General features: G+C 72.2%; 54 protein-coding genes (1 of these 54 only partly in view). 28 read left to right on the top strand and 26 right to left on the bottom strand.

Going from position 1 to position 56,184, the window contains the following annotated elements; all coding sequences use genetic code 11:
• The 8 genes from ADL05_RS14585 to ADL05_RS14550 all read left to right on the top strand — a co-directional run.
• Positions 1-2,289, top strand: the 3' portion of a protein-coding gene (locus ADL05_RS14585) for a glycoside hydrolase family 3 N-terminal domain-containing protein (RefSeq protein ID WP_053617505.1). 96 nt of this gene lie to the left of the window's left edge; the window shows 2,289 of its 2,385 coding nt (coding positions 97-2,385); its start codon lies off the left edge, out of view; the stop codon is at positions 2,287-2,289.
• A 184-nt stretch (positions 2,290-2,473) separates the two neighbouring features.
• Positions 2,474-3,124 (top strand): GTP cyclohydrolase II, encoded by a 651-nt coding sequence (gene ribA, locus ADL05_RS14580; protein ID WP_053617504.1) that lies wholly within the window; start codon positions 2,474-2,476, stop codon positions 3,122-3,124.
• Positions 3,125-3,130: 6 nt separating this feature from the next.
• Complete coding sequence (locus tag ADL05_RS14575; protein WP_053617503.1) at positions 3,131-3,826, top strand: CDP-alcohol phosphatidyltransferase family protein; 696 nt, start codon at positions 3,131-3,133, stop codon at positions 3,824-3,826.
• An 85-nt stretch (positions 3,827-3,911) separates the two neighbouring features.
• Positions 3,912-4,886: a zinc-binding alcohol dehydrogenase gene (locus tag ADL05_RS14570; protein WP_053617502.1), complete on the top strand. Its 975-nt coding sequence runs from the start codon at positions 3,912-3,914 to the stop codon at positions 4,884-4,886.
• Between the two features lie 34 nt (positions 4,887-4,920).
• Positions 4,921-5,304: a 6-carboxytetrahydropterin synthase gene (locus ADL05_RS14565; protein WP_053617501.1), complete on the top strand. Its 384-nt coding sequence runs from the start codon at positions 4,921-4,923 to the stop codon at positions 5,302-5,304.
• Positions 5,301-6,341, top strand: coding sequence for a glycosyltransferase family 4 protein (locus ADL05_RS14560; RefSeq protein WP_053617500.1), 1,041 nt, complete (start codon positions 5,301-5,303; stop codon positions 6,339-6,341). Before ADL05_RS14565 ends, ADL05_RS14560 begins: the two co-directional genes overlap by 4 nt.
• Positions 6,338-7,117 (top strand): class I SAM-dependent methyltransferase, encoded by a 780-nt coding sequence (locus ADL05_RS14555; RefSeq protein ID WP_053617499.1) that lies wholly within the window; start codon positions 6,338-6,340, stop codon positions 7,115-7,117. Before ADL05_RS14560 ends, ADL05_RS14555 begins: the two co-directional genes overlap by 4 nt.
• Complete coding sequence (locus tag ADL05_RS14550) at positions 7,114-8,088, top strand: lysylphosphatidylglycerol synthase domain-containing protein (RefSeq protein ID WP_053617498.1); 975 nt, start codon at positions 7,114-7,116, stop codon at positions 8,086-8,088. The genes ADL05_RS14555 and ADL05_RS14550 overlap by 4 nt, the downstream gene beginning before the upstream one ends.
• Here the strand turns inward: ADL05_RS14550 and ADL05_RS14545 are convergent.
• Complete coding sequence (locus ADL05_RS14545) at positions 7,987-8,718, bottom strand: creatininase family protein (protein WP_053617497.1); 732 nt, start codon at positions 8,716-8,718, stop codon at positions 7,987-7,989. The genes ADL05_RS14550 and ADL05_RS14545 overlap by 102 nt on opposite strands.
• A 295-nt stretch (positions 8,719-9,013) precedes the next feature.
• On the opposite strand from ADL05_RS14545, the gene ADL05_RS14540 reads away from it, so the two are divergent.
• Positions 9,014-9,817 (top strand): SAM-dependent methyltransferase, encoded by an 804-nt coding sequence (locus ADL05_RS14540; RefSeq protein WP_053617496.1) that lies wholly within the window; start codon positions 9,014-9,016, stop codon positions 9,815-9,817.
• 280 nt (positions 9,818-10,097) lie between these two features.
• Positions 10,098-10,652 (top strand): dihydrofolate reductase family protein, encoded by a 555-nt coding sequence (locus ADL05_RS14535; protein ID WP_053617495.1) that lies wholly within the window; start codon positions 10,098-10,100, stop codon positions 10,650-10,652.
• A gap of 76 nt (positions 10,653-10,728) precedes the next feature.
• On the opposite strand, the gene ADL05_RS14530 is transcribed toward ADL05_RS14535, so the two are convergent.
• Entirely contained in the window at positions 10,729-11,535 is an 807-nt protein-coding gene (locus ADL05_RS14530) for a DUF4190 domain-containing protein (RefSeq protein ID WP_053617494.1), read from the bottom strand.
• A 303-nt stretch (positions 11,536-11,838) separates the two neighbouring features.
• On the opposite strand from ADL05_RS14530, the gene ADL05_RS14525 reads away from it, so the two are divergent.
• Positions 11,839-12,438, top strand: a complete 600-nt coding sequence (locus tag ADL05_RS14525) for an HAD family phosphatase (protein ID WP_053617493.1) — start codon at positions 11,839-11,841, stop codon at positions 12,436-12,438.
• A gap of 85 nt (positions 12,439-12,523) precedes the next feature.
• Here the strand turns inward: ADL05_RS14525 and ADL05_RS14520 are convergent, their stop codons facing one another.
• The 6 genes from ADL05_RS14520 to rhaI all read right to left on the bottom strand — a co-directional run bounded on the left by ADL05_RS14520 (position 12,524) and on the right by rhaI (position 19,687).
• Entirely contained in the window at positions 12,524-12,904 is a 381-nt protein-coding gene (locus tag ADL05_RS14520; protein ID WP_053617492.1) for a helix-turn-helix transcriptional regulator, read from the bottom strand.
• Entirely contained in the window at positions 12,901-13,347 is a 447-nt protein-coding gene (locus tag ADL05_RS14515; protein ID WP_053617491.1) for an SRPBCC domain-containing protein, read from the bottom strand. The genes ADL05_RS14520 and ADL05_RS14515 overlap by 4 nt, the downstream gene beginning before the upstream one ends.
• 139 nt (positions 13,348-13,486) lie before the next feature.
• Entirely contained in the window at positions 13,487-14,719 is a 1,233-nt protein-coding gene (locus ADL05_RS14510; RefSeq protein ID WP_053617490.1) for an FAD-dependent oxidoreductase, read from the bottom strand.
• A gap of 218 nt (positions 14,720-14,937) precedes the next feature.
• Entirely contained in the window at positions 14,938-16,428 is a 1,491-nt protein-coding gene (locus ADL05_RS14505) for a rhamnulokinase family protein (protein WP_053617489.1), read from the bottom strand.
• Entirely contained in the window at positions 16,425-18,521 is a 2,097-nt protein-coding gene (locus tag ADL05_RS14500) for a bifunctional aldolase/short-chain dehydrogenase (RefSeq protein WP_197285802.1), read from the bottom strand. Before ADL05_RS14500 ends, ADL05_RS14505 begins: the two co-directional genes overlap by 4 nt.
• Complete coding sequence (gene rhaI, locus ADL05_RS14495) at positions 18,509-19,687, bottom strand: L-rhamnose isomerase (protein ID WP_053617488.1); 1,179 nt, start codon at positions 19,685-19,687, stop codon at positions 18,509-18,511. Before rhaI ends, ADL05_RS14500 begins: the two co-directional genes overlap by 13 nt.
• A gap of 317 nt (positions 19,688-20,004) precedes the next feature.
• Between rhaI and ADL05_RS14490 the strand changes: the two genes are divergently transcribed.
• Positions 20,005-20,748 (top strand): DUF2071 domain-containing protein, encoded by a 744-nt coding sequence (locus tag ADL05_RS14490; protein ID WP_053617487.1) that lies wholly within the window; start codon positions 20,005-20,007, stop codon positions 20,746-20,748.
• A 185-nt stretch (positions 20,749-20,933) separates the two neighbouring features.
• Here the strand turns inward: ADL05_RS14490 and ADL05_RS14485 are convergent, their stop codons facing one another.
• Together ADL05_RS14485 and ADL05_RS14480 are read right to left on the bottom strand one after the other, a co-directional pair.
• Positions 20,934-21,842 (bottom strand): serine hydrolase, encoded by a 909-nt coding sequence (locus ADL05_RS14485; protein ID WP_053617486.1) that lies wholly within the window; start codon positions 21,840-21,842, stop codon positions 20,934-20,936.
• On the bottom strand, positions 21,839-22,732 hold the full coding sequence (locus tag ADL05_RS14480) for a LysR family transcriptional regulator (protein ID WP_053617485.1): 894 nt from the start codon (positions 22,730-22,732) through the stop codon (positions 21,839-21,841). The genes ADL05_RS14485 and ADL05_RS14480 overlap by 4 nt, the downstream gene beginning before the upstream one ends.
• Before the next feature lie 116 nt (positions 22,733-22,848).
• Here ADL05_RS14480 and bla point away from each other — a divergent pair, with 116 nt between their 5' ends.
• The 3 genes from bla to ADL05_RS14465 all read left to right on the top strand — a co-directional run bounded on the left by bla (position 22,849) and on the right by ADL05_RS14465 (position 24,766).
• Complete coding sequence (gene bla / locus ADL05_RS14475) at positions 22,849-23,769, top strand: class A beta-lactamase (protein ID WP_053617484.1); 921 nt, start codon at positions 22,849-22,851, stop codon at positions 23,767-23,769.
• Positions 23,770-23,843: 74 nt separating this feature from the next.
• Positions 23,844-24,197: a DUF3817 domain-containing protein gene (locus ADL05_RS14470; protein ID WP_053617483.1), complete on the top strand. Its 354-nt coding sequence runs from the start codon at positions 23,844-23,846 to the stop codon at positions 24,195-24,197.
• Positions 24,198-24,352: 155 nt separating this feature from the next.
• Positions 24,353-24,766 (top strand): YchJ family protein, encoded by a 414-nt coding sequence (locus ADL05_RS14465; protein ID WP_053617482.1) that lies wholly within the window; start codon positions 24,353-24,355, stop codon positions 24,764-24,766.
• Here ADL05_RS14465 and ADL05_RS14460 read toward each other — a convergent pair.
• Positions 24,745-26,178 carry a hypothetical protein gene (locus ADL05_RS14460; RefSeq protein ID WP_053617481.1) on the bottom strand — a complete coding sequence of 478 codons (1,434 nt, stop codon included), beginning with the start codon at positions 26,176-26,178 and terminating at the stop codon, positions 24,745-24,747. The two genes, ADL05_RS14465 and ADL05_RS14460, sit on opposite strands and share 22 nt — an antisense overlap.
• Before the next feature lie 373 nt (positions 26,179-26,551).
• Between ADL05_RS14460 and ADL05_RS14455 the strand changes: the two genes are divergently transcribed.
• Complete coding sequence (locus ADL05_RS14455; protein WP_053617480.1) at positions 26,552-26,947, top strand: VOC family protein; 396 nt, start codon at positions 26,552-26,554, stop codon at positions 26,945-26,947.
• 54 nt (positions 26,948-27,001) lie between these two features.
• Positions 27,002-27,859 carry a hypothetical protein gene (locus ADL05_RS14450; RefSeq protein WP_156365847.1) on the top strand — a complete coding sequence of 286 codons (858 nt, stop codon included), beginning with the start codon at positions 27,002-27,004 and terminating at the stop codon, positions 27,857-27,859.
• 54 nt (positions 27,860-27,913) lie between these two features.
• Here the strand turns inward: ADL05_RS14450 and mug are convergent, their stop codons facing one another.
• The 5 genes from mug to ADL05_RS14425 all read right to left on the bottom strand — a co-directional run bounded on the left by mug (position 27,914) and on the right by ADL05_RS14425 (position 35,249).
• The gene (gene mug / locus ADL05_RS14445) at positions 27,914-28,519 is read right to left on the bottom strand and encodes a G/U mismatch-specific DNA glycosylase (protein WP_197285801.1); all 606 of its coding nucleotides are present in this window, start codon (positions 28,517-28,519) and stop codon (positions 27,914-27,916) included.
• 111 nt (positions 28,520-28,630) lie between these two features.
• Complete coding sequence (locus ADL05_RS14440) at positions 28,631-29,305, bottom strand: haloacid dehalogenase type II (protein WP_053617478.1); 675 nt, start codon at positions 29,303-29,305, stop codon at positions 28,631-28,633.
• A gap of 256 nt (positions 29,306-29,561) precedes the next feature.
• Entirely contained in the window at positions 29,562-31,562 is a 2,001-nt protein-coding gene (locus ADL05_RS14435) for a WD40 repeat domain-containing serine/threonine protein kinase (RefSeq protein ID WP_053617477.1), read from the bottom strand.
• 301 nt (positions 31,563-31,863) lie between these two features.
• Positions 31,864-33,552, bottom strand: coding sequence for an ABC transporter ATP-binding protein (locus tag ADL05_RS14430; protein WP_053617476.1), 1,689 nt, complete (start codon positions 33,550-33,552; stop codon positions 31,864-31,866).
• Entirely contained in the window at positions 33,549-35,249 is a 1,701-nt protein-coding gene (locus tag ADL05_RS14425; protein ID WP_053617475.1) for an ATP-binding cassette domain-containing protein, read from the bottom strand. The genes ADL05_RS14430 and ADL05_RS14425 overlap by 4 nt, the downstream gene beginning before the upstream one ends.
• Positions 35,250-35,561: 312 nt before the next feature.
• Between ADL05_RS14425 and ADL05_RS14420 the strand changes: the two genes are divergently transcribed.
• The 4 genes from ADL05_RS14420 (at position 35,562) to ADL05_RS14400 (ending at position 39,115) form a co-directional block, all read left to right on the top strand.
• Positions 35,562-35,837 carry a hypothetical protein gene (locus ADL05_RS14420; protein ID WP_053617474.1) on the top strand — a complete coding sequence of 92 codons (276 nt, stop codon included), beginning with the start codon at positions 35,562-35,564 and terminating at the stop codon, positions 35,835-35,837.
• 367 nt (positions 35,838-36,204) lie between these two features.
• Positions 36,205-37,245: an iron ABC transporter permease gene (locus ADL05_RS14410; protein WP_053617472.1), complete on the top strand. Its 1,041-nt coding sequence runs from the start codon at positions 36,205-36,207 to the stop codon at positions 37,243-37,245.
• Positions 37,242-38,075, top strand: coding sequence for an ABC transporter ATP-binding protein (locus tag ADL05_RS14405; protein WP_053617471.1), 834 nt, complete (start codon positions 37,242-37,244; stop codon positions 38,073-38,075). The genes ADL05_RS14410 and ADL05_RS14405 overlap by 4 nt, the downstream gene beginning before the upstream one ends.
• The gene (locus ADL05_RS14400; protein WP_053617470.1) at positions 38,072-39,115 is read left to right on the top strand and encodes an ABC transporter substrate-binding protein; all 1,044 of its coding nucleotides are present in this window, start codon (positions 38,072-38,074) and stop codon (positions 39,113-39,115) included. The genes ADL05_RS14405 and ADL05_RS14400 overlap by 4 nt, the downstream gene beginning before the upstream one ends.
• Before the next feature lie 362 nt (positions 39,116-39,477).
• On the opposite strand, the gene ADL05_RS14395 is transcribed toward ADL05_RS14400, so the two are convergent.
• Positions 39,478-39,939, bottom strand: a complete 462-nt coding sequence (locus ADL05_RS14395) for a hypothetical protein (protein WP_053617469.1) — start codon at positions 39,937-39,939, stop codon at positions 39,478-39,480.
• A gap of 396 nt (positions 39,940-40,335) precedes the next feature.
• Between ADL05_RS14395 and ADL05_RS14390 the strand changes: the two genes are divergently transcribed.
• From ADL05_RS14390 to ADL05_RS14375, 4 genes are all read left to right on the top strand, one after another.
• Positions 40,336-41,331 (top strand): siderophore ABC transporter substrate-binding protein, encoded by a 996-nt coding sequence (locus ADL05_RS14390; protein WP_053617468.1) that lies wholly within the window; start codon positions 40,336-40,338, stop codon positions 41,329-41,331.
• Between the two features lie 78 nt (positions 41,332-41,409).
• Entirely contained in the window at positions 41,410-42,399 is a 990-nt protein-coding gene (locus ADL05_RS14385; RefSeq protein WP_053617467.1) for an ABC transporter permease, read from the top strand.
• Positions 42,400-42,415: 16 nt separating this feature from the next.
• A complete protein-coding gene (locus ADL05_RS14380; protein WP_053617466.1) occupies positions 42,416-43,447 on the top strand; it encodes an iron chelate uptake ABC transporter family permease subunit in 1,032 nt (343 codons plus the stop codon).
• Positions 43,444-44,199 (top strand): ABC transporter ATP-binding protein, encoded by a 756-nt coding sequence (locus ADL05_RS14375; RefSeq protein WP_053617465.1) that lies wholly within the window; start codon positions 43,444-43,446, stop codon positions 44,197-44,199. The genes ADL05_RS14380 and ADL05_RS14375 overlap by 4 nt, the downstream gene beginning before the upstream one ends.
• On the opposite strand, the gene ADL05_RS32520 is transcribed toward ADL05_RS14375, so the two are convergent.
• The 5 genes from ADL05_RS32520 to ADL05_RS14355 all read right to left on the bottom strand — a co-directional run bounded on the left by ADL05_RS32520 (position 44,159) and on the right by ADL05_RS14355 (position 47,769).
• Positions 44,159-44,353 carry a hypothetical protein gene (locus tag ADL05_RS32520; RefSeq protein ID WP_394324833.1) on the bottom strand — a complete coding sequence of 65 codons (195 nt, stop codon included), beginning with the start codon at positions 44,351-44,353 and terminating at the stop codon, positions 44,159-44,161. The genes ADL05_RS14375 and ADL05_RS32520 overlap by 41 nt on opposite strands.
• Positions 44,354-44,475: 122 nt before the next feature.
• Complete coding sequence (locus ADL05_RS14370; RefSeq protein ID WP_053617464.1) at positions 44,476-44,904, bottom strand: SdpI family protein; 429 nt, start codon at positions 44,902-44,904, stop codon at positions 44,476-44,478.
• A 56-nt stretch (positions 44,905-44,960) separates the two neighbouring features.
• A complete protein-coding gene (locus tag ADL05_RS14365; RefSeq protein WP_197285800.1) occupies positions 44,961-45,383 on the bottom strand; it encodes a hypothetical protein in 423 nt (140 codons plus the stop codon).
• A gap of 220 nt (positions 45,384-45,603) precedes the next feature.
• Positions 45,604-46,686, bottom strand: a complete 1,083-nt coding sequence (locus ADL05_RS30560) for a hypothetical protein (protein WP_053617463.1) — start codon at positions 46,684-46,686, stop codon at positions 45,604-45,606.
• 39 nt (positions 46,687-46,725) lie between these two features.
• Positions 46,726-47,769, bottom strand: coding sequence for a hypothetical protein (locus ADL05_RS14355; protein ID WP_053617462.1), 1,044 nt, complete (start codon positions 47,767-47,769; stop codon positions 46,726-46,728).
• 154 nt (positions 47,770-47,923) lie between these two features.
• On the opposite strand from ADL05_RS14355, the gene ADL05_RS14350 reads away from it, so the two are divergent.
• Positions 47,924-48,394, top strand: coding sequence for a tyrosine-type recombinase/integrase (locus tag ADL05_RS14350; RefSeq protein ID WP_369800939.1), 471 nt, complete (start codon positions 47,924-47,926; stop codon positions 48,392-48,394).
• 134 nt (positions 48,395-48,528) lie between these two features.
• On the opposite strand, the gene ADL05_RS14345 is transcribed toward ADL05_RS14350, so the two are convergent.
• Entirely contained in the window at positions 48,529-50,604 is a 2,076-nt protein-coding gene (locus ADL05_RS14345; protein WP_197285799.1) for a tetratricopeptide repeat protein, read from the bottom strand.
• 767 nt (positions 50,605-51,371) lie between these two features.
• On the opposite strand from ADL05_RS14345, the gene ADL05_RS14340 reads away from it, so the two are divergent.
• Positions 51,372-51,773 carry a hypothetical protein gene (locus ADL05_RS14340; RefSeq protein ID WP_197285798.1) on the top strand — a complete coding sequence of 134 codons (402 nt, stop codon included), beginning with the start codon at positions 51,372-51,374 and terminating at the stop codon, positions 51,771-51,773.
• Positions 51,774-52,187: 414 nt separating this feature from the next.
• Here the strand turns inward: ADL05_RS14340 and ADL05_RS14335 are convergent, their stop codons facing one another.
• The 3 genes from ADL05_RS14335 to ADL05_RS14325 all read right to left on the bottom strand — a co-directional run bounded on the left by ADL05_RS14335 (position 52,188) and on the right by ADL05_RS14325 (position 54,446).
• Positions 52,188-52,943 carry a metal-dependent hydrolase gene (locus ADL05_RS14335; RefSeq protein WP_231640750.1) on the bottom strand — a complete coding sequence of 252 codons (756 nt, stop codon included), beginning with the start codon at positions 52,941-52,943 and terminating at the stop codon, positions 52,188-52,190.
• A 146-nt stretch (positions 52,944-53,089) separates the two neighbouring features.
• The gene (locus ADL05_RS14330; RefSeq protein ID WP_053617458.1) at positions 53,090-53,647 is read right to left on the bottom strand and encodes a GNAT family N-acetyltransferase; all 558 of its coding nucleotides are present in this window, start codon (positions 53,645-53,647) and stop codon (positions 53,090-53,092) included.
• 10 nt (positions 53,648-53,657) lie between these two features.
• Positions 53,658-54,446, bottom strand: coding sequence for a hypothetical protein (locus ADL05_RS14325; protein WP_156365844.1), 789 nt, complete (start codon positions 54,444-54,446; stop codon positions 53,658-53,660).
• Positions 54,447-54,638: 192 nt separating this feature from the next.
• Here ADL05_RS14325 and ADL05_RS30555 point away from each other — a divergent pair, with 192 nt between their 5' ends.
• Positions 54,639-55,706: a hypothetical protein gene (locus tag ADL05_RS30555; protein ID WP_053617456.1), complete on the top strand. Its 1,068-nt coding sequence runs from the start codon at positions 54,639-54,641 to the stop codon at positions 55,704-55,706.
• Positions 55,707-56,184: the final 478 nt, after the last annotated feature.

Genomic DNA, 56,184 nt, shown 5'->3' with positions numbered 1-56,184 from the left:
CTGGAGGAGAAGGCCGCTCAGCTGCGCGGCCTGTGGGTGGGCGCGGACGAGAGCGGCACCGGGGTGGCGCCCCACCAGCACGACATGGTCGAGGAGCCCCCGGTGTGGGAGGAGGCGATCGCCGACGGGCTCGGCCAGCTCACCCGCCCGTTCGGGACCGCCCCGGTCGACCCGGCCGCCGGGGCGCGCTCCCTGGCGCGGTCCCAGCGCGAGGTCGCGGCGGCCAACCGGTTCGGGATCCCCGCCCAGGTGCACGAGGAGTGCCTGGCCGGGTTCACCACCTGGAAGGCGACGGTCTACCCGGTCCCGCCCGCCTGGGGCGCGGCGTTCGACCCGGACCTGGTGGAGCGGATGGCGGCCCAGATCGGCGCGGGGATGCGCCGGGTGGGCGTGCACCAGGGGCTCGCCCCGGTGCTGGACGTGGCCCGCGACCTGCGGTGGGGGCGGATCGAGGAGACCATCGGCGAGGACCCCTACCTCGTCGGCACGATCGCCGGCGCCTACGTGCGCGGGCTGGAGTCGAGCGGGATCGTGGCCACGCTCAAGCACTTCGTGGGGTACTCGGCCTCGCGCGCCGGCCGCAACCTGGCCCCCGCCCCGGTGGGCCCGCGCGAGGTGGCCGACGTGCTGCTGCCGCCGTTCGAGATGGCGCTGCGCCACGGCGGCGCGCGGTCGGTCATGCACTCCTACACCGACAACGACGGCGTCCCGGCTGCGGCCGACCGCGAGCTGCTGACCGGGCTGCTGCGCGACACCTGGGGTTTCGAGGGCACGGTGGTGGCCGACTACTTCGGCGTCTCCTTCCTGCGGACCCTTCACCGGGTGGCCGAGTCCGAGGGGCGGGCGGCCGCGCTGGCCCTGTCGGCCGGGGTGGACGTGGAACTGCCGACGCTGCGCTGCTACGGCGCCCCCCTGGTGGCGGCGGTGCGGGCGGGCGAGGTCCCCGAGTCGCTGGTGGACCGGGCGGCCCGCCGGGTACTGCGGCAGAAGTGCGAGCTGGGCCTGCTGGACCCCGACTGGGATCCCGAGTCGGACGGTGCCGGGGCGGCGAGGGGCGGGGTGGACCTGGATCCGGCCCCGCAGCGCGACCTGGCCCGGCGCCTGGCCGAGGAGTCGGTGGTGCTGCTGGCCAACGACGGTGTCCTGCCGCTGTCCGCGGGCGGGACGATCGCGGTGGTGGGCCCCAACGCCGACACCGCCGAGGCCATGCTGGGCTGCTACTCCTTCCCCAGCCACGTGGGGGTGGCCCATCCCGACCTGCCGCTCGGGGTGGAGATCCCCACGGTGGTGGAGTCCCTGCGCGCCGAGCTGCCCGACACCGGCATCGTGTACGCGCGCGGCTGCGGGGTCGACGACGGCGACACCTCGGGCATCACCGAGGCGGTGGCGCTCGCGCGCGGGGCGCGGGTGTGCGTGGTGGTGCTCGGCGACCGGGCCGGGCTGTTCGGCCGCGGGACCTCGGGCGAGGGCTGCGACGCCACCGACCTGCGCCTGCCCGGGGCCCAGCACGACCTGGTGGCGGCCGTGGCGGCCACGGGCACGCCGGTGGTGCTCGTGCAGCTCGGCGGACGCCCCTACGCGCTGGACGGGCTGAGCGACCGGGTGGCCGCGGTGGTGCAGGCCTTCTTCCCCGGCGAGGAGGGCGGTCCGGCGGTGGCGGGTGTGCTCTCCGGGCGCGTCAACCCCAGCGGCCGGATGCCGTTCGGGCTGCCGCGCGGTCCGGGCGGCCAGCCCTCGACGTACCTCGGCCCGCCGCTGGCCGGGCGCAGCGAGGTGAGCTCGGTGGATCCCACGCCGCTCTACGCCTTCGGGCATGGGATGTCCTACACCGACTTCTCGTGGTCGCGTCCGCGTCTGGACGGAACCGTACAGGAGCCGGGGGACCCGGCGCTGGAGGTGGCCACCGACGGGGAGGTCACCGTCGCGTGCACGGTGCGCAACGACGGCCCGGTCGCGGGCACCGAGGTGGTGCAGCTGTACCTGGGCGACCCGGTGGCGGCGGTGACCCGCCCCGTGCGGCGGCTCATCGGCTACGCGCGCGTCGACCTGGAGCCGGGCGACGAGCGTAGGGTGGAGTTCGGGGTCCACGCGGACCTGGCCGCCTACACGGGGCCGGACCTGCGACGCATCGTGGACCCGGGTGACCTGGAACTGAGTCTGGCCGCGTCGTCCGCAGATCCGGGATTCACGTTCCGGATCCGCCTCGGCGGACCGGTCCGGGAGGTCGGACACACCCGTCGTCTACTCACGGAGAGCAGAATTCTCCGCCACCACATCCACCCGTCCTGACCCTGCCGAAACCTCCCCGTGACCTCCGCGTTGGCGCGCTCCGGCCCCGCGCGCGCCCACGCGTGCGTCGACCGTTCCGATCATCCGACCGCTTGAACCCGCCCGCGGGCGCCGCTAGGTTTTCGGCACCCGGCGGGTGGGAACCCGGCGGGTGAGTCGCTTCCGCGACGGATCGAAGGGGCGTATGAGCGATCAGAGCATTGACCCGAGTGCGGTGGCCGAGTCCGAACTGGCGACGCGGCGCGGGGTGTTCCGGGCGGTGGCCTTCCGCGATCCCGGGGACGGCAACGAGCACCTCGCCCTCGTGCTCGGCCCCCTGGGGGAAGGCGAGGAGGTCCTGGTCCGCGTGCACTCCGAGTGCGTGACCGGGGACGCCCTGGGGGCGCTGCGCTGCGAGTGCGGCGACCAGCTCGACGCCGCCCTGGACCGGATCACCGGCGAGGGCCGGGGCGTCCTGGTCTACCTGCGCGGGCACGAGGGCCGGGGCATCGGGCTGCTGGCCAAGGTCCGCACCCTCGCCCTCCAGGACCGCGAGGGACTGGACACCGTCGACTCGGCCACCGTGCTGGGCCTGCCCGTGGACGCGCGCGACTACGGCCCGGCGGCGCGCGTGCTGCGCCACCTGGAGGTGCGCTCGGTCCGGCTGCTCACGAACAACCCGGACAAGGGGCGCTCCCTGGAGGACCACGGCGTCAAGGTCTCCGCACGGATTCCGCTGCTGATGCCCGCCCGTGCGCAGAACAGGGCCTACCTGACGGCCAAGCGCGACCGGATGGGACACGACCTGCCACACCTGGACCCGCCCCTGGACGGACCCGACCCGGCGCTGGGGTGACCGGCCATGTGCGCTCCGAGCGTCGCCGCCGGCGTCCCGCCGGAGACGGGGATCCTGGCGTCCGCGGGCCTGGGTCTGGGGCCCGTGGGCTGGGCGATGGGCGCGGTCTACCTGGTGGCGGGCGCGGCCGCGCTGCGGTGGGCCATGCGCCGGGCCGGCCGGCGCTCCCTGGGCCCGGCCGACCGCGTGACCCTGGTGCGGGCGGTCCTGGTCGGCGGGGTGACCGCGCTGGTCGCCGACGGCGGCCACACCTGGGCCGTCGTGGCACTGGCCGTCCCGGCCCTGCTCCTGGACCTGGTGGACGGGTTCGTGGCCCGGCACACCAGGACCGAGTCGGACTTCGGCGCCCGCTTCGACATGGAGACCGACGCCTTCCTCATCCTGGTCCTGAGCGTGCACGCCGTGCAGTTCCTCGGGCCGTGGGTGCTCGTCATCGGCGCCATGCGCTACGTGTTCGGCGCCGCGGCGTGGGCCGCCCCCTGGCTGGCCGGTCCACTGCCGCCCAGCCAGGCGCGCAAGGGCGTCGCCGCCCTGCAGGGCGCGGCCCTGGCCGCGGCCGCCCCGGCGCTGCTGCCGGTGTGGGCCGCCGCCGTGCTGGTGGCGGGTGCCCTGGGCGCCCTGCTGTGGTCCTTCGGCCGCGACGTGGTGTGGCTGTGGCGCTCACGTGAGTGCGGCACGGCTCTGATCGCCCACGGCGAGTGAACCGGCGCCCGGCCCCGGCCATGGGGCCGGGAACCACGGGTGTCGAGAGTTGTGTCCAATGTGACTGACGAGGACAAGGAGAAACATGAGCCAGCAGGCACGGGCATTCTGGGTGCGTGCTCCCGGTGCGGGTGAGATCCGCACCGCCGCGCTGCCCGACCCCGGCCCCGGCGAGGTCCGCGTGCGCACCCTGTACTCGGGCGTGAGCCGGGGCACAGAGACGCTGGTCTTCCAGGGCCGCGTGCCCGAGCGCCTGTACCGCGTGATGCGCGCCCCCTTCCAGGAGGGCGACTTCCCCGGTCCCGTCAAGTACGGGTACCTGAACGTCGGCGTGGTCGAGGACGGGCCGCGGGACGTGGTGGGGCACACCGTGTTCAGCCTCTTCCCGCACCAGACGCGGTTCGTGCTGCCGGCCGACGCGCTGCGGTTCGTGCCCGAGGGGGTGCCGCCGGGCCGGGCCGTGCTCGCGGGCACGGTGGAGACCGCGGTCAACGCCCTGTGGGACGCCGCGCCGCGCCTCGGCGACCGGGCCACGGTCGTCGGCGCCGGGATGGTGGGCTGCTGCGTGGCCCGGCTGCTGGCCCGCGTCCCGGGCGCCCGGGTCGAGCTGGTCGACGTCGACCCGGCCCGCGCACGCGTGGCCGAGCGGCTCGGCGTCGGCTTCGCCGCTCCGGAGGAGGCCGCCGACGACCGCGACCTGGTCTTCCACACCAGCTCCACCGAGGAGGGGCTGGCCCTCGCGCTGCGCGTGGCGGCCACCGACGGCGAGGTGGTCGAGCTGAGCTGGTACGGCGACCGGTCCGTGCGCGTGCCGCTGGGCGAGGACTTCCACTCCCGGCGGATCACCCTGCGCTCCAGCCAGGTGGGCGGGATCGCCCTCGCCCGGCGGGGGCGGCGCGGCTACGGCGACCGGCTCGACCTGGCCCTGGAACTGCTCGCCGACCCCGCCTTCGACGCGCTCCTCACCGGGGAGAGCGCCTTCGACGACCTGCCCTCGGTGCTGCCCCGGCTCGCCGACGGCTCCCTGCCCGCACTGTGCCACCGCGTCGTCTATCCCTGACCGCGGCCGCCCCCACCGAAGGAGTCGCACTCCCGTGTTCACCGTCACCGTCCGCGACCACCTGATGGTCGCCCACAGCTTCCGCGGCACCGTCTTCGGTCCCGCCCAGCGACTGCACGGCGCGACGTTCGTCGTCGACGCGACGTTCCGCCGCCCCGAACTCGACCAGGACAACATCGTCATCGACATCGGGCTGGCCACGCGCGAGCTGGCCGCGGTGGTCGCCGAGCTCAACTACCGCAACCTGGACGAGGAACCCGCCTTCGCGGGGGTCAACACCTCCACCGAGTACCTGGCCCAGGTGATCGGCGACCGGCTCGTCGAGCGCGTCGACGCGCGGGCGCGCGGTCTGAGCGGACTGACCGTGACTCTGAGCGAGTCGCACGTGGCCTGGGCGAGCCACGACCGTGAGCTGTGAGTACCGTCTTCGTCGTCCCCGCCGGCGACGCCCCCAGCGGCGGCCACGTCTATGACGAGCGGCTGGCCCGATCGCTGGAGGCGGCCGGGCACCCCCTGCGGACCGTGGCCGTGCCCGGCGGATGGCCGCGGCCGGACGCCACCGCACGCGCGCGGCTGGACGGCGTGCTCGCCGGGCTGCCCGACGGGTCGACCGTGCTGCTGGACGGCCTGGTCGCCTGCGGGGTGCCCGAGGTGGTCGTGCCGCACACCGGACGGCTGCGCACGGTCGTCCTGGTGCACCTGCCGCTGGCCGACGAGACCGGCCTGTCCCCCGGCGCCGCCCGCGACCTGGCCGAGCGCGAGGGCCGGGTGCTGCGCGCCGCCGCGGAGGTCGTGGCCACCAGCACGGCGACCGCCGCGGACCTGGCCGCCCGCCACGGGGTGGCCCGGGTGCGCCCCGTGCCCCCGGGCGTGGATCCGGCGCCGGCCTCCCCGGGCACGGACGGGGCCTCGCACCTGCTGTGCGTGGCCTCGCTGACCCCGCGCAAGGGGCACGACGTGCTGCTGGACGCGCTGGCGCTGGTCCGCGGACCGGCCTGGACGTGCACGTGCGTGGGGCCCTTCGGCGACCCGGGACGGGTGGCGGCGCTGCGGGCGCGCGCCGGGTCGCTGCCGGTGCGCTTCACGGGGGCACGGACGGGCCTGGCCCTGCAGGCGGCCTACGACGCCGCCGACCTCGTCGTCCTGCCCTCCAGGGCGGAGACCTACGGGATGGTCGTGACCGAGGCGCTGGCCCGGGCGGTCCCGGTGGTGGCGACGTCGGTGGGCGGCGTGCCCGAGGCGCTGGGCCGCGACCCCTACGGCCGCCGCCCCGGACTGCTCGTCGCGCCGGAGGACCCCACCGCGCTCGGCGACGCCCTGCGCCGGTGGCTGACCGACGCCTCCCTGCGCGAACGTTTACGCGACTCGGCGCGCCTTCGGCGGCTGAACTTGGCAGGATGGAAGGAGGCGGCGCGGGCGATGGCCGCCGTCCTCGACGGGGAGGTGTCCCGATGACCGACGTGCCCCCGTTCGCTCCGGAGTGGCTGGCCCTGCGCGAGGACGCCGACGCCCGGGCACGCTCCCGCGAGCCGGTCGGGCTGATCGGCGACCGCGGCCGGGTGGTCGCCGACCTGGGCTGCGGCACGGGTTCGCTGGGGCGCTGGCTCTCCCCCCGCCTCCCCTCCCCCCAGCACTGGGTGCTGTTCGACCGCGACCCCCGGCTGCTCTCGGTGGCCGAGCGCTCCGTGCCCGGCGCCACCACCGAGGCGCGGCGGCACGACCTGGCGGCGCTGCGCTCGGCCGACCTGTCCGGGTGCACGCTCGTGGTGGCCTCAGCGCTGCTGGACGTGCTGACCCGTCCGGCGGTCGACACCCTGGTCGGGGCCGTGGCCGACGCCGGCTGCCCGGCGCTGTTCTCCCTGACGGTGGCGGGCCGGGTGGAGCTCTCGCCCGCCGATCCGCTCGACGGGGCGGTGGCCCGCGCGTTCGACGCCCACCAGCGGCGCGGGGGCCTGATGGGCCCGGACGCCGTCGGGGCGGCGCGCGCGTCCTTCGCCGAGCGCGGCGTCGCCACCCGCACGTTCCCCAGTCCGTGGCGGCTGGGCGGCGAGGACGGCGCGCTGTTGGCGGCGTGGCTGCGCGGCTGGGTGGGCGCCGCCCTGGAGCAGGACCCGGACCTGCCCGCGGACGCCTACCTGGAGCGGCGGCTGGAGGAGTGCTCGCGCGGCGCCCTGTTCGCCATCGTCCACCACACCGACCTGTGGGCCGATCCGGCCGGGGACGACCGATGAGGGCCCGCGCGTGGTTACGGGGCCTGGCCGGGGCGCTCGTCCTGGCGGGGGTGGTGTGGTGGTACCCGCCGGAGGTGTTCACCGACGCGTTCGTCCTGGTGGACGCGGGCGCGGTGGGACTGGCCCTGGGCGTGGGCGCGGTCACCACCGTGCTCAGCGCCGCGCGCTGGCGGGTGGTGGCCCTGGCCGTGGGCCTGCGGCTGCCGCTGGGGCGCGCGGTCGCCGACTACTACCGGGCCGTCTTCCTCAACGCGGTGCTGCCCGCCGGGGTGGTCGGGGACGTGCACCGGGCGCTGTGCCACGGCCGCTACGCCGGCGACCTGCCGCGCAGCGTGCGCGCGGTGGTGCTGGAGCGCCTGGCCGGGCAGGCCGTGCTGGCCCTGACCGCGGCCGCGCTGCTCTTCGCGCTCCCGGCCGCCCTGCTGGGGCCGGGCCTGCGCGCGGTGGGGGTGTCGGTGGGTGTGGTGGCGGTGCTGGCCGCGGGCGCGGCCCTCGGCCTGGCCGTGGGGCGGCGCCGCCGTCCGCGGTGGTGGCGGGCCCTGCGCGCCGCGGTGGCCGACGCCCGGACCGGGCTGTGGTCGCGTCGCACGCAGGTGCTGGCGCTGTCCGCGGGAGCGCTGGCCGGATACGTCGTGCTGTTCCTGGCGGCGGCGCGCCTGTCGGGCGTGGGCGCCCCGTGGCCGCAGCTGGTGCCGCTGCTGGTCCTGGCGCTGCTGGCGATGAGCCTGCCGGTCAACGTCGGCGGCTGGGGGCCGCGCGAGGCAGTCGCGGGGCTGGCCTTCGCCGCAGCCGGGCTGGGCGCCGAACAGGGCGTGACGGTGTCGGTGGTCTACGGGCTGCTCGCACTGGTGGCCGCCCTGCCGGGGGCGCTAGTCCTGGCGGTCCGTGCGCTCCAGGGCCGCGAGGTGCCCGGCGAAGGCGTCGACCAGGGCGGCGAGCAGCCGCCCGCCCTTGTCGGCCGTGGCCAGTGAGGGGCGGCCGACCACGCCGGTCGGTGTGTAGGGCGCCAGGCCCAGGGTGGGCATGTGGTCGCGCGGCCCAGTGACGTGGTCGGCGCGGGCGGCTCCGGGGCCGACCATGTCCGGATGGGCGTGCAGCAGGACGGAGGTCTCCAGTTCGCCCGCGTGCATGTCGGTGTCGTTGTCGGTGGCCATTCCGGCGGCGGTGCGGGCGGCCTCCCATTCGTGCGCCTGGGGGAAGAGCGCCATGGCTCCGCCGGACTCCTGCACCACGTTGGCGAGGACGTGGTTGCCGCCGTGGCCGTTGACCAGGACCAGCCGCGGCGTGCCGGACCGGCGCAGGGAGTCGGCGGCGTCGGTGACCACCGCGTGCAGGGTGCGCGCGGAGATGCTGACGGTGCCGGGCCAGGCGGCGTGCTCGTGCGAGCAGGACAGGGTCAGGGGCGGCAGGAGGCGCACGGGGTGGGCGTCGGCGAGCGCGGCGGCCACCGTGCACGCGATGACGGTGTCGGTGACCAGCGGCAGGTGGGGGCCGTGCTGTTCGAGGCTGCCGACGGGCAGCAGGGCGACCCGCGCGGCGCGCTCGCCCTCCTGGACGCTGGTGGTCAGGGGCAGCAGGGAGCGCGGGGTCCGGTCGTCCATGGGCCCAGTATTCCCTCCGCCGGGGACCAGGGGGTGAAGGGCGCTCGGACTCGTCGAGGACTCGGCGATCCCGGCCGGGTCGCGGGCGGAGTCCTCCTCGGTCCGTCCGCCACCGACCGAACCCGCTGGTCCACCCGGGCGAGAACGCCCCCGGGCATCGCTCCCGGGGGCGTGCACCGTGTCGGCCCCGCGCGCGGGAAGCCTTACAGGGCAGGCGATACGGAGTTGCGCGGGCGCGGCGCACGCACAAGACTGCGAGTACCGCGGCGCACCCCGCCCCTGACGAGAGGTCCCCATGACGGACACCCCCATCGACACCACCGTCGCCCACACGGCACGGGTGTGGAACTACTGGCTCGGCGGCAAGGACAACTACCCCGTCGACCGCGCGGTCGGCGACCAGGTCAGGGAACTGCTCCCCCAGGTGGTCGAGGTCGCCCTCGGCGACCGCCTCTTCCTGCGCCGCGCGGTCACGCACATGGCCGAGGAGGAGGGCATCCGCCAGTTCCTCGACATCGGCACCGGGCTCCCCACCGCCGACAACACCCACGAGGTGGCCCAGGCCTGCGCCCCGGATTCGCGCGTGGTCTACGTCGACAACGACCCCCTGGTCCTGGCGCACGCACGCGCCCTGCTGCGGGGCACCGAGGCGGGCCGGACCACGTTCGTGGGATCGGACCTGCGCGACACCGCGACGGTGCTCGAAGCCGCGGCCGAGACCCTCGACCTCTCCCAGCCGGTCGGCCTGACCCTGCTCGGCACCATGGGGCACTTCGAGGACATCGAGTACGCGCTCGGCATCGTCCGCACCTACATGCACGCCCTGGCTCCGGGCAGCTTCCTGGCCGTGTGCGACGGCGTCCTCGCCCACCTGGACCAGACCACCGACGCACGCGCCCTGGAGGCCATGGCGCGCTGGCAGGAGGGGGTCGCCCAGGCGTACCACATGCGCACGGTCGAGGACTTCACGCGCTTCTTCGACGGGTACGAGCTGGTCGACCCCGGGGTCGTCTCCGTGCTGCGCTGGCGTCCGCGGCCGACCGAGGTCGGGGGGATCCGGGACCTGCCGCAGTACTGCGGCCTGGCCCGCAAGGTCTAGGACGTGGTTCTTGCAGGCCTTCGGGTGAGCGGACGGTCGTCAGTCCCTCGCACGACGATGTGCGACGTTCGGCCTGGTGGTGCCGCACGAGCGCGGAGGCGCGGCGAGGCGGCCCGGCGGCCGCGAGCCCGCAATGCCGCACACCGCACGACCCAGGGTCCGCGAGCCGTGGCGCCGTCCCTCCGCCCCAACGCATGCGCGCGACAGAATGTCGTCGGGTGATCCTAGGTTGGCGACACCAGCCCGGGGCCACCGGGCCCCCACCAGAACGGATCGTTCCATGAGCACCATCACCCACTTCGTCGCCCAGTCCCTCGACGGCTACATCGAGGGGCCCCGTGGCGAGTTCGACTGGCCGGTGATGGGCCCCGAACTGTCGGCGTACTCGCGCGCGCTGGGCGAGGAGACGGACGCCTTCCTCTACGGCCGCGCGGTGTGGGACATGATGTCGGGCTTCTGGCCGCGCGCCGAGGAGTTCTCCAGCGACGAGCACGACCTCGCCTTCGCGCCGCTGTGGCGGGACAAGCCCAAGTACGTGGTGTCCCGCACCCTGGAGAAGGCCGACTGGAACACCGAGGTCATCGGGGAGGACGTGGCCGCGCGGCTGCGCGCGCTCAAGGAGTCCGGGACGAGCATGGTGATGTTCGGCGGCGCGGACCTGGCCGCGTCCCTGACCGAGGACGGGCTCATCGACGACTACCACGTGTTCGTGCACCCGGTGGTGCTGGGCGGCGGCAAGCCGGCCTTCCCCCACGGTGAGCGCCGCGGGCTGAGCCTGGTCGAGTCGCGCGTCTTCGACTCCCAGGTCGTCCTGACGCGCTACCGCCGCGCCTGATCCGCGCGGGTGCGCGCGCCTCCGGGCCCGGCCGGCGAAGGACCGGGCCCGGAGCGGACCGTGTGGCGGTGGTAGGTCAGTCCACCGTGACGGTCAGGGGATCGGCGAAGTCCCAGGGGTCGACGATCTCCACCTCGGAGACCTCGGTGCCCTCGGGCACGTCCACGACGGCCTCACCGCTCAGGGAGTTCCCCGGGTTGATGTCGGTGTAGACGAAGTCGCCGAGCAGGTCGAAGTCGACCGAGTGGGCGTTGCCGTCGGCGTCGTACAGGGTCACCGCGTCGCTCGCGTCGAAGGTCGTGGCCTCGTTCCCCTCGTTGGACACCTCCATCGCGATCACCTTGAACTCGCCCTGGGGGTACTCGGTGTAGTCGAACTCGTCGGTGTAGGACGTCTGGGTCCCGATGCTCACCACGGTGACCTCCCAGTCCCCGGTGGTTCCCGCCTCGCCCATGGCCACGGTCTCCCCCTCGGGCTCCGGAGCCGGCTCCGCGGGCTCCTCCTCCGCCGCGTCCGGGGCTTCCCCGACGGTTCCCGCCGGTGCGCCGGTGTCCTGGTTCCCGGCCGCGGAGACCAGGAGGACGCCCGCCACCAGCAGCACGAGCAGGGAGAACACCGACAGGACGGTGCCCCACAGGGCCATGGTGGTGCCCTTCAGATGGCCCGCGGCGCCTCGGATGCGCACGAAGGCCAGGATCCCGGTCACCACTCCGACGATCGGCGGGAACACCAGGAGTCCGAGCGGGGTGACCGAGGCGATGCCGGCCACGAGGGAGACGGTGGCCAGACCGGAGGTCTCCGCCGGAACGACCGGCTGGTAGTAGCCCTGGGGCGGGAATCCCGGGGGCGGCGTCCCCGCCCGGTACGGCGGCTGCTGGTTCATCGCGGTCTCCTCGGTCGGCCCCACCGACGGCGGCGTCGATGAGGGGCGAGCGCACGCCCGCCGCCCCGGACGGAGTCGGCCCCCGGCCGCGAGGCGTGCGCCCCTGCCCCACCACCACACATCAATCTGTGACCCATGTCACGACGACCTTCCGCCCTGGTCCCGGGGCCGTTGTCCTCGCAGACAGGGCCCTTCGGCCCTGGTCCGGAGCGGCCGGGGTCCCGGAAGGCGGACCGGTAGCCTTCCCCTCGGACCCGCCGCGGGCGGCCCCGCCGCCCGACCGACCCCACCGGGAGGACCCTCGTGGAAGCAGTGCTCTTCGACATGTTCGGCGTCATCGCCAGGGACCAGTCCGAGGAGGGCCGTTCGGCCCTGGTCCGGGCGGCGGGCGCTCGGGCCGAGGACTTCTGGTCCGCCTACTGGCACCCGCGCCAGGCCTACGACCGCGGCGATCTGGACGGCCCCGGCTTCTGGCGGGCGGTCGGCGAGCGGCTGGGCACCGCGTTCGACGACTCCACGGCCGCGGAGTTGGTGGAACTCGACGTGCGGAGCTGGTCGCTCGTGGACGAGGACATGGTCTCCTTCGTCGGATCCCTGGCCGCCGACGGCGTCAGACTGGGGCTGCTGTCCAACATCCCGTTCGAGAACGCCGACTACTTCGAGCGGCACCACGCACGCGTGCTGGACCTGTTCGAGGTCCTGGGCCTGTCCTGTCGGCTCAACCTCGCCAAGCCCGAGGCCGCCGCCTACCAGTGGTGCCTGGACGGGCTGGGAGTGGCGCCCGAGAAGGTGCTGTTCGTCGACGACCGGCGGCGCAACGTGGACGCCGCCATGGCGCTGGGCCTGCAGGGGCACGTGTTCACCTCGCGTGCCGCCCTCCAGGAGCGGCTCGGCCTCCGGTGACCCGGCGCCGGGTCTCGTCGACGCCGTGACCTGGGCCGGCGGCGTCACCACCGGCCCTGCGCCTCGGCGCACCTCCGACCGGACCTCAGGGCCGCGTCGTCGGACCCTGACGCTGGGCGGCCTCGGAAGCCTCGGCCGCCTCGGCGACGCGTTTGACGGCCGCCAGGCGCCGGTCCCAGTCGGCCGCGAGCGCGGACATCCACCGGGCGGTCGCGTCCAGCGCGGCGGACCGCACCGTGTACCGCACCTCGCGTCCGACCCGCCGTCCGATGACCAGGCCGGCGTCGTCCAGCACGGACAGGTGCTTGACCACCGCCTGACGGGAGACGGGCAGCCGTTCGGCCAGCGCGGTCGCACTCGCCCCGCCGAGGGCGGCGAGCAGGTCGAGCAGTCGGCGCCGCGTCGGGTCGGCCAGGGCGGCCAGGACGGCGTCGGCCTCGCCGGCGCCGTGTCCCGCGCCGGTCACCGGGCGGGCTGTTCGGCGCGCTTTCTGAAGGCCTCCAGCACCTCGGCCCAGCCGCCGGTGTTGTCCTTCACGGCCTGGTCGCGCAGCTCCTCGGAACCGGCCAGCGACGCGAACCCGCTCTCGACGACGCGCAGCCGTGTCCGGTCGCCCTCGGTGGTCAGCGTGAACTCCACGAGCGTGCTGTTGTCCTCGCGCAACTCCTCGCCCGGGAAGGCGCTGGCCCAGCGGTAGGCCAGATAGCCGGGCGGCTCCACCTTCTCCACGCGGACGGGGAAGTCGCCGTACTCGGAGCTGTGGGCCACGATCTTCTCACCCTCCCTGGCCACGGTTCCGGCCGCCGCTTCGGGATCGGCGACCCAGAACCCGGGCTGGGCGACCAGCGACCAGACCCGCTCCAGCGGTGCCGCGATCAGGGTGTCGCGCTCGATCCGATCCTCGCTCATCACACTCTCCTCCACCATGCCGATACGTGCAACTACAGGGTTGCACATGCGTCGCACTGAAGCAACCCCTGGGTTGCACGTGGTTCGGAATCCGCTCCCCCGGCGCCCCCGGTCGTCCGAGAACCCACCGGGGACGCGGTCAGGGGCGCCTGGCGAAGGCGGGGGTGCGCTCGGGGCGCAGGCCGACACCGATCACGTAGGCGGGTACGGTCCTCGCCCGGGGGAACCGTGCGGCCAGTCCGGTCATCGCTTCGGGTGGACCGGTGCGTTCGCGCTCCAGCACGGGTGCGATGACGTTCCGGTGCATGAGTCGTTGGAGTCCCTGCACCAGGACGGTGGCCGGCAGGCGGCGCCGGTGCACCCGCGCCAGGTCGCGGACGCTCAGGTGGCCCTCGCGCAACGGCTCTGCGAGGATTCCGGCCGAGGCGACCGCGTCCTGCACGGCCAGGTTGATGCCGACGCCGCCCGCCGGCGACATGGCGTGTGCGGCGTCCCCGATGCACAGCAGGCCGGGCAGGTGCCACCGGGTCAGCCGGTCGAGCCGGACGTCGAGGAACTTGACGTCGTCCATCGAGGCGAGGGTGTCGACCCGGTCGGCCAGCGCGGGCAGGCACTCCGCCAGCCGTTCGCGGAACCGTCCGATCCCTTCCGCGCGCCGTTCGGCGTCGCTCCCCTTGGGGAGGAGGTAGGCGATCTGGTAGTAGCCCTCGCGCGGGATGACCACGCACATCTGGCCCGGCACGATGTTGGCCTGGAGCGCCTCCATCCCGTCCCCGGGCCTGCGGGGCAGCCGCAGCCACCAGGCGTCGAAGGGCACCGCCGTCTCGTGGACCCTGAGCCCGGACGCGGCGCGCACCGTCGACTCGCGCCCGTCGGCCCCCACGGTCAGGTCGGCGCGCAGCTCGCCCTCCCCTCCCCCGCCGTCGCGGTCCCGGTAGCGGACGCCGGTCACCACGCCGCCCTGCCGGGTGAGTCCGGTGACCTCGGTGTTCATCCTCAGGGTGAAGTGCGGTTCCCGCTCGCCCGCCTCGGCGAGCAGGTTGAGCAGATCCCACTGCGGCACCATCGCGATGTAGGGGAACGGGACCCGGAGCCGCGTGAAGTCGGCGAACACCACCCTGTTCCCGTGGACGTCCGGCAGTGCGACCTCGTCCACCCGGCTGTGCGGCAGCGCCGCGAAGCGTTCACCGAGCCCGAGTTCGTCCATGAGCTGGATGGTGCTGGGGTGCACGGTGTCACCGCGAAAGTCCCGGAGGAAGTCGCCGTGCTTCTCCAGCACGGTCACGTCGACGCCGCCGCGCGCCAGGAGCAGCCCCAGCACCATTCCGGCCGGGCCGCCGCCCGCGATCACGCACGTGGTGTGTTCGGTCATGGTCGCCTCCGGCCCCCATCATCGGTCGGCGGGGCAGGCCGTGCAACGCCCCGGGGCCCGTGTCGGCGTGCCCGCCAGGGGATCGCGGCTCCCGTCGGGGTCAGGGTGCCCGTTCCGGCACCCGCCCCACCGTCCGCGCCCGGGCACCCCCGGTCCACCGATCGGACCACGCCGCGGGGCCCCGCCGGACGCGTCCGGCGGGGCCCCGCGGCCGCGCCTCAGGACCAGAGGCGCTGGTGAGCCGCTTCCCACGGCCGGGTGTCGCCGGAGGGCTCGTACCGGCGGGTCCCGGTCGAGGCGGCCACGATCCGGCGCAGCGCCGCGAGGTCGCCCTCCACCGCGCCGACGGCGCGGGCCTGCACCAGCAGGTTGCCGATCGCCGCGCCCTCCGTGGGTCCCGCCACGACGGGCAGGCCGGTGGCGTCGGCGGTCAGCCGGCACAGCAGCGTGTTGTGCGCGCCCCCGCCGACCACGTGCACGACGTCGACGTCCCGGCCGCTGAGCTCGGCGGCCTGGCGCACCGCCCGGCGATAGGCCAGGGCCAGGGAGTCGATGACGCACCGGGCCAGCTCGGCGTCGTCGGACGGCGGTCGCTGCCCGGTCTCGGCCGCCAGCTCCGCGATCCGCCCGGGCATGTCGCCCGGCGGCAGGAGCCGCGGGTCGTCCACGTCCACCACGCACGACAGGGCGGGCACGTCGGCGGCCCGGCGCAGCAGGTCCGCCAGGTCGACCTCCCGCCCCCGCTCACGCCAGGTGCGCAGCGACTCCTGCAGCACCCACAGCCCCATGACGTTGCGCAGGTAGCGCACGGTGCCGTCCACGCCGAGTTCGTTGGTGAAGTTGGCGGCCCGGCTCCGCTCGGTGCGCACCGGCGCGTCCAGCTCCACCCCGACCAGGGACCACGTCCCGCACGAGACGTAGGCGAAGTTCGGGGTGGCGGCCGGGACCGCGACCACCGCCGAGGCGGTGTCGTGCGAGCCCACCGCGACCAGCGGCGCCCCCGCGGCGGCTCCCACAGACTCCCCGCGCAGCGGGCCCACGACCGTGCCCGGCTCGACCAGGCGCGACAGCAGGCCGCGGACCGGCGTCCCGAACGGTCCTTCGAGCACGTCCAGGCACGCGTCGGCCCACGTCCGCGTGCGCACGTCGACCATCCCGGTGGTGGAGGCGTTGGTCAGCTCGGCGACCCGCTCCCCCGTCAGCCAGTAGCCCAGCAGGTCGGGGATGAGCATCAGGTCGCGGGCGGGCGCCAGCTGCGCGTCACCGGCCGCGGCGGCCAACTGGAAGAGCGTGTTGAACGGTTGGACCTGGAGCCCGTTGACCGCGTACATCCGGTCGGCGGGCAGGTGCTCGAACACCCGCTCCGGCGCACCGGCCGTCCGCGCGTCGCGGTAGTGCACCGGGTTGCCGAGCAGTGCGGCGTCGCCGTCCAGCAGGCCGTAGTCGACCGCCCAGGAGTCGATGCCCACCGAGGCCAGTCCCCCGTGGGGCCCGGCGGCCGCGCGCAGCCCCTCCAGGACGCCCCGGTACAGGGACAGGATGTCCCAGTGCAGGGTCTCGCGCCCCCGGCGGGGGACCGCGACGGGCCCGTTGGGGAAGCGGGCGACCTCCTCGGTGTGCAGGCGCCCCTCCTCCAGGCGGCCGGTGATGACCCGGCCGCTGGAGGCGCCGAGGTCGACCGCGGCGTGGAGGGAGTGCGCGCCGCTCATCGCAGGAAGGCGGCGGCGACGCCGGCGTCGACGGGGATGTGCAGACCGGTGGTGTGCGAGAGCTCCCCGGCGGTCAGCGCGAACACGGCGTTGGCGACGTGCTCGGGCAGGACCTCGCGGCCCAGGATGGTGCGCTTGGCGTAGAACGCGCCCAGCTCCTCCTCCGGGACCCCGTAGACCTTGGCCCGCTGCGCGCCCCAGCCGCCCGCGAAGATCCCGGAGCCGCGCACGACCCCGTCGGGGTTGACGCCGTTGACGCGGATGCCCTCGGAGCCGAGCTCGGCGGCCAGCAGGCGCACCTGGTGGGCCTGGTCGGCCTTGACCGAGGAGTAGGCGATGTTGTTGGGTCCGGCGAACACCGCGTTCTTGGAGGCGATGTAGACGATGTCGCCGCCCAGGCCCTGGGCGGTCATCAGCCGGGCGGCCTCGCGGGAGACGAGGAAGGACCCCTTGGCCATGACGTCGTGCTGCAGGTCCCAGTCTCGCTCGGTGGTCTCCAGCAGGGGTTTGGAGATGGACAGGCCCGCGTTGTTGACGACCAGGTCCACCCCGCCGAAGGCCAGGGCGGCCTCCTCGAAGGCGGCGGCGACGGCGGAGGCGTCGCTGACGTCGCAGGCCACGCCCACGGCGACGTCGTTCGAGCCGAGTTCGGCGGCGGCGTCGGCGGCCTTGCCGGCGTCCAGGTCGGCGACGACCACGCAGGCGCCCTCGGCGGCCAGGCGGGTGGCGATGGCCTTGCCGATGCCGCTCGCGGCGCCGGTCACCAGGGCGACGCGGGTGGCCAGCGGCTTCGGCTTGGGCATCCGGGCGAGCTTGGCCTCCTCCAGGGCCCAGTACTCGATGCGGAACTTCTCCGACTCCTCGATGGGCCGGTAGGTGGAGACCGCCTCGGCGCCGCGCATGACGTTGATGGCGTTGACGTAGAACTCGCCGGCCACGCGCGCGGTCTTGGCGTCCTTGCCGAAGGAGAACATGCCCACCCCGGGCACCAGCACGATCGCCGGGTCGGCGCCGCGCATGGCGGGGCTGTCGGGGGTGGCGTGGCGCTCGTAGTAGGCGCGGTACTCGGCGCGGTACTCCTCGTGGAGTTCGCGCAGCCGGGCGACGGCGTCCTCCAGCGGCGCGTCCGCGGGCAGGTCCAGGACCATCGGGCGGACCTTGGTGCGCAGGAAGTGGTCCGGGCAGGAGGTGCCGAGTGCGGCCAGGCGCGGGTGCTCGGCGGCGGCGAGGAAGTCCAGGACGACGTCGCTGTCGGTGAAGCGGCCGACCTGCGGGTGGTCGGTGGAGGCCAGCCCGCGGATGACCGGGGCCAGGGCGGCGGCGCGCTCGCGGCGCCGGGCCTCGGGCAGGGCGCCGTAGCCCTCCAGGGCGGGGCCGAAGGGCTCGGGGCGGCCGCGCTCGGCGAGGAAGGCCTCGGCCGTGCGGATGATCTCCAGGGAGTTGGCCTGGCACTGCTCGCTGGTGTCGGCCCAGGCGGTGATGCCGTGGCCGCCCAGGACGGCGCCGATGGCCTGCGGGTTCTCCTCGGCGATCCTGGCGATGTCCAGTCCGAGCTGGAAGCCGGGACGGCGCCAGGGCACCCAGACGACGCGGTCGCCGAAGCACGCGCGGGTCAGTTCCTCGCCGTCGGCCGCGGTGGCCAGGGCGATCCCGGAGTCGGGGTGCAGGTGGTCCACGTGGGCGGCCCGCACGAGCCCGTGCATGGCGGTGTCGATGGAGGGTGCCGCGCCGCCCTTGCCGAAGAGGCAGTGGTCGAAGGCGGCGACCATCTCGTCCTCGCGCTCCTCGCCGGGGTAGACGTCCACGAGCGCGTGGAGCCGGTCCAGGCGGAGCACGGCCAGGCCGTCCTCGGTGAGGGTGCCCAGGTCGCCGCCGGAGCCCTTGACCCACAGCAGTTCGACGGGCTGCCCGGTGACGGGGTCGGTCCGGGTGCCGGCGGCGGAGGTGTTGCCCCCGGCGAAGTTGGTGTTGCGCGGGTCGGAACCCAGGGTGTTGCTGCGCTTGATGAGGTCGTCGATGACGGAGTCGGCCATGGTGGTCTCCTGGTCGGTCTCGGCTGTGCGGTGGGGGCGGGACGGGCTCACGCGCCCCACCCGGCCTGGGTGCCGCCCTTGCGCTCGTCGATGACGCGTTCCATGTAGCCGGAGGCGGCGTGGGCGGCCATGGGGTCGGCGGCCAGGCCCAGGTCCTCGCGCAGTCCGGCGAGCAGGGGGCGCACGTCGGTGTTGAAGGCGTCCATCATCACGGCGTTGGCGGCCAGGACGTCGCCCTCGGCCTGGGCGGCGGCCAGCGCGTCGGCGTCCACGAGCAGGGCCTTGGCGGTGGCCTCCTGCACGTTCATGACCGAGCGGATCTGCCCGGCGATCTTCGGCTCGATGTTGTGGCACTGGTCGAGCATGAAGGCCACCTCGGTGTCGGCGGCCAGGCCGCCGCCGCGGGCGACCTCGTACATGATGCGGAAGAGCTGGAAGGGGTCGGCGGCGCCGACCATGAGGTCGTCGTCGGCGTAGAAGCGGGAGTTGAAGTCGAAGGCGCCCAGGCGGCCCGCGCGCAGCAGGAAGGCGACGATGAACTCGATGTTGGTGTGCGCGGCGTGGTGGCCGGTGTCGACGCAGACCACGGCCTTCTCGCCGAGTTCGAGGCAGTGCGCGAAGGCGGTGCCCCAGTCGGGGACGTCGGTGGCGTAGAAGGCCGGCTCGAAGAGCTTGTACTCCAGCAGGATGCGCTGGTCGGGGCCGAGGCGGCCGTAGACCTCGGACAGGGCCTCGGCGAGGCGGTCCTGGCGGGCGCGCAGGTCGTCCTGGCCGGGGTAGTTGGTGCCGTCGGAGAACCACAGCTTGAGGTCGCGGGAGCCGGTGGCGTCCATGACGTCGACGCAGTCGAGCAGGTGGTCGGTGGCCTTGCGGCGGACCCTGGGGTCGGGGTTGGTGACGCTGCCGAGCTTGTAGTCGTCGTCCTGGAAGACGTTGGAGTTGATGGTGCCGATGCCGATGCCGAGGTCGCGCGCGTGGGCGGCGAGCGCGGAGTAGTCGTCGACCCGGTCCCAGGGGATGTGCAGGGCGACGGTGGGGGCCACGCCGGTGAGGCGGTGGACCTCGGCGGAGTCGGCGATCTTCTCCCAGGGGTCGCGGGGCACGCCCGGCTGGGCGAACACCTTGAAGCGGGTGCCGGAGTTCCCGAACGCCCAGGAGGGCAGCTCGATGTGCTGGCGTCTGAGGACGTCCAGGACGTCCGCGCGGCTGTCTGTGGAGGGGGCCACGGTGGGTCTCCGTTCGGGTGGTGGTCGGCGTGCCGCTGGGGTGGGCCGGTGGTCGGGCAGGCCGATTGAATCGTTTCATTCCAACTTCGCAGAAGTTATCGCCGTGCGTCCCGACCTGTCAATATCTCCTCACCTGGCTAGGGAGCACATCGCCAGGTGACCAGCTTGAAACGTTTTACCTTCAAGGCGTTCCCGACCGGCGCGCGGAGTCATGGGTCACACGCCCGGAGCCCCGGCCCCACGCGGCGGCGGACGGTGTGGAATCGTTCCGTTCGCAGGGGCCGGCACGGCCGCGCGAGGCGGAGGGCGGACACCGGATGGCGCACGAGGGGACGCACGCGACCACGACCCCCGCTCCCCCGCCGCTGCCCGGGCCGCCGCCGCTGACGCAGGGCTGGCACGACGCCGTCTTCGTGCACTGGCGGATCGCCCCGGAGCGGGTCGCACCGCTCCTGCCCGCCCACACGCGCCCCGACGTCCTGGACGGCGACGCGCACGTGGGCCTGGTGGCCTTCCGGGTGCCCTTCACCACGGCCGCCGGGACGGTACCGCTCGGCGGCTTCCACGAGGTCAACGTGCGGGTGTACTCGGTGGACGAGCGGGGCCGCCAGGGCGTGGTGTTCCTGTCCATGGACGCCGACGCGGCGCACAGCGTCGTGGCGGCCCGACTTCTTACGGGGCTGCCGTACATGTGGTCGGACGTGTCCCTGCGCACCGCGCGCAACGGGGTGCGCGCGGGCGCCGTGCGGCGCCGCGTCCCCGGGCGCGGCACCGGGGGCCACTGGCGGGTGGCGGTGGACGGGCCCGTCGCGGAGCCCTCGCCGCTGGAGCACTTCCTCACCGCGCGCTGGGGCCTGCACACCTCCCACCTGGGCGCGACCCGGTGGATCCGCGTGACCCACGAGCCGTGGCCGCTGCACCGGGCCCGGCTGCTGGACTACCGGGGCGACCTGCTGGACGCCGCGGGGGTATCCGTCACCGATCCCCGGCCGGTGTCCGTGCTGTGGTCGCCCGGGGTGACCGCGGGCGTGCGCCCGACCCTGGCCCCGGTCCGGTCGTGAACGAACCGGTGCCGCGGCCCGGCGCCCCGTAGGGGTGAGGGCAGGTCGGGGGAGGTCGGTTCGCGCAGAAGCGGCCCGGGGCCACGCCCAGGCGGCGCGCAGGTGGCCGGTTCGCACAGATGTGGCCCGGTGATCAGACCCGGGCGACGCACAGGTGGTGGGTTCGGGCAGACGCGGCCCGGTGATCAGACCCGGGCGGCGCGCAGGTGGTCGCGCAGGGCGCGGGCGACCCGGGCCATGAGCGCCTCGGCGCCCGGCTGGCTGTAGGCGGGCACGCGCGAGGCCGTCATGGCGGCGACCGCGAACACCTGCCCGTCGGCGTGCTCGACCACGCCCACCTCGTGGCGCAGGTGGAGCAGGGTCCCGGTCTTGGACGACCACTGGGACGCGTCGGAGCTGAAGTCGGGCGCCAGCCGGTGCCGCAGCACGTTCCCGGCCATGAGCTCGCGCACCCGCGCGGCGACCTCGGGGGTGATCCCGGACGGGGTCCACACCGCCTGGAGCAGGTCGACGAAGGCGCGCGCCGTCCCGGAGCTGGCCCGGGTGATGTCCAGCTGCGGGATACGGTGCCCCCGCCCGGGGGTGCCCGCGCCGATGGCCAGGACGTGGGCGAGGTCGACCTCGGCGGGCGAGAGGCGGTCCGCGGGAGTGCTGGTGAGCTCGCCCATGGTGTGCCGGACGGTGACGCCGCGCAGCCCGAGCGCGCGCAGCACGGCCGCGACCTCGGCGGGCGGCGTGAGTTCGAACAGTGCGTCGGCCGCCGCGCTGTCGCTCAGGCACGTGCTCAGGTAGAGGAGGTCGTCGATCGAGATCCGGGCCGGGTGCCGGAACCGCGTCACTCCGATGGGGCCCGGCGTGGTGACCCTCCCGGGCTGGACGAGGACCTGGGTGGCGCCGTCGAGTTCCCTCCGGTGCACGCGTTCCAGGACGGCCAGGGCGAGCGGGATCTTCACCAGGGAGGCCGACGGTAGCTCCAGGTCGGGTTCGATACCGAGTTCCTCCCCCGTGCGCAGGTCCCGGACCAGGAACGATCCGTCCAGCCCGCCGGCGTCGAGTTCCTCGCGCAACTCCCTGAGCAGCGCCTGGCCGTTCATCGGACCTCCTCCGTGGCCTCCGGGGTGCCCAGGCAGTGCCCGAGCGGCTCGTACAGGGCACCGCGCAGGGGCTCGGCGTCTCCGGCCTCGTCGGCGGACACGTCGTAGCCGCGTGCGAGACGGATCTCGCCGAGGGGGCGCCAGTGCAGGCCCAGTTCCTCCGCCTGGCCGCGCGAGCACAGCAGGAGGTCGGCCGACGCCAGCACCTCGGCGGTGGCGGAGGCGAGGGAGGCGGCGACCGCGACCTGTCCGGGCCGCAGGCCGACCGCGTCGCGGACGCGGGTGAGCGGGTCGCGGATGTGGGGGACGTCGTCCTCGGGCTGGATCCACACCCGGCGGGCCCCCGCAGGCGGGTCGGTGCGGCCCACCCGCAGGGTCTCGACGTAGGCGACGGCCACCGCGGGCTCGACCGCCGCGGCCACCCCCAGGGGCACCGACCAGGCGGCCTCGCCCGAGGGCACGGCGATGACGGCGGCGCGGACCTCGCGCGAGCGCAGCAGGTGGACCCGCTCGCCGGGCGGGCCCGGTCGCGGGTCCAGGCGCAGGCCCTGGCGGCGGCCCTCCGCGGCCAGCAGCGCGAGTTCGCGGGTGGGGCACACGTCGGGGACGGCCAGGCCGAAGGGCGCCTGGCGGGCCCGGTGCGCGTCGTGCTCCATCGACTCGGCCAGGTCGACCAGGCGGCGGGCGGAGGGCAGCATGTCGCGGCCGAAGCGCGTGAGGGTCGCCCGGCGCGAGGTGCGGTCGAACAGGCGGGCACCTAGGTGCTTCTCCAGGGCGGCCACCCGTCGGCTCGCCACGGGCTGCGGAATGCGCGCGGCGGCGGCTCCGAGGGTGAAGCTGCCGCGATCGCTCACGTAGACGAAGGCCCGGCAGGCCCCGACGAGGTCCATGCACCACACACTATGCCGAAAACGCATGGGAGTGCTCATTCGCGTCTTGGACAGCATGAGCGGGGAGCGCGAGACTGCTGAGCGTCACCGATCGAATCCGGACGGGGAGTCCCACCATGCGTGTACCCATCACCCGACACCAGGCCCTGGCGGCGCTGGCCACCGTGGCCCTGGCGCCGCTGACCGCCTGTGCGACGCCCGGAGCGGCGGAGGCGCCCGCCCCCTCGGCATCGCCGACACCGTCGGCGTCGGCCGCCGCCGCGGACGCCGACTTCGCGCGGCTGGAGGAGGACTTCGACGCCAGACTCGGCGTCTACGCGCTCGACACCGGCAGCGGCGAGGCCGTCGGGTACCGCGCCGAGGAGCGGTTCGCCTTCGCCTCGACCATCAAGGTCGCGCTGTTCGGGGCCCTGCTCGAACGGGCCACGCCCGAGGAGTTGGAGAAGGACGTCACCATCACCGAGGACGACCTGGTCAACTGGAACCCGGTCACCGAGGACAACGTCGGCGGCGACATGTCCCTGTTGGAGCTGGGCGACGCCGCGCTGCGCTACAGCGACAACGCCGCGACCAACCTGCTGCTGGAGGAGCTCGGCGGTCCCGACGCACTGGACGCGGCGCTGGAGGAGATCGGCGACGACGTCACCAGCGTCGACCGGATCGAACCCGGCCTGAACGAGGCCGTCCCGGGTGACGAGCGCGACACCAGCACTCCGCGCGCGATGGCCACCACCCTGGAGGCCTTCACCCTGGGCGACGTCCTGCCCGAGGTCGACAGAGAGATCCTCACCGAGATGATGCGGGGCAACACCACCGGGGACGACCTGATCCGCGCCGGCGTCCCCGACGGCTGGGAGGTCGGCGACAGGACCGGCGCGGGCGGCTACGGCACCCGCAACGCCATCGCCGTGGCGTGGCCGCCCGAGGACGACCCGATCGTTGTCGTGGTCATGTCCAGCCGCGACCAGGAGGACGCCGAGTACGACGACGCCCTCATCGCGCAGGCCACTGAGGTCGTGGTCGAAACCCTGTCCTAACCTGGAACCGGTCCCGGCCGCCGACGGCGCGCCGGGGCCGGTCGTGTCCGGCACCCACGAGTTCGAGGAACAGCGTGAGCATCTCCACCCTGACAGCGACGGCCTTCCGCGCGGTGGCCGCCTTCGAGGCCCTGACCTGGGGAGGGCTTCTGGTCGGTATGGGCTTCAAGTACCTGGTCAACGGCAACGAGCTCGGCGTGCACGTCTTCGGACCCATCCACGGCGGGGCGTTCGTCGCCTACGTGCTGGTGACCCTGTTCGCGGCGTTCCGGCTGCGCTGGGGCGTGTGGCCGACCCTGCTGGCGCTGGCCGCCTCCGTACCCCCGATGGGCACCCTGGTCGCCGACTGGTGGCTGCACCGCACGGGCCGCCTGACCCCGCCCGAGCAGCGCTCCGCCGCCGACCGGACGCCCGAGACGGTCGCCTGACGGCTCCGGTCAGCGGCATGAGGGCGGGCACGAGCGTGTGTGCGGGCGCGGCGGGCGCACCGGTACGAACGCGGGTCTGCGTGGCCCCCGGCCGCAAGGAGCCAGGGGCTCGCGCGGGGGCACGGCCACCGCCGGTCAGAGGCCACAATGGACCCATGGCCCGATCCCGCCGACGCACCACCGCGCCGCTCGACACCGACCCCTGCCCCTGCGGTTCGCCGCGCGCCTACGGCCGGTGCTGCGGCCCGCTGCACCGGGGCGGGTCCGCGGCGCCCACCGCCGAGGCGCTGATGCGCTCCCGCTACAGTGCCTTCGCGGTCGGTGACTCCGACTACCTGATGCGCACCTGGGCGGCCGGAACCCGGCCCGCCTCGCTCGACCTGGACCCGCGTACCGAGTGGGTGCGCCTGGAGATCCTGGGCACGGGCGAGGGGACGCCGTTCCACAACGAGGGCACGGTGTCGTTCCGGGCCGTGTACCGGGAGAACGGGCGCGAGGGCGAACTGCGGGAGGACAGCCGGTTCGTCCGCGAGGACGGGTCCTGGGTCTACCTCGACGCCCTCGCCTGACCAGCCCTGCCGTACTCCTCCCGCCGCCTGCGCAGGAGTCCGCGCACACCGTCGATCGCCGCCCGCGCCCCGGGGCTGTGGGCATCGCCCGGGCCATCCTCCGGCGGCTCCGGGCCACGGGCCGCTGCCGCCTCGGCGAGTGAGGCGCGCAGCCGACCGACCAGCACGGGATCGACCTGCATGGCCTGGGCGTCCGCGCTGGTACCCGCGCCGGGGGCCGTGTCCGTACCAACCTGAGCGACGATGCCCGGAGTGGTGCCGACGCCGGGCCCGGTGGCGCCGCCCGTGTCCGTGGTGGCGCCCGAGACGGGCGCTGAACCGTCGAACGGTTCGGGCTCCGATGGCCGTGCGGGCCGAGCTGTCGGCCGCTCGGGATGGAGGAGTTCGCCGGGCACGCTCCGGCACGACCCCTGGCAGGCCCGGCACCGCCCACCGGGAACGTTGCGCACCCCAGGATGCTCAGGGCAGGTGCGTGGCGCGGTTCCCGACGCGTCGACCTCGAACGCGGGCGGATGGTCGAACACGTCGCCGCCGCCTTCGTACGGCACGCGCGGCAACGGGATCGACAGCGGTCCTCTCGGCCGGTGCACACCCGCTCCGAGGCGGCCGTCCAGGAATTCCCGGGCCGAACGCGGATCCGCCAGACGCCGGATGAGGGCGGGAAAGGGTCTGATCAAGGTGTCCGCCCCGGACAGCAGAGCGGACAGCGCGGAGGCGTCCAGACCGGCCTGGGCCAGGCGCTCGACGGCCCGGGCCAGGGCGGCGCGGTCCGCGCCCGGGTCGCGCAGGGCCCGGTCGGGGATGTCGGCGACCGCCTCCAGCGCGTGCGCCTCCGCCGTCTCGCGCGCCTTCGCGCGTCCTGTGGTGTCGCTCCCACGGACGGACCGGGCGGCCTCGTCGTAGAGGGGTGGAATGGGAGAGGGGTCTGCGGATCGATCTGAGACGCCGCCGGTGTCGATCTGACCTGCCGCGGAAGTCGCCGGGCCGGGACGCGACCGAACGGTCAGCGGCTCCTCCCCCAGTACCGCGCGCTGCCGATTGATCTGCTCCAGCACCAGCGCAGGGTAGGCCCGAGCCGGGACCATCAGCTCCAGCACGGCGGGAAGGCGGTCGCCGTACCGGCGCCGGGCCGCGAGGACCTCGGCGAAGAACCGGCGCGCCTCCTCCGGCGCGAGCTTGCGCACCAGCCCCGCCCGCACGAGGTCGGCGAGGCCGCGCTTGACGGTGGAGGCGCTGGCGAGCCCGCCCGTGCGTTCGCTGACCGTGTCCACGAACAGGTAGCACCAGCGGCCGTCGACGTCGACGGCACCGGAGATGATCCTCGCGACCAGGTAGGCGCGCTGGGAGGGCATCAGCCCGGCCCGCAGCGCGTCGTCGATCCAGATCGAGGGGTGGAACCCGTCGGCGCGCATCGAGCGCAGGGGGCGCTTGCGGGGACCGGTGGTCGCGGCCGGGACCGGATCGGGGTTCGGGCCGGGTCGGATAGGCGGAGTCGCCTGTACTTCGGGGCTGGAGAAGTTACACTTCACTCCGAGCCGCCTTCCTGGTTGTGCAGGAATCGGTGGTCAGAGGCCGTCCACGTGTTGGTAGCACAGGGCGGCCTCGATTTTTTGCGCGTCACGACCGCGCAGGCGAACAGGAGTTCGCATGCGCCGCGATCACGAAGCAGGATGCCACACCACCACGGTGTGTGCGGGGCGTTTGACGAAAAGTCCGCTGGGCTCTCGGCACGGGACCGCTACCGTGTCCAGCCGCGAACGCCCCACGTGCTCGGGAGGCTTTGACATGGCCAGCAAGTTCACCGAACTCGCGATCGACTGCGCCGACCCCGCCGGTCTCGCCCGGTTCTGGTGCTCGGTCCTGGGCTACGAGGTACAGGACGTCGACGAGGACGACGGGCTGGTCACCATCGGCTCGCCCGAGGTCCCCGAGGGTAGAAGCCGCCCCGGTCCGGTGCCGCCGTCCCTGACGTTCGCGCGCGTGCCCGAGGGCAAGACCGTCAAGAACCGGCTCCACATCGACGTCAACCCGACCGACAGGGAGCGGGACGAGGAGGTCCGCCGCCTGCTGGACCTGGGTGCCCGGCACGCCGACGTCGGGCAGACCGGCGACGTGAGCTGGGTGACGCTCTCCGACCCGGAGGGCAACGAGTTCTGCGTGCTCGCGGGCCGCCACCCCTGAATTCGTGGAAACCCGGTGGACGCGAGCCCGGCTCCGCGGCCACCATGGGCCGCGATGACAGAAGCGAGGGACCCCTGGGCGGCCGCAACGGCGGCGTCACGCGATGAGCGGCTGCGGCTCCATCGGCGCACGGTCAGGCACGGCGACCGCAGGTACACCGTGGTCAGCCTGCGCCCCTCCGACCCGTGGCGGTTCGGGGTCCGGATCGACGAGTGCACCATGATCACCTCGGACGTCGCGGGCACCCGGGTGCTGGGTCGGTTGCTGTGGGGGCTGGCCTTCCAGCGGCGTCCGGACACCGTGCTGCTCATCGACTCCCCGCACCTGGTGCCCAACCCCTACGACGGGCTGCCGAGCCCGCGCCTGGCCTTCGTTCCGGCACCGCTGGCCACCGTCGACACCTCGGCGGCACGCCGTCTCCGTCGGCAGAGGCCCTCCCGGCGCCCCTCCGAGGGCACCCTCACGTGGAACACCCACAGCTACCCGGACGCACTCGCCGCCCGCCTCGCCTGGCAGCGGAGGGTGTGGACGAGCGGCCACGGAGTCGAGCACACGTGGACGGAGCCGCCCAGGGGACCCGAACTCAGGGTCTTCGGTGACTTCGTGACCATCAGCGGCGACCGCGGAGCACTGCGGCAGTGGGCGCTCGACCTGGGCGGCGCGGGCCTCTTCTGGCACGCGGACCAGTCCTGCGCGGAACCCGACTTCGGCTTCGCCTTCGACGTGCACGCGATCCGCCACTTCCGCCGCCAGGTCTCCATCGCGGGACGGGCCCGAAGCGAGGTCACGGGTCAGGACGACGCCCCCACCGATCCGCGCATGCTGAGCGAGCGGATCACCCGCCACGCCGAAGCCGTCGCCGCCAGGGAGCCGGGGCCCTGGGACCCGTTGCGCCCGATGCCCTTCGGATGAGCGACGAGCCGCACGGGTGGACGCGGCCACGGCGGGCCGCACGCGGACCGGCGGTCAGCGACTCCCGCGCCGGTCCGGCAGGCCCGCGGCCCGCCGCAGTCGCGCGAACTCCTCGGTAAGCGGGCCCAGCTGCCAGTGCGCGTTCCTGCCACTGGGGTTGGGCAGGAGCCACACCCGCGTCTCCCCCATCCCGATGTCCTGCGGCCCCACCTTCGCGCCGCGGTCGCCGAAGGCGTCCCGGAACGCGGTGACGCCCAGGACGGCCAGCCACCGGGGACGCCACAGCTCGACCTTGCGCCGCAGCCTCCGCCCGCCCTCCACGGCCTCCGCCCGGCTGAGCTCGTTCGCCTGCGCCGTCGTCCGGTCGACGACGTTGGTGATGCCCAGGCCCAGCGCGAGGAGTTCGTCCTCCTCGTCCGGCCGCAGGCGGCGGGGCGTGAATCCGGATCCGTGCAGGGCGGGCCAGAAGCGCGTGCCCGGATTGGCGAAGTGGTGCCCGGCCGCCCCGGACGCCAGACCGGGGTTGATCCCGCAGAAGAGCACGTCCAGGCCCTCCACCACGACGTCGGGAACCACCTTGTCCCGGGCCGCCTCCAGCTCCGCCCGGCTCGGACCGGGCACCCGGCGGCCCCTGGCCGGTGAGTCGTCGTTCGGGGGCATGAATCCACTCTCCTCCGGGGTCGGTGCTGCGGGAGCGACCCGGTCCCGGTCTCGACGGAGGCATACGCCCCGACCGCCCGTCGGCGAAGTACGCCCTGGTGCGGGCGGGGATCAGCCGGAGGGGAGGCGCAGCAGGCGTTCGGCCACCTCGACGAGATCGGAACCGCTCACGTCAGGTGCGGTGAAGACGTCACCGTAGCGGCCCTCCAGCCGCGAGCACCAACCGGTGAGACAGCCGGCCCGCTTGGCCCCATGGCAGTCCCAGGCGTGTACCGCGACCATCGCCATGCCGCCGGGCGGCGTCCCGAGTTCGCTGGCCGCCACACGGTAGATGGACGGTGCGGGCTTCCAGATACCGGCCTGGACGGCGGTGACCACGTGGTCCACATGGCGCGCCAGCCCCGCCCGTTCCAGAAAGTGCGCCGTGTTCGCTGCGCTGCCGACGGTCAGGCAGCCGACCGTCAGCCCGGCTTCGGAGAGCCGGCGCAGCGCCGGTTCGGCATCCGGATGGGCGGGCAGCCGACCGAACCCCTCCAAGACGTGGTCGATGTCGGCCTCGGTGGCGGTGTGGCCGGTGTCCGTGAGCAACGCCTGCCGTGCCACCGGGTCGAACGAGGCGAAGTCCCCGGCGAGGGTCAGCGCCATCGAGTCGCGTTGGAACCGCATGAACCACGGCTCCAACAGCCCGGCGGGCTGGCCGACCTCCTCCAACCGCGTCCGGAGCGGTTCCAGGTCCACCAGGGTTTCGAGCACATCGAAGGCGACGGCGCGCGGTCGGGTGGTCATGAGGCCTTCCTCGGTTGGCGGTTCCTGCTGCCGGACCCTCCGGGGTCCGATGCCGAGGGAGCCGCGTTCCTGGAACTCTCCATCCACGGCGCTCGGCCGTCCCCTCCCGCATCCTACGAGCGCGGGTCGGCCGATCCCTGGATTGTGGCGCCGCCGCGTCGCGACGACGGCGTCCGGCCCGCGCGAGGAGGACACCGACCCCGTCAGCGCTCTCCCGGCCGTCGAGCCTGCGGGACGTGGGACGTGCGTACGGACGTCAGCCGATGGTCCAGAGCCTCGGTGTCCCGTCATCGTTGCCCGCGACGAGACTGTTGCCGTCGGGGCTGAAGGCCACCGATGTCACCGAATCGTCGTGATCGGTGAGGGTGGCGATCTGATGACCGGTGTCGACGTCCACCAGGCGCACGACACCGTCGTTGCCGCCGGTGGCCAGGGTGGTGCCGTCGGGGCCGAACGCCACCGAAAGCACACTCTCGCGGTACTCCGCGAGGGTGGTGATCTGCTCGCCGGTGCCGACGTCCCACAACCGTACGGTGTTGTCGAACCCACCGGAGGCGAGGGTGGTGCCGTCAGGGCTGAACGCCACCGCCGCCACCGTGACCTGGTGTGCGGTGAGGGTGGCGACCGGCTCGCCGGTGCCGGCCTCCCACAGGCGCACGGTGCCGTCATTGCTTCCGGTGGCCAGGGTGGTGCCGTCGGGGCTGAACGCCACCGAACGCACGCTGTAGCTGTGGCCGGTGAGGGCGGCGACCTGCTCACCGGTGCCGACATCCGACAGACGCACGGTGTCGCCGTCGGCGCTGGCGACGAAGCGGCCGTCGGGGCTGAACGCGACCGCGTACACCGACCCCTCGTGTCCGGTGAGGGCGGCGACCTGGTCGCCGGTGCCGGCGTCCCACAGGCGCACGGTGTCGCCGCCACCGGAGGCGAGGGTGGTGCCGTCGGGGCTGAACGCCACCGAATGCACGTCGTCGCTGTCGCCGGTGAGGGTGGCGACCTGGTCACCGGTGCCCGCGTCCCACAAGCGCACGGTACCGTCAGAGCCAGCCGTGGCCAACGTGTCGCCGTCAGCCCCGAACGCCACCGCGTCCACCGACCCCTCGTGGCCCGCGAAGGTGACGTCCGCTGTCGGGAGGTACTCCCCTACCACGAGGGCGACCAGAACCGCGACCGCGATCGCCGCGCTGATGTACCGCCACATGTTCTTCCTCGGTCTCCCCGCACCGGAACCCGCCGTCACCGTGGCAGGAGCCGTGGAGACCGCGGTGTCGGTGGCAGAGGGCCGTGTTCGGCCACTGGTGGACGTCAAGGCACCGCCCGCGCCGGTCCCGGTCCCGAAACGGGGGTCTCCGGTGGGAAGCACAGGCGCTTCTTCCGCAACGGAGGGGTCCGGTGCCACGGGCGGGGCCGTGTCCGGTCCCGGTCCCAGGATGCGGCGCGAGGGCCGGGAACCGGGGCCGAGTTCCTCGAAACGGTTGAGGATCTGGCTGGGAGTGGGCCGCCGGTCGGGGTCGTGGTCCCAGCATTGGCCGATCAGTGTCCGGATGTCCGGGTCGAACTCTCCGGGGTCGGGCGGCGGGCTGATCAGGCGTCGCAGTGTCTCGGCCATGGTGGCCCCGGAGAAGGGGTTGGTGCCGGTGGCGGCGTAGGCGAGCACCGTCCCCAGGGAGAACACGTCCGAAGCCGGGCCGACGCGGGAGCCGTCGGTCTGTTCGGGGGACATGTACGGCAGGGTGCCGAACACCGCTCCCTGGGTGGTCATGCTGTCGGCGTCCAGCGGGCGGGCGATACCGAAGTCGATGATGCGGGGCCCGTCGTCGGCGAGGATGATGTTGGCGGGTTTGAGGTCGCGGTGCACCAGGCCGCAGGCGTGGATGGCTTCCAGGCCCTCGGCGAGCCCGGTGGCCAGGCCGTGGAGGGCGGGCGGGGTCATGGGGCCGTGCTCCCGGACGGCCTGGCCCAGGGTCGGACCGGGGATGTGGGCGGTGGCGATCCAGGGCAGGTCGGCGTCGGGGGCGGAGTCCACGACCTGGGCGGTGTGGAAGCCGCCGACCCTGCGCGCGGCGTCGGCCTCGCGGGCGAAGCGGGCGCGGAAGCCGTCCTCCCGCGCGAGTTCGGGAAGGACGACCTTGATGACGAGCGCGCGGCCGGAGGGGGTCCTGGCGAGGTAGACACGACCCATACCGCCCGCGCCAAGGCGGTGGGTGAGGCGGTAGGGGCCGATACGGGTGGGATCGCTCGGGTGCAGGGGGTGCAAAGGACTGGTGCTTTCCGGACTCGCACGGGAATGAGCTGGACGCTCTGGAGGGCTCTTGGTCAGATGCCGGTGTCGGTGGTGGGGTTCGACCACCGGTGGCGGTGGTCGGTTCCTTCCTGTCTGCTTCGTCGTGTCCGTGCTGTCCTCTGGTGGTGCGGGAGCCCGGGGGGTGAGGGGTCGAGGTCCGATCGGGCCGCGTGCGGCCGGTGGGCGGCGTCCCGGCCGCTCCTTCTCCGGGATCCTCACCCTCTGAGGAGGGCGGGGCCGCCGTGCCGGGACGGCTCTGGCAGATCCGACCGGGTCAGCCGCCCGCCTCCCGCGCGGCGAGCGGGCTCCCGGCCACGTCCACGACGCGTCCGAGGCGGGCGAGCGTCTCGGCCCGGTGGGAGGCGATGAGGACGGTACCGGGGAACGCGGCGATGACGTCGGAGACCAGCCGTTCGGTGGTCGGGTCGAGACTGGCGGTGACCTCGTCCACCAGCAGGACGCGTGGTCGGCGGGCCAGGGCGCGGGCCAGGCACAGGCGTGCCCTCTGTCCGCCGGACAATCGCACACCCGCCTCGCCGAGGTCGTCGTCCAGACCGATCCACGAGGCGGCTTCGACCCGTTCGAGCAGGGCGGCCAGGTCGTCGTCGGACCGCGGCCCGCAGCCGCGCAGCAGGTTGTCGCGGACGGTGCCGTGGAAGAGCACCGCGTCCTGGTCGACCAGTGCGACGGCCCCCCGCAGCGCCGCGTCGTCGAGATCGGCGAGGGGGATGCTCTCGCCCTCGGCCCTCACGAGTTCGACCGTGCCCGCCGAGGGGTCCCAGAGGCGGGTCGCGAGCGCGATGACCGTGCTCTTGCCCGAACCCGAAGGGCCGACCAGCCCGACGTGCTCGCCGGGAGCGAGGTCGACGGACCAGGACCTGAGCGTGGGCTGCCGGCCCTCGTAGGAGAAGGACACCTCCCGGAACCGGAGGCCGAGCGGCCCGGCGGGCAGCCGTCGGGGCGCGTCGGGAACACTGACGACCGGGGGCCGCCGGATTCCGGCGGCGACGCGTTCGGCGCCGGCGACGAGCGGGTGGAGCCGGGTGAGGGTGTCCGTGGCGTCGACGACCGCGGCGATCCCGGCCAGGGCCAGCGCGATCAGCGCGGGCAGCTCCGCCGGGGCCAGCCGCACCGGGGCGCCTTCGGTGAGCACGCCCGCGGCGGTGGCGCTGGTGGCGATGACCCCGACGACCACGGCGGTGAGGATGAGTTCCCGCAGAGCGGTGACCAGCTGCGAGAGCAGTTCACGCCGACGCGCGAGGGCGGTGGCGCGCGCGGTGGCGGCGCTGGTCTCGGCGACGATCCGGGGGACGAGTCCGTAGGCGAGCACCTCGCGCAGGGCGCCCAGCGCGTCGACGATGTGCTCGGACAGGTCCGAGCGCTCACGCTGTTCCCGCTCCCCCAGGCGTCGGGCGGCTCCGGCCCAGTACAGCGCGCTGGTCGCCACGACGGCGGCGCCCACGAGCATGACGAGCGCCGCTTCGGGCAGCAGGACGGACGCGGTGGCCAGGGAGGCGGCGAACAGCGTGAGCGCGGCACCGAGCTGGGCGATCGTGTGGGCGTAGAAGAACTCGAGCTTCTCGATGTCCTCCATCGCGACGGTGGCCGCGCGCCCGGAGTGCTCGCGCCGCCGACCCGGAACACTGCGCGCGTAGGCGTCGAACAGGGCCATCCTCAGCCGGGCCAGCACCCGGTAGGCCAGGGCGTGCGAGACGTCCATCTCCCGCCAGGTCAGCACCACGCGCAGCAGCACGAGCCCGAGGACCAGGGTCCACCAGAGCGGCCCGGGCGGTGTGCGCTCCACGACGGCGTGGCCGACCGCCCAGGCCGTGAGGACGGCCAGAGCGGCCAGGCCGAGCGCGCTCGCGGTGCCGAGCACGTAGCTCCAGAGCATCCCCCGCCATTGCGGCCGCAGTACGGGCAGCAGTGCGCGGAAGGCGCGGGACGCGGAGAGGGGCTTCACGGGGCACTCCTGTGCAGGTGTCCGGCGTCGAGGCTCAGCACGTGGGGGACCTCGGTGAGGGTCTCGGAGCGGTGGCTGATCATGATGACGATGCGGTCGCGGGCGACACGGTGCAGGGTCTCGATGACGTCCGCGGAGCGGTCGGCGTCCAACGCGCTGGTCGGCTCGTCGACGAGCAGGACCGGGCGCCGGGCCAGCAGTGCGCGGGCCAGGGCGAGGCGCTGGCGCTGTCCGCCCGACAGGCTGGTTCCGGCTTCGGTGACCTCGGTGTCGAAGCCGCGCGGGAAGCGCCGGATCTCGTCGAGGACCCCCGCGGCGCGGCAGGCCGCGGCCAGGTCCGCTTCCGCGGTGGCGCCGGCGACCGTGAGGTTGTCGCGGATGGTCCCGGCGAAGAGCACCGGCCTCTGGGAGACCACGGCGATGTCGCGGGTCCGCAGCGGTCGGCGGTCGAGCTCGATGCTTCCGGCGCGCGGGGTGAGGAAGCCCAGGAGGAGGTCGAAGAGAGTGGACTTTCCCGCCCCGGAGGCTCCGACGATCGCGGTGAGCGCGCCCCGCCGGGCCGTCAGGTCGAGATCGTGGATGACGTCCTCGGGTGCGTCGGGGTAGCGGAAGCTCAGACCGGTCACTTCCAGTGTGTCGGCACAGGGGTCGTCGGTCGCCGGACCGTTTCCGGGGTCGGGCGGGATGGTGGCGGCGGCGGGGGCTGCGTCAGTACGGGCGGGGCCCACGGGGTCGGCGTCGTCGCGCTGCTCGGTGAAGGCCCCGATCCGCTGGAGCCCGGGGATCGCGGTGAGGCCGAGGAATCCGGCGTGCCAGTGCCGCGAGAGGTCCCGGACGGGACGGAACGCCTCGGAGGAGAGCAGGAGGATCAGGTAGGCCTCGACGGCGGGGGCCTGCCCGGTGACCGCGTGGGCGATGGCGAGGGCGGCGGCGGCGACCGCTCCCCCCTGGACGGCCGCGTCGGTGACGGCCGTCTCGCCCAGGGAGCCGCGCATCACCCGTTCGGTGGCCCTGCGCAGCGCCTCGGATCGGTCGTCCAGGCGCTCGCGCGTGCCGGACACGTCGCCGAGCGTGCGCAGGGTGGCCATACCGCGCAGGGATTCGAGCAGGTCGGCGCTGAGCGCCTCGTAGCTGTCCCAGTGGTCGAGCCCGCGCCGGGCCATCATCCGCTTCCACGCCAGGGGCCCCGCCAGGGCGAGCACGATCCCCGCGGCGACGCACGCCCCCGCCCACGGCGAGAGCGCTACGAGTGCGATCACGACGATCGGGCAGGTCAGGAGCAGTTGCACGATGGCGGGAACGTACTTGGAGACGTAGGCGTCGATGCCGTCGACGCCGTCACCGAGGCCGGCGCGCATCGAACCGTCCCGGGCCGCCGTGTCGTGCAGCCGCGCGGGCACGAGCGCGGCCCGCATCGCGCGGCGGCGGACCGCCTGTCTGACCCGGCCCCCCAGATGCGCGGCGGCCGACGCCTGGGCCAGGGAGAGCACCAGGCGCAGCAGGGCGATCCCGAGGATCAGCGACAGGGCGACGAACACGTCCCGGGCCTGCCCGTGCAGCACCGCCGACATCGACCAGGCGATCGCCACGGCCTGTCCGACGTGGCTGAGGAAGACCAGGACCAGCAGGGCGACGCTCCGCGCCAGGGCCGCGGGGAACCGGGCCGCCTCCCGCCACAGCAGGGGAACGATCATCATGCGTCCGACTCCTTGTCGAGGTCGCGTGCTGCGGGGAGCATCGCCGGGGCGTGCACGGTCCAGCGGCCGCGCGTGGCGACGAATCACGACACCGGTCGGCAGCGCCATCGGCGGGGCAGGGCGCCCGCCCGGCACAGGGCCCGGCACAAAGTCGCGGTGGCCTCGGCGGAGGGCGCGTCCGTCGCGATGGTCTCGTCCGCGACCGGTGCGCCCCGAGGACCCGGATCCCGCGGGCCTGGGCCGATACGGGTCCACTGGGGAACGAGACTCACCCTAATTGAAAACGATTCCCATTTCCAATAGTCTGGGCCCGTGACCTCCCAGGAACCCCTCGGCTCCGACCACGGCGCGGGCCGCACCCACGCCGTGGTCGAGGGCACCGTGAAACCGCTCGGCAGCGCCGTCCTCGCCGAGCACGCCGGGTTCCTCTCGCTCCCCCGCCATGGCGAGGGCAGCCTCGCAGGGGCCTTCGTCGACGACCGCTCCGGCGTGCGCGGGGGCTCCGGTCCGGCGAGGGACGACGCCTCCCGGCGGCCGTCCCCGGTGAGCACCTCGTTCGCGGCGCCTCGGGCCGCTACGCGGCGATGAGGACCGGGCTGGGCGCGAACGCACAGGCGTGGAGCGACGTCCTCACCCGCGTCGAGCCGGGCGCCCTCCCGCTCGGACAGCGGTGGGCCGAGTTCGGATCCTCGGACACCCCCGAGGGAATCGCGCACCCGCGCCGGATCCCACCGCCGCACCGTGCCGGAGCCCTGGACGCCGGCACCACCGGATCAGCACCGACCGCCCCTTCGACGACCTGAGAGAACCCCCGCGACAGATGGCACCAGCAACCAACGGGAGAAACGTGTCGACTCCCCTCCAACGCCTCCTGCCCCGCGCCCGCCCCGCAGGAACTCCCCCCGGCGGCGCCCCGGCCCCGGCCGCCCCCGCGTCCGACCCCCGGCGGCGGGGCGTGCTCGCCGCCCGGCTCCTCGTTCCGGTCCTGGCCCTCGCGCTCGTCGCGGTGGTGCTGCTGTCGGCCAGTGTCGGCACGATCGACGTGTCACCGGCGGAGGCCCTGCGCATCGTCATCGGCCATCTCGTGCCGGGCATGCCCTGGATGTCGGACGGGTCGCTGACGACGGTGCAGGACAACGCCGTCTGGCAGTTCCGGCTGCCCCGCGCGCTCCTGGCCGCGACCGCCGGCGCCGCGCTGGCGCTGGCCGGCGCGCTGATGCAGGCCGTGGTCCACAACGCCCTGGCCGAGCCCTACATCCTCGGCGTCTCCGCCGGCGCCGGAGTCGGCGCGGTCTCGTTCATCGTCCTGGGCCTCGGGTCCAGCGCCCTCGGAGTCGGGGGCGCGGCCTTCCTCGGCGCGCTCCTGGCCACCGCGGCCGTCTACGCCCTGGCCCACAAGAACGGACGCATCGCTCCCCAGCGCCTCATCCTCGCCGGCGTCGCCCTCGGCTCGCTGTTCAGCGCAGCGACGAGCTACCTGACCATCACCACCGACGCGCAGAATGTCTTCAGCATCATGTTCTTCCTGCTGGGTTCGGTCTCCGCCGCCACGATGGGCCACCTCGCGCTGCCCTCGGCGGCGCTGCTCATCGTGGGGCTCCTCGCCGCCTTCCGCGCGCGGGCGCTCAACGCCCTCCTCGTCGGAGACGACGCGGCCGCGTCGCTGGGCGTCGACGTCAACCGGCTGCGCAGCGGCACACTCGTCGCCGCCGCCCTGCTGACCGGATCGGTCGTCGCGGTCTCGGGAGGCATCGGCTTCGTCGGTCTGATCATCCCCCACATCGCCCGCATCACCGTCGGTTCCGACCACCGCAGGATGCTCCCGGTCGCCCTGCTCGGCGGAGCGGTCTTCCTCGCCTCCTGCGACTTTCTCGCTCGTACCCTGGCGGCTCCCGCGGAGGTCCCTCTGGGCGTGCTCACCGCGATGGTCGGAGCACCGTTCTTCCTGTGGCTGCTGCGGCGCGACCGCGCCGACAGCGTGGGGGCGGGCCGATGAGAGTCGAGATCGAGAACCTCACCGCCCACCGCGGCGGACGTCCCGTCGTCACCGACGTGAGCGTCTCGGTGCCCTCGGGCACCGTGCTCGGGCTGCTCGGGCCCAACGGGAGCGGCAAGTCCACCCTGCTGCGCGCCGTGTCGGGGCTCTCGGCCCCCTCAGCCGGCCGCGTGCGCTTCGGCGGCACCGACATCACCGCGCTCAAGCGCCAGGACCTGGCCCGGCACGTGGCGGTGATGGCACAGGAGCACAGCGAGGAGTTCGAGATCCCCGTGCTCGACATGGTGCTGCTCGGACGCATCCCGCACGGACGCGGGTACGGACGCGACTCCGACCGCGACGTCGCCCTCGCCCGCGAGGCCCTCAGCCATGTCGGCGCCGCGCACCTGGAGACCCGCTCGTTCTCCGCGCTCTCGGGCGGCGAGCGCCAGCGCGTGCTCTTCGCCCGCGCGCTCGCCCAGGACACGCCCGTACTCGTCCTCGACGAGCCCACGAACCACCTCGACATCGCCCATCAGCTCGAACTCCTCGACCTGATCGGGACGACCGACCGCACCGTGCTGATCGCCCTGCACGACCTGAACCTGGCCGCGCGCTCCTGCGACGCCGTCGGGGTCCTGGCCGAGGGGCGCCTGCTCTCCCTCGGCACCCCGGACGAGGTGCTCCACACAGACCTGGTCCGTTCGGTCTTCGGCGTCGAGTCGACAGCCGTCGCCCATCCGCGTTCCGGACGGCGGCACCTGCTCTTCGACGCCCGCGGCCCGCTGGAGCCGAACGACCACGGACCCGCGAACCCATCCCCGACAGAGGAAGACGTCACCACCCCATGACAGGCACCACCAACCGGCCCACGTCCCGGCGCCGTTTCCGTCCCCTCAGCCTCTCGACCGCCTGCGCCGCCCTCGCCGTACTACCGCTGGCCCTGACCGCGTGCGGCAGCGGCGTCACCGCCGACCCGGCGGGCACCGAGGACTCCGGAGAGACCGTGACGGTCGCCAACTGCGGGCGGGAGCTGTCCTTCGACACCGCGCCCAGCAGTGTCGTCGGCCTGATGCCCTCGCAGACCGAACTGCTCATCCGGCTCGACGCGGCGGACTCCATCGTCGGCCAGGCCCAGACCGAGGTCTCGGCACTGCCGGACGACATCGCCGGCCAGGCCGCCGACATCCCGGTGCTCAGCGCCGACGCGCCGCCGGCCCGCGAGGACCTCCTGGCCGTCTCCCCCGACTTCGTGGCCTCCCCCACCGAGTACGAGTTCACCGCCGAACAGGGTTTCGCCAGCATCGAGCAGCTGAACGAGAACGGCGCTCAGGCCTACGTCGCGACCGGCGGCTGCGCCGACCGCCGCAGTACCGCGGAGGTCACCGACCTCCTGACGGACATCGCCGACCTCGGCGCCATCCTGGACGTCCCCGACGCGGCCGAGGAGCTGGCACAGGACGTCGAGGGCCGGCTGGCCGCCGTGGAGGACGCGATCGGCGGCTCCGCACAGCCCACGGTCGCCCAGGTCTACGTCGAGGGCGACTCGTTGTCGGCCATCGGCGCCGGCATCGAGGCGGACATCATCAGGGCCGCCGGCGGCGACAACGTCTTCGACCCCGACGCCCCGGAGTTCGCCGACTTCTTCGCCGCACAGATCAACCCCGAGGAGATCATCAGCCGCGAACCCGACGCCATCGTGTTCGGCGCGAGCGGGCCCGAGCACGAGGAGGAGACCCGCGAGTACCTGCGCAGCACCTTCCCCGACGTCCCGGCCGTGGAGGACGACCTCCTCATCGCCATTCCCGCGAGCGACCTTTACCCCGGAGCGCTGGGGAACATCGACGCCGTGGAGACGATCGCCCAGGGGCTCTACCCCGACGCGTTCTAGCCCGTCGGCCGAGCTCGGCCCGTGGCCCGGACACCGCTCCGGCCGCGGGCCGAGCCGTTCCCCGCACACCACGACCAGGGGTACGCCCCCGGCGCTGGTAGCCGTGTGCGGCCGGGGTGGGACGCGGCAGGTTCAGGAGCAGAACCAGTGGCCTGTGGGACGGCCGGGGCACGACCGGCACTCGAAGACGTCGATGCCGCCGGCGTCTCCCGGCATCAGCCCAGCGGCGTTGTGTGCTGCTCGGGCCCGCTCGCAGTCCCTTGGCTCCTCGCGTCGTTCGGCCGGTCCTCCACAGGGAGCCAGGTGCGCCACGAAGCCCCGTCGTACTCCCACCTGTACCGGGAGACGCTCGACGTATCTCCTCAGCCTTGCGGTGCGGCGTTGACGCAGTACACGTGGGCGTTCAGGTCGGGTTCGTGTTCGAGGAGGTGGTCGGTGGTCTCCCAGAACAGGGGCAGCCACGGGTGCGGTAGGGCCTTCTCACGGTCGAGGCGGTCACCGTAGAAGGGGTCCCCCTCGTGGAATTGGGCCGCTTGGACGAGCGAGCACGCGGGAGCGGAGGAACCCTGCACCGGGCCCACCCGGCAGCCGAAGGTGGTCCGGTTGGGACTGGGCTCCAAGGGGTTGCCAGGGGCCCAGGCGTCGTCCATGACGACGTCGATGTAGGCCTCGTGCACGTCGCCGTGGTTGTAGAGGTGGGCGTAGTAGATCGCGAACGCGCCGTGCTCGCTGTTGACGAAGCCGCAGATCCTCAGGTGCTCGGAGTCGCAGTGGTCGCACGTGAAGGGGGTGACCTGGCGGTCAGGGTCGATTCTCAGTTGCATCCGCGGATTCTCCCATCCCGTACCGACGCTCATCTCCGGCCACGTCACAGCCGCCCTCGGCAGCGTCCCATCTCCGGAGCTCGAACCCCTCGGGCCGGTCGCGCCCTGCCCCGGCCCAGCTCCGTCCCCACCTGATCGAGACGCACGCGTCTTGTTCCAGCTGCCCCGGAGCAGCAGGAGCACGCGGCCACCACGGCGGGAGTGGCACGCGAGAGCGAAGAGGTCGTGCTCGTGGGGCCGGGCTTCGGCAGTCACGGCCGCCGCCCTCACCGAGACCAGCGAAGTCGCCTCAGAACATCACAAAGTCGTCACAACACTCCAAGGCCGACCCCCATGCATCCATCGAATTACTTAGGCTAGGCTTGCCTAAGCAAAGACCTCGCTTAGGAGACCCTCATGAAGTCTGTCCCCCACCCGTTCGCGGCACTTCCCCTGACCCTGGTGTCCGCCCTGACCCTCTCCGCCTGCACCGCCGGCCAGGAGGAGACCGAAGAGGCCCCCGCTTCGAGCGCGACGGTCGAGGTCGAGGTCGAGGACAACAACGGTACACAGACGATCAACACCCCGCCCTCGTCGGTGGTCGCGCTCGACAACCGGACCTACGAGACCCTTGCGGACTGGGGCGTGGAACTGTCCGCCGGCTCCGTGTCGCTCATGCCCGACACCATCGACTACACGCAGGATGACTCGATCATCGACCTCGGCCCGCACTACGAGCCCGACCTCGAAGCAGTCGTCGCCGCGGAGCCGGACCTGATCGTCAACGGCCAGCGCTTCACCCAGTACCACGACGATCTGGCCTCGCTGGTTCCCGAGGCGGCCATCCTCGACCTGGACCCGCGTGAGGGTGAGCCCTTCGACGCCGAACTCAGGCGCCAGGTCGAGGTGCTGGGCGAGGTCTTCGGCAAGCAGGACGAGGCCGCGCAGACCGTCGCCGACTTCGACGAGGCCATCGAGCGGGTCGACGAGGCCTACGACGAGGACCAGACCGTCATGGCCGTCAACACTTCTGGCGGCGAGATCGGCTACCTGGCTCCAGGAGTGGGCCGCACTCTCGGCCCGGCCTTCGACATCTTCGGACTGACCCCGGCTCTGGAGGTCGAGGGTTCCAGTGACGACCACCAGGGTGACGACATCTCCGTCGAGGCGATCGCCGATTCCGACCCCGACTGGATCCTCGTGCTGGACCGCGACGCCGCCATCACCGCCGAGGAGGAAGGCTACGAGAGCGCCGAGAACATCCTGGCGAACACCGAGGCCCTGTCGAACGTGACCGCCGTGGCCGATGAGCAGATCGTCTACATGCCCGCCGACACCTACCTCAACGAAGGCATCCAGACCTACACGGAGTTCTTCGACTCCTTCGCCGACGCCCTTGAGGCGCGGGCTTGATCCGGTCCATCCCCGCGCGGACGGTCGCGACATGACCGCCACCGTCCGCGCGCGCCGTTCCGTGGAGGTGAGCGGATCATGACCACCGCGGCTCCGACCCCGGCCCGGCCACGGGGCGAGGGGCGTCTCCTCAGCTGGAAGCTCCTCATCGGCGTCACCGTCGTGAGCGCACTACTCGTGTTGTCCCTGTTCACCGGCGTGTACGACGTCTTCGGCGCCGATGACGGCCGCGAGATGTTCGCGATCACCCGTATCCCCCGCACGATCGCCCTCGTCCTCGCCGGTGCGTCCATGGCGATGTCCGGCCTGGTCATGCAATTGCTGACGCAGAACCGCTTCGTCGAACCGACGACCACCGGCACCACCGAGTGGGCCGGACTCGGTCTGCTCACCGTCATGATCCTGGTACCGGGCGCGAGCATCACCACCCGTATGGTCGGCGCGGTGATGGCCGCCTTCGTCGGCACGATGGTGTTCTTCCTCTTCCTGCGCCGAGTCACGCTGAAGTCCTCGCTCATCGTGCCGATCGTGGGCATCATGCTGGGCGCCGTCGTCAGCGCGGTGTCCACCTTCGTCGCGTTGCGGACCGACATGCTCCAGAACCTCGGTGTGTGGTTCGCCGGCAGTTTCACCTCGGTGTTGCGGGGACAGTACGAACTCCTGTGGATCGTGGCCCTGGTCACCGTCACGGTGTTCGTCGTGGCAGACCGGTTCACGGTCGCGGGCCTGGGCGAGGAGATCTCCACCAACGTCGGACTCAACTACGACCGCGTCATCCTGCTGGGCACCGGACTCATCGCGGTGGCGACGGGCGTGGTGACCGTGGTCGTGGGCAACCTGCCCTTCCTCGGGCTGATCGTCCCCAACGTCGTCTCGATGATGCGCGGTGACGACCTGCGCACGAACCTGCCGTGGGTGTGCCTGCTGGGCATCGGGATCGTCACCGTCTGCGACCTGATCGGCCGGACCATCATCATGCCCTTCGAGGTGCCGGTGTCCCTCATTCTCGGGATCGTCGGCGCCGCCGTGTTCATCCTTCTCCTGTTGAGGCAGCGTCGCCGTGGCTGACACGAACGTTTCCCGTGTGACCGGACCGCCGGCCGCACCGCAGCACCAGCGTTCCTCACGTCCCCTGGCCACCCCACGCGCCCGTCTTCGCTACTGGACCATCATCGCGGTGCTCTCGGTGGCCGCGGCGGTGTTCGGCGTGGGCCTGCTGGCCTGGGACAACCCGATGCCGGTGGGATCGGACGGCTTCTGGCGCATCGCCGAGATGCGCGCCACGAACCTGGTGATCATGGCCGTCGTCGCGATCTGCCAGTCCGTCGCCACCGTCAGCTTCCAGACCGTCACCAACAACCGCATCATCACCCCGTCGATCATGGGGTTCGAGGCGCTCTACACCGCCGTACAGACGACCGCCGTCTACCTCCTGGGCGTCGCCGGGATCATGGCGGTCCAAGGCGTCTCCCAGTTCCTGTTGCAGATCGCCCTCATGGTCGCCTTCGCCATGCTGCTGTACGGGTGGCTGCTGTCCGGCAGGTACGGGAACCTGCAGATCATGCTGTTGATCGGCATCATCATCGGCGGTGGTCTCGCTTCGGTCTCCGCGTTCATGCAGCGGCTGCTCACGCCCAGCGAGTTCGACGTACTGGCCGCACGGCTGTTCGGCAACATCGCCAACGCCGACGCGTCCTACCTCCCGATCGCGGTACCGCTGTGCCTGGTCGCGACCGCCCTGTTGTGGGCGCGTTCGCGTCGGCTGAACATCATGGTGCTGGGGCGTGAAGCCGGCACGGGACTGGGTCTGGACCACCGCCGCGAAACCATGCGCGTGCTGTTCCTGGTGTCGGTCCTGATGGCGGTCTCCACCGCACTCATCGGTCCGATGACCTTCCTGGGATTCCTCGTCGCGACGCTGGCCTACCAGTTCGCCGACACCCACGACCACCGGTACGTCTTTCCCGTATCAGCGCTGACCTGCTTCGTCGTACTCAGCGGCGCCTACTTCGTCATGCGGAACATCTTCCACGCAGGCGGTGTGGTCTCGATCCTCATCGAGCTCGTCGGCGGGCTGGTGTTCCTTTTCGTCATTCTCAGAAAGGGCCGACTGTGATCACCCTGAACGGTGTGCGCAAGGAGTACGGCAACGAGGTCGTGATCGGCCCCGTCGACCTGCGGATTCCCAAAGGCGGTGTGACCGCCCTGGTCGGCCCGAACGGCGCGGGCAAGTCGACGCTGCTGACGATGATCGGCCGGCTGCTCCGGCTGGACCAGGGCACCATCGACATCGCCGGTCACGACGTGGCGAAGACGGCGTCCAAGGACCTGGCCAAGGTCGTCTCGATCCTGCGCCAGGAGAACCACTTCGTCACCCGGCTCACGGTGCGCCAGCTCGTCGCTTTCGGCCGCTTCCCCCATTCCCAGGGGCGACTGACCGCGGCCGACGAGGAGACCATCAGCCGGGCCATCGACTTCCTGGACCTGACCGACCTGGAGCACCGCTACCTCGACGAGTTGTCGGGGGGACAGCGCCAGCGCGCCTACGTCGCGATGGTCCTCTGCCAGGACACCGAATACGTGCTGCTCGACGAACCTCTCAACAACCTCGACATGCGGCACTCGGTGCAGATGATGAAGCACCTGCGCCGGGCCGCGGAGGAACTGGACCGTACCATCGTGATCGTGTTGCACGACATCAACTTCGCCGGGCACTACGCCGACCACATCTGCGCGGTCAAGGACGGTTCCGTCGTCGAGTTCGGCGCACCGGACGAGATCATGACCGACGACGTGCTCACGCGGGTCTTCGAGACCCCGGTGACCGTCATGGAGGGACCGAACGGCCCGCTCGCGGTCTACTACTGACCGGCGAGGTGTTGTGCGCCCCGAAGCCGACGTCGCGCCGGAGTTCAGTGCCGGGTGGGCCTACCCGGCCGATGACCTGTCCGCGCGCGGTGTGGGTGACAGGCATGGCTCTGCCTCCGACCGAGTCACCGACATCGCCCTTGGAGACGGTCATCCTCACCCCAAGGGGACGACCTTGATGACGAGTTGTCGGGCCCGGAAACGGACACGGCCGCCATCCTGCACACCTGCACCGGCCCTCCCCCTCCAACAGGGACAGAGGTCCTGAGAGACCCGTCATGCCCCCTCGGCGTCGGACCGGCTCCGGTCGGCGGCCCGGGCGGTCCTGTGCGCCCGCCACGAGCCGGTGAGGAGCAGTGCGATGCCGATCGCCATCGGCGCCAGCAGCGCGACCATCTGGAGGTCCGGCCCCGGGGCCAGGGGCACGAGGGGCAGGGAAGTGGCCATGACCACCCCGGAGGCCATCGTCCAGGGGGCGGAGAGCCGGTGGACGATGTACCAGGCCCTGTCGTCACCCAGGGTGTAGGCGGTCCGGATGCCGAAGACGACGTTGGGGCTGATCCGGCCGCGTGCGCCCAGATAGGCCCCGGAGCACAGGGCCGCCACCATGGCGACCACCGACGCCAGGAGCAGGTACAGCGGCCAGCCGGTCAGCGGCGGGTCCGATGATGCCAGGACCGTGCCGTGGACGGAGGTGATGAGCACTGGGGCGACCCCTCTCCTGTTCTTCGGGTTTCGCGTGCATCGGGCCCGCGGGTCTTCTAGTCGGCGGATACGGGCTCGGGATCCGGGACGGGCTCACGAGCGGCGCCGGCGCCCGCCTGGGCCGTCGTCGCCTCCTTCACGTCGGTCTCACCTTCGGTCCTCCTGCTCCTCCTCCTGCTCATCCTTCCGGTCAGGACCTCCGTGAGGGGGTCACCCGGGCGCAGCAGGTAGAGCATGAGGGCGCCGAACATGATGGTGGAGAAGCCCGGCAGCCCCATGAGCACGGCAATGCCCAGGTGGAGGGCGACACCCAGGCCGAGCCCGAGCCGCCGCAGCATCGGTCCGGCGAACAGACAACAGGCGAGGAAGAACTCCAGGGCCAGCGTCCCCCAGGTCAGGGACGCGACCACGACGCCGTGCGACAGCAGCCACGACATCGGCGCGTACAGGGGCTCGGGGACCGCGAAGGTGGGGAACATGGTCCAGTGCCAGCGGCGCCACGTCGTGCTCCAAGGGATGGGATTCTCGAAGGGGCCGTGGTGCGACGAACCAGTGGAACCGGTCCGTCTCGGTGAGGGCATCCACCACACGGTCCAGGTCCTCGGGCCCGCAGTCCGCCACGTCCTTCACCGGGCATCGGCCATGACCGAGATCCGGCTTCTCCTCGGTCTGAGCCGCGGGGTCCGATCGGAGAACAGGTCAGGAATAGCCGGGGAACCACTCCCTGGCCAGGCGTTCCCGGTCGCCATCCTCCTCCCACCGGAGGGCATTCACCAGGACCAGCATCTCGTAGGCCGCCATCGACGTGTTCTTCGCGTAGATAGTGACGACCTCCCCCGACAACAGCTGCACGTAGGCGGTGCCTCTGCCGCTCGCCAAGGCCGATGTCCTCCAGTGGAGCACCACGCGTTCGCCGTTCGCGTTCTGGCGTTCGGTGCACTCGTACTCGGGGTCCAGCGCGATGCATCCCCACAGGAGCGGATCCCCGTGAAGTAGCTGAGAGCGGAAGGACATCCCGGCCCCCATGTCCTCCAGGCTGTTCCACGTGGTGACGTCGACCGTGTCCCGATAACCTCGATCCGTTCGCACGTCCTTCTCGTGATAGCGGATCTCGTACCCGCGAACGCGCGCCCCTTCGGAGTTCGGCCGGCCGACCACCCAGGCGACCTCCCACCCGTCCGCGTCGAGCACGACCAGGTCGGCGTCGATGCCGTGGAGCCACTCCAGCTTCCGTTCCGTGTCCCTGTCCCGTTCCCAGCTCTCAATGGCCGGTCCCACGTTCGGCGCTGTGCCGACACCGGCGACGAGCACGAGGACGATGAGCACCGCCCCGAGCCTGCGGTGGGCGGCCAGAGCGAGCGAGGCGGCGACGGCCATCACCGCCGACCACACGAGGTGTTCCACCAGTTCCATGCGTGGCAGGACGGACCAGAAGAACGTGTACTGCACGACCGTGTAGACGTGCGGGACCGCGGCCGCCAGCGTGAGGAGACCCGCCTTGAGGACGGGACGCCGCACTGTGTGGGCGGAGATGCCAGACGATGGTGAGTGGGGCGGGGGCGGAAGTTCGAAGAAATCCAGGTGAATGCCGAACAACAAGGTCCCGAGAACGCCCGCTCCGGCTATGAGGGCGAGGACGATCACCGCTGGAATGACGGGGGGCCCGCTGTCTCGGTTCGAGAGCAGGAAGAGGGGGGAGAAGAGCGCCACGGACATCGCGCTCGTGTACAGCAGGGAGTGGCCGAGCAGGGCGAGCCGGCGTCTGATCGACGAGGGGTTCACGGTGACGAGTCGCTCCAGTCAGGGCGGTCGGATCCGGTGTCAGGGGCGGTGGTGGCCCCATTCGTCGGCCAGGTGTTCCCGGTCGCCGTCCTCCTCCCAGCGGAGGGCCTCGACGAGTTCCAGCAGGTCATCGGTGTCCGCTCCCGTCCTGGCGTAGACGTTGACGAGTTCCCCCGAGCCCAACTCCACGTCGACGTCGCACTTGCGGATCCCCGGATCCCAGGGTCGGCACCGGATGACCACGCGTTCCCCACGGGAGTTGGTGTGTTCGCTGCACTCGTAGGCGAACGCCCGACTGTCGCACACGGCCCAGAGCGGGTCCTCCGCGTCCCCCCAGTGCCTCACCACGGCCATGTCGGCCACGCTGTTCCAGGTGGTGACCTCGGCGATGCGCGGATAGAGGTCGGAGATCCCTTCGTCCGGCCAGTAGACGATCATGTACCCGCGGATCGGCTCCCTGGGCCGTTCCCGTTCTGCGGGGTAGGGCCGTGCGATCACACCGGTGGGCCGCCACTGCTGCGAGTCGAGGACGACGAGGTCGGTATCGATCGCCTGGAGCCACTCCAGCCTGCGCTCCCTCTCCTCGCGCTCCTCCCGCAGCTCGACGACCCACGCCATGCTCGGCCTGGCACCCACCCCGGCCGTGAGCACGAGGACGAGCAGGACCACGGCGTACCGGCGGCGCACGACCACCACGAGCACGGCGGTGACGGCCAGCACCGCCGTCAAGGCGAGCACGTCCCCGGCCGTGGGGAGCGGCCCGAGGGACTGGGCCAGCACGTCCTCGACCGTGGGGGCCGGCCAGTTGAACCGGAAGTACGCGTGGGCCAGCAACGCATGGAGGCTCGGGGCGACGGCCGCCACCGAGAGCAGCCCGGCGCTGAGGTAGGGCCTGCCGATGCCGCGGGAAACCAGGTACCCACCGAACCGCGCGGTCCCGAACCAGGCCGCCGCGGCCATGGCGAAGAGGAAGAACGTGATGCCGGTGAGCCCGGGAGCGGCGCGCCCCGTCGTCGACGGCAGGCTGAGGGCCACCGGCAGCACGGCCGCCGCGGCCGTGTACAGGAATCCGGCGCCGAACAAGGCGGCCCTGTGGGATGTGGTGGGCGGAGCGGACGGTGATCCCGAAACGTCCGGGCCGGGTGGGAACTGGGGAGCCATGGCATGTCCGTTCGTCAAGGCGGTCCCTTGTGGGATGCGCTTTCCAAACGGACGGTTCCACTCTCGGCAGTACGACGTGCGGCAGCGCCAGGTCGTCTCCGGCAGTCCAGGTCCCAAGAGCGCGGCCGGGCAGCGCACCATCACTCTCGACCAGGACACGGTCGAGGTGTTGCGGGCGTGGAAGGGGTTCCAGAACGAGGAGCGCCTCAAAGCAGGCACGAGCTGGACGGATACGGGGTTGGCGTTCACCCGCAAGGACGGTTTGGGGTGGCATCCGGCACAGGCCAGTGACTGGTTCCTGCGGATCTCGCGGGCGGCGGGGCTGCCGCCGATCACGCTGCACGGGCTGCGCCACCGGGCCGCCTCGCTGGCGCTGGCCGCGGGGTCGGACGTCAAGGTGGTCTCGAACGAGCTCGGGCACGCGACCGTCCATTTCACCCAGGACACCTACCAGGCGGTGTTCCCGGATCTGGCGAAAGCGGCGGCCGAGGCGACCGCGTCGCTGCTGCGCGGCGGGCCGGTTCGGGCGGAGGCTCCGGTGCCGTAGCTGGAGTGGGGAGTACACCAGGAGCGAGAGAGCGGCTCTCACCCCAGGCCAGAGCACGGGTTCACCCCGGCTGGCCTGGGGTTTCGTCATGCCCGAGGGTGATATCCGATCAGATCGAAGGTCCCCTGGTCAGGTCACCGCTCAGGCAGTTCGTCCTGCCAGCGTTGCAGGACCTGCTCGCTGTGCTGTGTGTCGGGGTGGCCGGGTCCGAGCACCCGTATCTCATCGTGCACAAGGGCGGTGAGAAGCTCAACGGCTCGGACGGCGTCGCCGGACTTGTAGGTCTGCCAGGCGAGGTTGTGGCGGGTGGTGAGGGTGTGGGGGTGGTCGGGGCCCAGGACGCGCAGCCGCGCGGTGAGGAGGTCTTCATAGGCGGTGACGGCTTCGGCGGGGTTTCCGGATTCGCCCCGCCAGTGGGCGAGGTTGTGGCGGGTGGTGAGGGTGTCGGGGTGGTCGGGACCCAGGACGCGCAGGTTGTCGGTGAGGAGGTCTTCATAGGCGGTGACGGCTGCCGCTAGGTCCCCGGTTTCGCCCCGCCAAGCGGCGAGGCGGCCTCGGGTGGTGAGGGTGTCGGGGTGGTCGGGGCCCAGGACGCGCAGCCGGTCGGTGAGGAGGTTCTCGTAGGCGGAAATGGCTCCGGACAGGTCCCCGGCTTCGCCCCGCCAGTAGGCGAGGCCGGCACGGGTGATGAGAGTGTCGGAGTGGTCGGGGCCCAGACGCCGCTGGGCTGTCTCAGTCATGTACTGCCAGTAGGCCACGGCCTCACCCACGCGACCAGCCTCACCCAGACTTCTACCCGCGCGGAACAGAAGCGTGTGCCCGTCGGGTTCCCACAGCCAGTCCTCGCTGGTTCGTCCCTCCACCTCCTGATGGCTGCGCAGGATGGCGGTATTGCTGCGAAGGTGCTGGGCCAGGGCGGTGTCCCGTTCGACCTCGGGCCACACCTGGGTGAGCGCCTCCGCCAGAGTGTGTATACCGCGCGGGGTAGGTCTCGTGGCGGTGTGTTCACGGGTGGCGCGCTGCACCAGATGGTGGGCGCCCACCGACACCTGTCCGGGTGCGTCCCCGTCCGCGGTCGTGGGCGGGTTGGTGCGGGTGATCAGGTTCAACCGGACCAGATTCGCCAGGGCGGTACGGGCCTGGTGCGGGGTGAGCGCGGCCGCGGTGGCCGCTGTTCCGGTGCGGTGGTCGGTCAGGTATTCCAGGACCGGTGAGGTGGTGAGCAGCCGTTCGGGGATGCCGGTTCCCTCCAGGAGGGCGATGAGCCCCATCAGAGGCCGGGCCGTACCCCGGGGCTGGAAGGTGTCGGCCTGGGTGAGGGACAGCTCCCAGGTGGCGGCGAGCGGGGTGGGGAGTTCCCAGTCGGGGAACACCTGGTCCAGGGTGTTCATCCGGTCGTGGAACACCTGGAGATAGTGGTCACAGCTCAGGCCGAGTTCGGCCATGTAGGTGACCGCCTGTCCTAACGCTAGGGGAAGGTACGCCAGGTCGTGGGCGAGGGCGTCCAGTTGCCTGGTGGTGTGGGCGATCCTCCCGGCCGCGTCCAAGGCTTCGGTGAGAAAGGCACGGGCTTCATGGGGGGTGTAGACGTCAACCTCGAGCAGGTGGCGCCCCTGGACGGTGAGGGAGTGGTCGCGTCGCCGTGTGGTGACCAGGACCCGGCCGTGGGGCTGGTCGTGCGGGGGCCACAGATCGTGTAACGCCGCGGGGTCGGTGAGGTCGTCCCACACGATGAGCCATCGGCGATTCTGATGCTTGTGGGGGTCGCCGAGCCAGGCAAGGAGAAGCCGTGCGGCATCTTCCGGGTCGTCCGGAGCGGTGGTGAACAGATGCTGTGCGGCTTGAGCGTAGGCATAGGTGACCTGCTCGCGGGTGGAGGCGTCGGCCCACACCAGTATGTCGACGCGTTGGTCGGGGTCGGTCATGCGAGTGCGGGTGTGGTGGGCGGCGAGCTGGGTTTTGCCGACCCCGCCGGCCCCGGAGAGGACCTGCCGCGGGGCGACGGTTCCGAAGCTGCGCAGTGCTTGATCGAGTTGGTCGGCGATGCCCCGGTGTTGGTAGTGGGCCGCTTCCTCGGGGACGTTTCCCACACGAACCGGCCAGTCCACCTGATGGCGTGGAAGGTGGTTGTGCTGTTCGTTGATGAACGTCCCGTTGAAGCGGTGGAAGTCGTTGTGGTCGCGCCCGGCGGAGGAGTGCTTCAGGGTCATGTCACGGCTCTGGAGGACGGTGCTATCGGAGATGTCTCCGTCCACGGTGTTGACGACGCTACCCTGCTCTGTCCTCGCCCTTTTCATGTGACCGATTGTGGCGTGCGAACCCCCTGTCAGGTAAGGGGTCTCGGCTGAATTGGGTGGATACGGCCGGTGAGGCAGTAGCCGGTCCTGGGGCGCAACGTGTCCGCACGACGGTGTCGGGGCGGCTGTGGGGCTCTGGCGGGCACCCTGGGCGCTCGCCGCTGGGGCCACGGGATGGCAAAGTGCTCCGCGAGGTTCTCGTTCACCTGTACTGGACCTTGCACCGGGGGGCACACGGGGAGCATTTCAGGCCCCTCAGACGGGCCTCGCGCCTCGTCTGTTCGACTCGTGCACCCGGCTTGACCTGGGGCTTTGCGGCGCACCCGGCAGGATTCGAACCTGCGGCCATCGGATGAGAAGTTCGCTGGTTACGTAACGTGGCGTGTCACTACGTACCGTTTCATGCCACCCCATCCGATCCGTCGTGCCGTTTGGTGCCGTGTGACGCCGCCCTGTGTCGTGTCAGTACGGAACTGCGGAGCATAAACGGAGCACAAACGGACGGTGGGTGGCGTCCGATGGCACCTCGCGAGGTTCTCGCCAACTACGAATCGCCCTCTGGCGTGGCCGGTCTACAGGTCGCCCTGTTGCTGTTCACCGGGGGCTGTCCGTGTTCGTTCACACGTCGACTTGATGTTTCGGGTATTGGCCCGTGCTCGCCGTCTAGAGTCTTGATTGTGGTGTACGTGCTGAACTCGCTCCTGGGCCGTCTCGTCGGTTGCCGACTGTACTCGGTGCAGTTTGTGATGGACTACGTCCAGTTGTGGTTCGACAGCGAAGCGTCTAGCGACACGCCCTCGCTCACCTGTGACATTCTGCCCCACGTAACCCTGGGTGGCCGACGGTTCGCTCCTGCAGAGCCCGGCTGGGCGGAGGCGCTGCGCACTCTCATCGGCCAGAACGTGATCGCCACGCAGGAGAGGGCCGGCATTGGACTCAAGCTCGACTTCTCCAGAGGCGCGGTCCAACTTCATCCGACCGAGGCCGAACTCGACGGCCCGGAGATCGCGATGCTCAGCGGCTTTGACGATCGCAGTTTGATGGTGTGGCGGCCGGGTGAAGAAGTGTTCGAGGACCTGTAGCGAGGGCGTTAACTGCTTGCACCCTGTCTTGGGCCGGAAGTCATGAGGTTCTGGTGTGTGTTGGGATCGCCTCCCGTCACTCGTCAGCGTTGCGCTCAGCCCATGACTGGGTGGGGGCCGACATGGCAGGGCCTCTCCGGTGAGGACCTCGATCCGCCCGAACGGCTGACCCTGCAGCGGCGACGTGCCCTTCTGGTCAGTCGGCGAGCATCGCCAGCAGCAGCACGCCGCAGAAGATGAAGAACGCTGTTGAGGGCCACGAGGAGAACTGCCCTTTGAAGTTGCGCGCGGTCACGTCGCCTCCGAGCTCTGAGAGGGTGGAGAAGGAACGTCAACTGAGTATCACCGGCCGATGACATTCCGCAGCGTTTGGCCACAACAGGCCGCCACTGGAACGGAACCCGGTGTGCTGTCTCATCCCACCGTCGGTGGAGGCGAACTCAGCACCAGCATCAACGGCAGGCCCGCCAGCGACGCCCACCGGATTCCGTCCTCGACCCTGCTCTTGCCCGTGTGGAACGCCACCGGCGACCTGAACATCCACCACCTCTTGCCGCGCACCACGAACGGCCAGGCCAGCGGCACCCCCGACCGGGTCAGCCAGTCACCCAGAACGTGTGTCAGCGCGCCGACGGAGACCGTCACCCCGATCAACCACGGCGCAGGCCCGCCACCCTCAGCGAACATCGCACCAGCCGCGATGACGACCGCTATCACCGACGCCGCGATTCTTCGCTTCCTCAGCGGCCCCCACTTCTTCAAGGACCGTGCGACCGTCCCCAAGCCCAGCGCGGCCGTCGCGAACACCACCAGCCCGGTGCCCAGCGGCGCGATCGCCGCTACCGCCAACGCCGCCAGGCCGAAGGCCGCGCACGCGGGGATCGTGTGTGTCAGGTACCGATGGGCCCCGTCTTTGGCTGCGGCCAGCTCCGTTTCCGTGGCTGTGCGTTGGTACACGTGCCGCGAGGCCTCCCGCAGCTTCTCCGACACCTTCTCCGTCACCAGGCCCAGCGACCGGCCCACGGTGCTGCCCGGCTCGTCCAGATCGGGAAGCAGCGCGGCACCCGCCCCGACCGCGGCGCACAACAGGACGTCCGCGGGATCGGAACCGCACAGCACACCGGTGGCCGCACCTGCGAGGACACCGGTCGCGGCATGCGATGAACCCATCATCAGTACCTCCGGGCGGCAAAGGGGGAGGGCGTCCTCACGGTCTCTCGGACAGAGGTGTCCTGCACCGCTGGTGACGGAGGCTCTGGTACGCGCCGGGGTTCAATCGGGCCGTTCTGAGGGTGACCCGGACTCCTGGATGGAACCTATGGCTTGTGCGCCGGTGAGTCGGGCACCCACTCATCGTCCAGGACCGAGTGCACGATGGAGTCGCGCCAGGCGTCGCGGGTCCAGAGGTGACGGCGGATCCGTCCTTCCTCCACCATCCCGGCCCTGAGCATGACGCGCTCGGATGCCCGGTTCTGCGGGGAGCGGGCACCCCACATCCGCTTGAGTCCCAGCTCCTGGAAGCCGAACCGGAGAAGGAGCCCGACGAGCTCGCTGCCCAACCCCTGCCCCCACAGGTCGGGCCGGAGTGCGAACCCGATCTGTGCGCTGTGGGGCCGCTCGTCCACGGCCAGACGCGCGGCACCGACGAGGTGATCCCCTCGTGCGACACCGAGCATGTAGACGCCCCTGTTCTCGCGCTGGGCGTCGGCGACCGCAGCGTCGATGATGGAGGCGCACTGCTCCTTCGTGCGTGGCGTGAAGGACAGGTGCCGAACGGCCTCCGCGTCGCCGTAGACCTGGAGCAGGCCGTCGACGTCGTTGAGCCTCAGCTCCCGGAGGGTGAGCCTGGAACTGGAGAGTTCGACTGGGTGCATGTCCGGCAGGCTAGCGGCCCGTTGTCAGCGCTGAGGCGAGGGTCTGGCTGTAGGACTCGATCTCCTGGCGGAGCCGGGCGACCGCCCTGCTTCCCGTGTAGTCCGGGCCGCGCAGGGCACCGTGTACGCGCATGACGCCGTTCACCACTCCGGCCACACGCTTGGTGGCGGGCAGATCCAGGACCGGCTCGAGGGCTTGGGTGGCACCTTCGATCTCTCCCAGTGACACTCGGGAGTAGCTGAGGTCGGCGCGGGCTCCGGCCTCGTCCTGGTAGGCCCAGTCATCGGACCCCTCGGCGGCCGCGGCTTCGTAGAGGGTCACGGCCTCCAGGGCGACCTGCTGGGCCTGTTCCTCACGCCCGGGGATCCAGATCTGCGTCTCGGCTCCGTAGTAGAGCTGGCGGCAGTGCGCGAAGCGCATCAGACCACCGAGGTCGTCCAGGTCGTCCGGGCTCAGCCTTTCGCGCAGGGCCGCGGCTTGCTGGAGGTCGTCGAGCGCGCGTTCTCCGTCGCCCAGGGACGCCCACGTACGGGCGCTCTGGGACATGAGCCATATGGCGGCCGTGCCGGTGTGTTCGGTCGCCAGATCACGTGCCAGTCCCGCGTACCGGGCGGCTTCCGTCGGCCACCCTGCCCAGTAGGCCATCAGGCTCTGCTGGGCACGCACCCGGACACGCAGTCCGTTGTGGTCCGCGTTGTCGGCGCAGATGAACGCGGTCCGAGCCTGCTTCATCGCGGCGTGCGGGTCACCGAGGTCATGACTCGCCTTGGCCAGCATCATGCTCAACAGCCCGCTCAACGTTCATGGGGTGTGGGCTGGTGTGTGCAGGAGACCCCCTGCACACACCGCGCCAACGCGAGCAGGGAAGGCTCGGTCACGGCGAGCACGGCCCGGTCGAGGCCGCTCGACTGCTGGAGTTCTGTTGGGCGGACGATCGTCGTCTCGGGGTGCTAGCTTGCGCGGAACCTGGCGACGACGAGTGGAGGTCCTGTGACAGACACGTTCTCCCCTATCCCCGAACTCAATCTCCTCAAGGAGTTCTACGACACCCAGGACGACTACTTGGCCCCGGGCTTCGAGATGTACGACTACGGCGCGGAGTACGACCAGGACCCGCCGGAGCTGGCCGAGCGACTGGTCTACTTCGCACAGGCCAACGGCAGTGGGTCGTTGTACGGCTTCTGGCGCAGGGACGACCGCGAGGACGTGGCGACCCAACCCGTCGTCGCCGTGGGCGACGAGGGTGGCATCCATCTCGTCGCCCGGGACTTCCGGGAGTTCCTCCGTCTGCTCGCCTCCTTGCCCCCTGACTGCGAGCCGGACATCGACTGGAACGGCTTCGGTGTCCGCGCACTCTTCGACCCTGAGGACGATGACTACGAGCCGCTGGACAACAAGCCTTTCCTTACCTGGCTGGACCGGACATGCGGCATCACGCCCGCCGACGAGTGGGAGACCGTCGTCGACGACGCCGAGGCGAAGCTGGGCAGGGAGTGGGGGGCCTGGATCCACCCGATCGTGCCGGACGCGGTCTGGTCACCGGTCCACGAGCTGAACCTCCTCAACCGGTTGAACGGTGCGACCTTCGGCGCGCTCGCCAACGGCTTCTGGCTGGTTGAGGAATACGGCGAGGGCACGCTGGCGATTGAGCAGAATGGCGAACGCAAACGGTTGGGATTTCCTGTCCTCGCCGCCGACCTGGAGCCGTTCGCCACCAATGACAGCGACACGTTCTTCGCCCTGTGGCGGCTCGATGGCCGCGCCGACCCTGCCAGCCTGCCCGTCGTGGCGGTGGGGAAGGAAGCGGACGCGCACGTCGTCGCCCGTGACGTCCCGGAGTTCCTCACCCTGGTCGCGGGCCTCACCGACACCGAGATTCGGTGTGATGGGGACGGGGTGGGCCTGCGTGTGTGCGAACTGGCTGACAAGCGTGCGGAGTTCCTCTCCTGGTTGGAGGAGACCTGCGGTCTGCGCCCTGCCGCCGACCCGGCCGCCGTCATCGAGACCGCTCAGGCCGAACTGGGCGAACGGCTGGTACTCGCGCTGGCCCGAGACTGACTCTCGCCTGTGTCGGCTGCGATCGGTGTGGCGCGGCAGGCCGTTTCTGCGCCCGAGGCGGCGAAAGCCGAACATCGTTGCAGTTGTCTGGTAGTAGCAGCTCGACCGTGCCAACTACCCGGGTGTCGGCGTCAATGACGCCTTGGTGGGGGGAGTCACGGTCGTTCTTGGACAGCGCAGCGATGGTGTGTTCCCGTGGGCGGCTGACACGCCCAGGTGGCCCCTGGGGCAGGGGCCGGGGGTGTGGGGGGATGCGGCGGTACAGGGCCGTGTTCGCTCCCTGATGGGCGGACGCGGGGCATCCCGCCCTTGGGCTCGCAGGGTCACTGGGCGGCAAAATGCTCCGCGAGGTGCTCGTCCACCTGTACTGGACCTTGTACTGGGGTATCTCAATGGCCGTGTCAAGTCGCTGAGGCAACGGGATGGGCGTAATGGCGCCCATCCCGCAACATCGCCCACAGCACGTTGATCCGCTGCC

The sequence above is a fragment of the Nocardiopsis sp. NRRL B-16309 genome, from assembly GCF_001279585.1.
In the GTDB taxonomy this organism is placed as follows: Bacteria; Actinomycetota; Actinomycetes; order Streptosporangiales; family Streptosporangiaceae; genus Nocardiopsis.
The sequence above is the reverse complement of the archived record's forward strand: the minus strand, read 5'-3'. Positions and strand labels throughout refer to the sequence as shown.

Bases quoted from the DNA above. Each gene is read 5' to 3' on its own strand.
- ribA (WP_053617504.1), top strand. From the start codon at position 2,474: ATGAGCGATCAGAGCATTGACCCGAGTGCGGTGGCCGAGTCCGAACTG.
- ADL05_RS14575 (WP_053617503.1), top strand. From the start codon at position 3,131: ATGTGCGCTCCGAGCGTCGCCGCCGGCGTCCCGCCGGAGACGGGGATC.
- ADL05_RS14570 (WP_053617502.1), top strand. From the start codon at position 3,912: ATGAGCCAGCAGGCACGGGCATTCTGGGTGCGTGCTCCCGGTGCGGGT.
- ADL05_RS14555 (WP_053617499.1), top strand. From the start codon at position 6,338: ATGACCGACGTGCCCCCGTTCGCTCCGGAGTGGCTGGCCCTGCGCGAG.
- ADL05_RS14550 (WP_053617498.1), top strand. From the start codon at position 7,114: ATGAGGGCCCGCGCGTGGTTACGGGGCCTGGCCGGGGCGCTCGTCCTG.
- ADL05_RS14545 (WP_053617497.1), bottom strand. From the start codon at position 8,718: ATGGACGACCGGACCCCGCGCTCCCTGCTGCCCCTGACCACCAGCGTC.
- ADL05_RS14540 (WP_053617496.1), top strand. From the start codon at position 9,014: ATGACGGACACCCCCATCGACACCACCGTCGCCCACACGGCACGGGTG.
- ADL05_RS14535 (WP_053617495.1), top strand. From the start codon at position 10,098: ATGAGCACCATCACCCACTTCGTCGCCCAGTCCCTCGACGGCTACATC.
- ADL05_RS14530 (WP_053617494.1), bottom strand. From the start codon at position 11,535: ATGAACCAGCAGCCGCCGTACCGGGCGGGGACGCCGCCCCCGGGATTC.
- ADL05_RS14515 (WP_053617491.1), bottom strand. From the start codon at position 13,347: ATGAGCGAGGATCGGATCGAGCGCGACACCCTGATCGCGGCACCGCTG.
- ADL05_RS14510 (WP_053617490.1), bottom strand. From the start codon at position 14,719: ATGACCGAACACACCACGTGCGTGATCGCGGGCGGCGGCCCGGCCGGA.
- ADL05_RS14505 (WP_053617489.1), bottom strand. From the start codon at position 16,428: ATGAGCGGCGCGCACTCCCTCCACGCCGCGGTCGACCTCGGCGCCTCC.
- ADL05_RS14490 (WP_053617487.1), top strand. From the start codon at position 20,005: ATGGCGCACGAGGGGACGCACGCGACCACGACCCCCGCTCCCCCGCCG.
- ADL05_RS14485 (WP_053617486.1), bottom strand. From the start codon at position 21,842: ATGAACGGCCAGGCGCTGCTCAGGGAGTTGCGCGAGGAACTCGACGCC.
- ADL05_RS14480 (WP_053617485.1), bottom strand. From the start codon at position 22,732: ATGGACCTCGTCGGGGCCTGCCGGGCCTTCGTCTACGTGAGCGATCGC.
- bla (WP_053617484.1), top strand. From the start codon at position 22,849: ATGCGTGTACCCATCACCCGACACCAGGCCCTGGCGGCGCTGGCCACC.
- ADL05_RS14465 (WP_053617482.1), top strand. From the start codon at position 24,353: ATGGCCCGATCCCGCCGACGCACCACCGCGCCGCTCGACACCGACCCC.
- ADL05_RS14460 (WP_053617481.1), bottom strand. From the start codon at position 26,178: ATGCGCGCCGACGGGTTCCACCCCTCGATCTGGATCGACGACGCGCTG.
- ADL05_RS14455 (WP_053617480.1), top strand. From the start codon at position 26,552: ATGGCCAGCAAGTTCACCGAACTCGCGATCGACTGCGCCGACCCCGCC.
- ADL05_RS14450 (WP_156365847.1), top strand. From the start codon at position 27,002: ATGACAGAAGCGAGGGACCCCTGGGCGGCCGCAACGGCGGCGTCACGC.
- mug (WP_197285801.1), bottom strand. From the start codon at position 28,519: ATGCCCCCGAACGACGACTCACCGGCCAGGGGCCGCCGGGTGCCCGGT.
- ADL05_RS14440 (WP_053617478.1), bottom strand. From the start codon at position 29,305: ATGACCACCCGACCGCGCGCCGTCGCCTTCGATGTGCTCGAAACCCTG.
- ADL05_RS14425 (WP_053617475.1), bottom strand. From the start codon at position 35,249: ATGATGATCGTTCCCCTGCTGTGGCGGGAGGCGGCCCGGTTCCCCGCG.
- ADL05_RS14405 (WP_053617471.1), top strand. From the start codon at position 37,242: ATGAGAGTCGAGATCGAGAACCTCACCGCCCACCGCGGCGGACGTCCC.
- ADL05_RS14400 (WP_053617470.1), top strand. From the start codon at position 38,072: ATGACAGGCACCACCAACCGGCCCACGTCCCGGCGCCGTTTCCGTCCC.
- ADL05_RS14395 (WP_053617469.1), bottom strand. From the start codon at position 39,939: ATGCAACTGAGAATCGACCCTGACCGCCAGGTCACCCCCTTCACGTGC.
- ADL05_RS14390 (WP_053617468.1), top strand. From the start codon at position 40,336: ATGAAGTCTGTCCCCCACCCGTTCGCGGCACTTCCCCTGACCCTGGTG.
- ADL05_RS14385 (WP_053617467.1), top strand. From the start codon at position 41,410: ATGACCACCGCGGCTCCGACCCCGGCCCGGCCACGGGGCGAGGGGCGT.
- ADL05_RS32520 (WP_394324833.1), bottom strand. From the start codon at position 44,353: ATGACCGTCTCCAAGGGCGATGTCGGTGACTCGGTCGGAGGCAGAGCC.
- ADL05_RS14365 (WP_197285800.1), bottom strand. From the start codon at position 45,383: ATGTTCCCCACCTTCGCGGTCCCCGAGCCCCTGTACGCGCCGATGTCG.
- ADL05_RS14345 (WP_197285799.1), bottom strand. From the start codon at position 50,604: ATGACCCTGAAGCACTCCTCCGCCGGGCGCGACCACAACGACTTCCAC.
- ADL05_RS14335 (WP_231640750.1), bottom strand. From the start codon at position 52,943: ATGGGTTCATCGCATGCCGCGACCGGTGTCCTCGCAGGTGCGGCCACC.
- ADL05_RS14330 (WP_053617458.1), bottom strand. From the start codon at position 53,647: ATGCACCCAGTCGAACTCTCCAGTTCCAGGCTCACCCTCCGGGAGCTG.